The sequence below is a fragment of the Nostoc paludosum FACHB-159 genome, from assembly GCF_014698835.1.
In the GTDB taxonomy this organism is placed as follows: domain Bacteria; phylum Cyanobacteriota; class Cyanobacteriia; order Cyanobacteriales; family Nostocaceae; genus Nostoc; species Nostoc paludosum.
On record NZ_JACJTU010000005.1, the window covers coordinates 230,686 to 287,199 of the forward strand.

General features: G+C 41.0%; 49 protein-coding genes and 1 pseudogene. 31 read left to right on the forward strand and 19 right to left on the reverse strand.

What is annotated here, in order from left to right; translation table 11 throughout:
• Nucleotides 1-141 precede the first annotated feature (141 nt).
• From H6H03_RS07460 to H6H03_RS41720, 10 genes and pseudogenes are all read left to right on the forward strand, one after another.
• The gene (locus tag H6H03_RS07460) at nt 142-288 is read left to right on the forward strand and encodes a hypothetical protein (protein WP_190954507.1); all 147 of its coding nucleotides are present in this window, start codon (nt 142-144) and stop codon (nt 286-288) included.
• 40 nt (nt 289-328) lie between these two features.
• A complete protein-coding gene (gene argF, locus H6H03_RS07465; RefSeq protein ID WP_190954508.1) occupies nt 329-1,249 on the forward strand; it encodes an ornithine carbamoyltransferase in 921 nt (306 codons plus the stop codon).
• Between the two features lie 225 nt (nt 1,250-1,474).
• On the forward strand, nt 1,475-2,080 hold the full coding sequence (gene lexA / locus H6H03_RS07470) for a transcriptional repressor LexA (RefSeq protein ID WP_190954509.1): 606 nt from the start codon (nt 1,475-1,477) through the stop codon (nt 2,078-2,080).
• A 117-nt stretch (nt 2,081-2,197) separates the two neighbouring features.
• On the forward strand, nt 2,198-3,679 hold the full coding sequence (locus H6H03_RS07475; protein ID WP_190954510.1) for a DNA phosphorothioation system restriction enzyme: 1,482 nt from the start codon (nt 2,198-2,200) through the stop codon (nt 3,677-3,679).
• A gap of 387 nt (nt 3,680-4,066) precedes the next feature.
• Complete coding sequence (locus H6H03_RS07480; RefSeq protein WP_180267563.1) at nt 4,067-4,240, forward strand: hypothetical protein; 174 nt, start codon at nt 4,067-4,069, stop codon at nt 4,238-4,240.
• Nucleotides 4,237-6,306: an AAA family ATPase gene (locus tag H6H03_RS07485; protein ID WP_190954511.1), complete on the forward strand. Its 2,070-nt coding sequence runs from the start codon at nt 4,237-4,239 to the stop codon at nt 6,304-6,306. The genes H6H03_RS07480 and H6H03_RS07485 overlap by 4 nt, the downstream gene beginning before the upstream one ends.
• 147 nt (nt 6,307-6,453) lie before the next feature.
• On the forward strand, nt 6,454-7,023 hold the full coding sequence (locus H6H03_RS07490; RefSeq protein ID WP_190954512.1) for a Uma2 family endonuclease: 570 nt from the start codon (nt 6,454-6,456) through the stop codon (nt 7,021-7,023).
• A gap of 116 nt (nt 7,024-7,139) precedes the next feature.
• Nucleotides 7,140-7,610 carry a DNA phosphorothioation-associated protein 4 gene (locus tag H6H03_RS07495; RefSeq protein WP_190954513.1) on the forward strand — a complete coding sequence of 157 codons (471 nt, stop codon included), beginning with the start codon at nt 7,140-7,142 and terminating at the stop codon, nt 7,608-7,610.
• Between the two features lie 24 nt (nt 7,611-7,634).
• The gene (locus H6H03_RS41715) at nt 7,635-8,114 is read left to right on the forward strand and encodes a hypothetical protein (protein ID WP_313931805.1); all 480 of its coding nucleotides are present in this window, start codon (nt 7,635-7,637) and stop codon (nt 8,112-8,114) included.
• Between the two features lie 117 nt (nt 8,115-8,231).
• Nucleotides 8,232-8,393 (forward strand): annotated as a pseudogene (locus tag H6H03_RS41720) (HNH endonuclease); the annotation flags it as partial.
• Between the two features lie 183 nt (nt 8,394-8,576).
• Here the strand turns inward: H6H03_RS41720 and H6H03_RS07505 are convergent.
• A complete protein-coding gene (locus tag H6H03_RS07505; protein WP_190954514.1) occupies nt 8,577-10,175 on the reverse strand; it encodes a DGQHR domain-containing protein in 1,599 nt (532 codons plus the stop codon).
• A 156-nt stretch (nt 10,176-10,331) separates the two neighbouring features.
• Here H6H03_RS07505 and dndC point away from each other — a divergent pair, with 156 nt between their 5' ends.
• Nucleotides 10,332-11,990, forward strand: a complete 1,659-nt coding sequence (gene dndC / locus H6H03_RS07510) for a DNA phosphorothioation system sulfurtransferase DndC (RefSeq protein ID WP_190954515.1) — start codon at nt 10,332-10,334, stop codon at nt 11,988-11,990.
• Here dndC and H6H03_RS07515 read toward each other — a convergent pair.
• Nucleotides 11,987-12,313 carry a helix-turn-helix domain-containing protein gene (locus H6H03_RS07515; RefSeq protein ID WP_242057777.1) on the reverse strand — a complete coding sequence of 109 codons (327 nt, stop codon included), beginning with the start codon at nt 12,311-12,313 and terminating at the stop codon, nt 11,987-11,989. The genes dndC and H6H03_RS07515 overlap by 4 nt on opposite strands.
• Nucleotides 12,314-12,353: 40 nt before the next feature.
• Here H6H03_RS07515 and H6H03_RS07520 point away from each other — a divergent pair, with 40 nt between their 5' ends.
• From H6H03_RS07520 to dndD, 3 genes are all read left to right on the forward strand, one after another.
• Nucleotides 12,354-12,608, forward strand: a complete 255-nt coding sequence (locus tag H6H03_RS07520; protein ID WP_190954516.1) for a hypothetical protein — start codon at nt 12,354-12,356, stop codon at nt 12,606-12,608.
• A gap of 72 nt (nt 12,609-12,680) precedes the next feature.
• Nucleotides 12,681-13,112, forward strand: a complete 432-nt coding sequence (gene tnpA / locus H6H03_RS07525) for an IS200/IS605 family transposase (protein ID WP_190954517.1) — start codon at nt 12,681-12,683, stop codon at nt 13,110-13,112.
• A gap of 140 nt (nt 13,113-13,252) precedes the next feature.
• Nucleotides 13,253-15,238 carry a DNA sulfur modification protein DndD gene (gene dndD / locus H6H03_RS07530; protein ID WP_190954518.1) on the forward strand — a complete coding sequence of 662 codons (1,986 nt, stop codon included), beginning with the start codon at nt 13,253-13,255 and terminating at the stop codon, nt 15,236-15,238.
• 28 nt (nt 15,239-15,266) lie between these two features.
• Here the strand turns inward: dndD and H6H03_RS07535 are convergent, their stop codons facing one another.
• A complete protein-coding gene (locus H6H03_RS07535) occupies nt 15,267-15,623 on the reverse strand; it encodes a four helix bundle protein (protein WP_190954519.1) in 357 nt (118 codons plus the stop codon).
• Between the two features lie 112 nt (nt 15,624-15,735).
• Between H6H03_RS07535 and dndE the strand changes: the two genes are divergently transcribed.
• The 8 genes from dndE (at nt 15,736) to H6H03_RS07575 (ending at nt 22,012) form a co-directional block, all read left to right on the forward strand.
• Nucleotides 15,736-16,122, forward strand: coding sequence for a DNA sulfur modification protein DndE (gene dndE, locus H6H03_RS07540; RefSeq protein WP_190954520.1), 387 nt, complete (start codon nt 15,736-15,738; stop codon nt 16,120-16,122).
• A gap of 93 nt (nt 16,123-16,215) precedes the next feature.
• Nucleotides 16,216-17,673: a DNA phosphorothioation-associated putative methyltransferase gene (locus tag H6H03_RS07545; protein ID WP_190954521.1), complete on the forward strand. Its 1,458-nt coding sequence runs from the start codon at nt 16,216-16,218 to the stop codon at nt 17,671-17,673.
• Between the two features lie 590 nt (nt 17,674-18,263).
• Entirely contained in the window at nt 18,264-19,556 is a 1,293-nt protein-coding gene (locus tag H6H03_RS07550; RefSeq protein WP_190954522.1) for an AmpG family muropeptide MFS transporter, read from the forward strand.
• Nucleotides 19,541-19,957 (forward strand): ABC transporter permease, encoded by a 417-nt coding sequence (locus H6H03_RS07555; protein WP_190954523.1) that lies wholly within the window; start codon nt 19,541-19,543, stop codon nt 19,955-19,957. The genes H6H03_RS07550 and H6H03_RS07555 overlap by 16 nt, the downstream gene beginning before the upstream one ends.
• A 189-nt stretch (nt 19,958-20,146) precedes the next feature.
• On the forward strand, nt 20,147-20,335 hold the full coding sequence (locus H6H03_RS07560; RefSeq protein ID WP_190954524.1) for a hypothetical protein: 189 nt from the start codon (nt 20,147-20,149) through the stop codon (nt 20,333-20,335).
• A 17-nt stretch (nt 20,336-20,352) separates the two neighbouring features.
• Nucleotides 20,353-20,892 carry a GNAT family N-acetyltransferase gene (locus tag H6H03_RS07565; protein ID WP_313931806.1) on the forward strand — a complete coding sequence of 180 codons (540 nt, stop codon included), beginning with the start codon at nt 20,353-20,355 and terminating at the stop codon, nt 20,890-20,892.
• A 174-nt stretch (nt 20,893-21,066) separates the two neighbouring features.
• Nucleotides 21,067-21,825, forward strand: a complete 759-nt coding sequence (locus H6H03_RS07570; protein WP_190954525.1) for a HEAT repeat domain-containing protein — start codon at nt 21,067-21,069, stop codon at nt 21,823-21,825.
• Entirely contained in the window at nt 21,794-22,012 is a 219-nt protein-coding gene (locus H6H03_RS07575; RefSeq protein WP_190954526.1) for a hypothetical protein, read from the forward strand. The genes H6H03_RS07570 and H6H03_RS07575 overlap by 32 nt, the downstream gene beginning before the upstream one ends.
• Here the strand turns inward: H6H03_RS07575 and H6H03_RS07580 are convergent.
• The gene (locus tag H6H03_RS07580) at nt 21,977-22,384 is read right to left on the reverse strand and encodes a phosphomannose isomerase type II C-terminal cupin domain (protein WP_190954527.1); all 408 of its coding nucleotides are present in this window, start codon (nt 22,382-22,384) and stop codon (nt 21,977-21,979) included. The genes H6H03_RS07575 and H6H03_RS07580 overlap by 36 nt on opposite strands.
• A gap of 100 nt (nt 22,385-22,484) precedes the next feature.
• Between H6H03_RS07580 and H6H03_RS07585 the strand changes: the two genes are divergently transcribed.
• On the forward strand, nt 22,485-22,778 hold the full coding sequence (locus tag H6H03_RS07585; protein WP_190954528.1) for a hypothetical protein: 294 nt from the start codon (nt 22,485-22,487) through the stop codon (nt 22,776-22,778).
• Here H6H03_RS07585 and H6H03_RS07590 read toward each other — a convergent pair.
• The 8 genes from H6H03_RS07590 to H6H03_RS07625 form a co-directional block, all read right to left on the reverse strand.
• Nucleotides 22,722-24,065 (reverse strand): PQQ-dependent sugar dehydrogenase, encoded by a 1,344-nt coding sequence (locus H6H03_RS07590; protein ID WP_190954529.1) that lies wholly within the window; start codon nt 24,063-24,065, stop codon nt 22,722-22,724. The genes H6H03_RS07585 and H6H03_RS07590 overlap by 57 nt on opposite strands.
• 162 nt (nt 24,066-24,227) lie before the next feature.
• Entirely contained in the window at nt 24,228-25,442 is a 1,215-nt protein-coding gene (locus tag H6H03_RS07595) for an EAL domain-containing response regulator (protein ID WP_190954530.1), read from the reverse strand.
• A gap of 13 nt (nt 25,443-25,455) precedes the next feature.
• Nucleotides 25,456-27,918 carry a PAS domain-containing protein gene (locus tag H6H03_RS07600; RefSeq protein ID WP_190954531.1) on the reverse strand — a complete coding sequence of 821 codons (2,463 nt, stop codon included), beginning with the start codon at nt 27,916-27,918 and terminating at the stop codon, nt 25,456-25,458.
• A 309-nt stretch (nt 27,919-28,227) separates the two neighbouring features.
• Nucleotides 28,228-31,044 (reverse strand): family 10 glycosylhydrolase, encoded by a 2,817-nt coding sequence (locus tag H6H03_RS07605; protein ID WP_199338863.1) that lies wholly within the window; start codon nt 31,042-31,044, stop codon nt 28,228-28,230.
• 142 nt (nt 31,045-31,186) lie between these two features.
• Entirely contained in the window at nt 31,187-32,317 is a 1,131-nt protein-coding gene (locus H6H03_RS07610; protein WP_190954533.1) for a mechanosensitive ion channel family protein, read from the reverse strand.
• A 5-nt stretch (nt 32,318-32,322) separates the two neighbouring features.
• Complete coding sequence (locus H6H03_RS07615) at nt 32,323-33,444, reverse strand: mechanosensitive ion channel family protein (RefSeq protein WP_190954534.1); 1,122 nt, start codon at nt 33,442-33,444, stop codon at nt 32,323-32,325.
• Nucleotides 33,445-34,621: 1,177 nt separating this feature from the next.
• Nucleotides 34,622-35,947 (reverse strand): TIGR03279 family radical SAM protein, encoded by a 1,326-nt coding sequence (locus tag H6H03_RS07620; protein WP_190954564.1) that lies wholly within the window; start codon nt 35,945-35,947, stop codon nt 34,622-34,624.
• A 128-nt stretch (nt 35,948-36,075) separates the two neighbouring features.
• Nucleotides 36,076-36,900 carry an undecaprenyl-diphosphate phosphatase gene (locus H6H03_RS07625; RefSeq protein WP_190954535.1) on the reverse strand — a complete coding sequence of 275 codons (825 nt, stop codon included), beginning with the start codon at nt 36,898-36,900 and terminating at the stop codon, nt 36,076-36,078.
• A 361-nt stretch (nt 36,901-37,261) separates the two neighbouring features.
• Between H6H03_RS07625 and H6H03_RS07630 the strand changes: the two genes are divergently transcribed.
• From H6H03_RS07630 to nadB, 3 genes are all read left to right on the forward strand, one after another.
• Nucleotides 37,262-38,041, forward strand: a complete 780-nt coding sequence (locus tag H6H03_RS07630; protein WP_190954536.1) for a DUF3120 domain-containing protein — start codon at nt 37,262-37,264, stop codon at nt 38,039-38,041.
• A gap of 700 nt (nt 38,042-38,741) precedes the next feature.
• A complete protein-coding gene (gene psbU / locus H6H03_RS07635; protein ID WP_190954537.1) occupies nt 38,742-39,170 on the forward strand; it encodes a photosystem II complex extrinsic protein PsbU in 429 nt (142 codons plus the stop codon).
• Nucleotides 39,171-39,323: 153 nt separating this feature from the next.
• Nucleotides 39,324-41,015, forward strand: a complete 1,692-nt coding sequence (gene nadB, locus H6H03_RS07640) for an L-aspartate oxidase (protein ID WP_190954538.1) — start codon at nt 39,324-39,326, stop codon at nt 41,013-41,015.
• Between the two features lie 99 nt (nt 41,016-41,114).
• Here the strand turns inward: nadB and H6H03_RS07645 are convergent, their stop codons facing one another.
• The 4 genes from H6H03_RS07645 to btpA form a co-directional block, all read right to left on the reverse strand.
• Nucleotides 41,115-41,321: a hypothetical protein gene (locus tag H6H03_RS07645; protein ID WP_190954539.1), complete on the reverse strand. Its 207-nt coding sequence runs from the start codon at nt 41,319-41,321 to the stop codon at nt 41,115-41,117.
• Nucleotides 41,322-42,104: 783 nt separating this feature from the next.
• The gene (locus H6H03_RS07650; protein ID WP_190954540.1) at nt 42,105-44,309 is read right to left on the reverse strand and encodes a CHASE2 domain-containing protein; all 2,205 of its coding nucleotides are present in this window, start codon (nt 44,307-44,309) and stop codon (nt 42,105-42,107) included.
• A gap of 659 nt (nt 44,310-44,968) precedes the next feature.
• Nucleotides 44,969-45,958 carry a vitamin K epoxide reductase family protein gene (locus H6H03_RS07655; protein ID WP_190954541.1) on the reverse strand — a complete coding sequence of 330 codons (990 nt, stop codon included), beginning with the start codon at nt 45,956-45,958 and terminating at the stop codon, nt 44,969-44,971.
• A 134-nt stretch (nt 45,959-46,092) separates the two neighbouring features.
• Complete coding sequence (gene btpA / locus H6H03_RS07660; protein WP_190954542.1) at nt 46,093-46,941, reverse strand: photosystem I biogenesis protein BtpA; 849 nt, start codon at nt 46,939-46,941, stop codon at nt 46,093-46,095.
• Nucleotides 46,942-47,751: 810 nt separating this feature from the next.
• Here btpA and rimO point away from each other — a divergent pair.
• The 3 genes from rimO to H6H03_RS07675 all read left to right on the forward strand — a co-directional run bounded on the left by rimO (nt 47,752) and on the right by H6H03_RS07675 (nt 51,515).
• Nucleotides 47,752-49,071 carry a 30S ribosomal protein S12 methylthiotransferase RimO gene (rimO, locus tag H6H03_RS07665; protein ID WP_190954543.1) on the forward strand — a complete coding sequence of 440 codons (1,320 nt, stop codon included), beginning with the start codon at nt 47,752-47,754 and terminating at the stop codon, nt 49,069-49,071.
• A gap of 121 nt (nt 49,072-49,192) precedes the next feature.
• Complete coding sequence (locus H6H03_RS07670) at nt 49,193-50,731, forward strand: DEAD/DEAH box helicase (RefSeq protein ID WP_190954544.1); 1,539 nt, start codon at nt 49,193-49,195, stop codon at nt 50,729-50,731.
• 205 nt (nt 50,732-50,936) lie between these two features.
• Nucleotides 50,937-51,515, forward strand: coding sequence for a Uma2 family endonuclease (locus tag H6H03_RS07675; protein ID WP_190954545.1), 579 nt, complete (start codon nt 50,937-50,939; stop codon nt 51,513-51,515).
• A 44-nt stretch (nt 51,516-51,559) separates the two neighbouring features.
• Here H6H03_RS07675 and H6H03_RS07680 read toward each other — a convergent pair whose 3' ends face one another.
• From H6H03_RS07680 to H6H03_RS07690, 3 genes are all read right to left on the reverse strand, one after another.
• The gene (locus tag H6H03_RS07680) at nt 51,560-52,507 is read right to left on the reverse strand and encodes an aldo/keto reductase (RefSeq protein WP_190954546.1); all 948 of its coding nucleotides are present in this window, start codon (nt 52,505-52,507) and stop codon (nt 51,560-51,562) included.
• A 122-nt stretch (nt 52,508-52,629) separates the two neighbouring features.
• Nucleotides 52,630-53,037 carry a type II toxin-antitoxin system VapC family toxin gene (locus H6H03_RS07685; RefSeq protein ID WP_190954547.1) on the reverse strand — a complete coding sequence of 136 codons (408 nt, stop codon included), beginning with the start codon at nt 53,035-53,037 and terminating at the stop codon, nt 52,630-52,632.
• Nucleotides 53,034-53,249 carry a DUF2811 domain-containing protein gene (locus H6H03_RS07690; protein WP_190954548.1) on the reverse strand — a complete coding sequence of 72 codons (216 nt, stop codon included), beginning with the start codon at nt 53,247-53,249 and terminating at the stop codon, nt 53,034-53,036. Before H6H03_RS07690 ends, H6H03_RS07685 begins: the two co-directional genes overlap by 4 nt.
• Before the next feature lie 308 nt (nt 53,250-53,557).
• Here H6H03_RS07690 and H6H03_RS07695 point away from each other — a divergent pair, with 308 nt between their 5' ends.
• Together H6H03_RS07695 and H6H03_RS07700 are read left to right on the forward strand one after the other, a co-directional pair.
• On the forward strand, nt 53,558-55,042 hold the full coding sequence (locus H6H03_RS07695; RefSeq protein WP_190954549.1) for a BCD family MFS transporter: 1,485 nt from the start codon (nt 53,558-53,560) through the stop codon (nt 55,040-55,042).
• A 116-nt stretch (nt 55,043-55,158) separates the two neighbouring features.
• On the forward strand, nt 55,159-55,965 hold the full coding sequence (locus tag H6H03_RS07700) for an inositol monophosphatase family protein (RefSeq protein WP_190954550.1): 807 nt from the start codon (nt 55,159-55,161) through the stop codon (nt 55,963-55,965).
• Nucleotides 55,966-56,514 lie beyond the last annotated feature (549 nt).

A 56,514-nucleotide genomic window follows, 5' to 3' on the forward strand; every position in this document is an offset into this window, starting at 1 on the left:
AGTCGAAGAGAAAACTTTTTTGATGTTTGGTTAGGGGATTTTTCCATGATGGCTGCTTTGATAACAAATTAGTTTAGAAAATCTCATATTTTGTCAATTTCGCTACTTTTTCAAGTAGAGATGCTTGAATGCGCCTTACAAATGCAACGATCCGAAAAATCAGTTATTGCGATCGCGAATAATGTTGGTAAATTAATATTCATAGCAAAAGCTAACTCAAATCCTGGGCTGGACGCCAAAATATCTGGTACATTTGCAAAATTGTACTTTTTTGACACGGCTGGGTAAAGAAACAGAATTATATAATTGTTCTTTACACATCACAAGCATGGCAGCGTTGAACGGACGAGATTTATTAAGTCTGGCGGACATCAGTCCAACGGAACTCCAAGAACTTCTGCAATTGGCAACTCAACTTAAAACCAAACAGTTGAAATTGCAGTGCAATAAAGTGTTAGGGTTGTTGTTCTCTAAAGCTTCAACTCGCACGCGGGTAAGTTTTACTGTGGCGATGTATCAACTTGGCGGACAGGTAATCGATCTTAACCCCAATGTTACTCAAGTTAGTCGCGGGGAACCCGTGCAAGATACGGCGCGAGTTTTAGATAGATATTTGGATATTTTGGCAATTCGCACCTTTGCACAGCAGGAGTTGGAAACTTTTGCTAACTATGCCAAGATTCCAGTGATTAATGCCCTAACTGATGCAGAACATCCCTGCCAAGTATTAGCTGATTTATTGACAATTCAAGAAGCTTTTGGCAACCTTTCTGGGTTAACTTTAACCTACGTGGGTGATGGAAATAATGTGGCTAATTCTTTAATGTTGGGCTGTGCTTTGGTGGGAATGAATGTCAGAATTGCCACTCCCAAAGGATTTGAGCCAGATTCTAAAATTGTAGAGCAAGCAAGAGCGATCGCTAATAACAAAACTGAAGTTCTGCTCACTCATGACCCAGAATTAGCCGCCAAAGGATCTGCCGTACTTTATACTGATGTTTGGGCAAGTATGGGACAAGAAGCAGAAGCAGACAACCGCCTGCCAATTTTCCAACCTTACCAAATTTCCGAGCAGTTATTGAGCCTTGCCGATCCAGAGGCAATTGTTTTACACTGCTTACCAGCACATCGTGGTGAAGAAATTACCGACGCAGTTATTGAAGGTTCTCAATCACAAGTTTGGGAACAGGCAGAAAATCGCCTCCACGCCCAAAAGGCTTTGCTTGCTAGTATCTTGGGAGCAGAATGAAGAAAGTTAGGAGTTAGGAGTGAGGAGTTAGGAGTTAAGAGTCAGAATAGCGACGTGCGGCTGACTCTTGACGAGTTATCAGTAAAAAATCAAGAATAAATAGGTGAAAGAAAAGAAAAAATATTCTGACTTTTGCCTTTAATATTTTTACATTTCTATTGCTTATGGGGAGTTTTTTGTAGTACTAATGTTCTAGAGACATTTATAATTACTTCCCGAAAATTTATGGAACGTCTAACGGAAGCTCAACAAGAACTTTACGAATGGTTGGCAGAATATATCCGAACGCATCAACACTCACCTTCAATTCGCCAAATGATGCAAGCGATGAATTTGAAATCGCCAGCGCCAATTCAAAGTCGTTTAGAACATTTACGTACTAAAGGATATATAGAATGGACTGAAGGGCAAGCAAGAACGATTAGAATTTTGCGTTCTGTTAAACAAGGTGTACCAATTTTAGGGACGATCGCTGCTGGTGGTTTAATAGAACCATTTACTGATGCTGTAGATCATTTAGACTTTTCTAATTTATCGTTACCTCCCCAAACCTACGCTTTGCGGGTAGCTGGCGATAGTATGATTGAAGATTTAATTGCCGATGGCGATGTGGTATTCTTGCGTCCAGTACCAGAACCAAATCAGTTGAAAAATGGTACCATCGTTGCTGCCAGAGTTGATGGATTCGGTACAACATTAAAACGTTTTTATCGTCAAGGCGATCGCGTTACTCTCAAACCTGCCAATTCTAAGTACAATCCCATTGAAGTCAGCGCTATGCAAGTGCAGGTGCAAGGTTCTTTAATTGGTGTTTGGCGGGGTTACAACTGAGGAATAAGAAAGTGATGAGTTATGAGTGATGAGTGATGAGTTTTAAATTAGTAACTCCTAACTCCTAACTCCCAACTCTCAACTCCTAACTCCTAACTCTTAGTTTGTGCTTAACATATGTACTTGACGGCAAATCCAGTGCGGGAACTGCCTACTTTTCGCTTAAAATCACCATTTGCAAGGGAAAGTAAGGGCAGTTATCAAACATCGCAACCATTACCAGGATGTCCACGAAAGCCTGCATCTTTGCAATTGCGGCAATATCAGCAAGAAGCGATCGCCAGCTGGTTTGCTAATAATGGTAGAGGGACGCTCAAAATGGCTACTGGTAGTGGTAAAACTATTACGGCATTAGCGATCGCTTGTGAATTATATCAGCAGATTAATTTACAAGTTTTGTTGGTGGTGTGTCCCTACCGCCATCTTGTTACCCAATGGGCGCGAGAATGTGAAAAATTTAATTTGCAACCGATTTTAGCCTTTGAGAATTTACGCACTTGGCAAAGTCAACTTTCAGGGCAAATTTATAATCTGCGTTCTGGTTCTCAACGGTTTGTCACGGTTATTACTACGAACTCCACTTTAATTGGAGAAGGGTTTCAATCTCAACTCAAATATTTTCCCGCCAAAACTTTAATTATTGGTGATGAAGCGCATAATTTAGGCGCACCCAAGTTAGAAGAAAGTTTGCCGCGCCGTGTTGGGTTGAGACTCGCTTTATCTGCCACGCCCGAAAGGTATTTTGATGATTTGGGTACCCAATCTTTATTTGATTATTTTGGCCCAGTTCTCCAGCCAGAGTTTACTTTGAGGGATGCGATCGCTCAAGGTGCTTTGGTACATTATCTGTATTATCCTGTGTTAGTTGAGTTAACAGAAGCAGAAAGTATTGCTTATTTAAAGTTAACTAAAAAAATTGGGCGATCGCTTTTATTTCGAGAACGAGAAAATGGACAAGCAGGAGATTTTGAAGACAATGAAGATTTGAAGCCTTTATTGATGCAAAGGGCAAGGTTAATTGGTGCAGCCGAAAATAAATTAAATGCTTTGCGCGACTTAATGACAACTCGCCGCGAAACTACTCACACTCTTTTTTATTGTAGTGATGGTTCGCCGGAAACAGGACAACGTTCATCACTACGCCAACTCAAAGCTGTTGCTAAAATTCTTGGAGTAGAACTAGGTTATAAGGTAAGCACCTATACGGCTCAAACTTCTTTGGAAGAAAGGGAAATATTACGTCATCAATTTGAAAGTGGTGAATTGCAAGGTTTAGTGGCAATTCGTTGTTTGGATGAAGGTGTGGATATTCCAGCAATTAAAACTGCGGTGATTTTATCAAGTTCTGGTAATCCTCGTCAGTTTATCCAGCGACGGGGGCGAGTTTTACGCCCTCATCCAAGTAAAGAACGTGCAACTATATTCGACATGATTGTTTTGCCGCCAGATTTAGATAGAGAAACTATAGAAGTTGAGCGCAATCTGTTAAAAAAAGAGTTACGTCGCTTTGTCGAATTTGCTGATTTGGCTGATAACGCTGGTGAAGCCAGAATGAAATTACTCGATTTACAAAAACGATATGGTTTATTAGATATTTGATATATCTGGCGAAAATGAATGTAGAGACGTAGCAATGCTACGTCTCTACTAGATGTCTAATGAATCAGATTGTATTTGTATTTTTTTGTAAAAAATTTTTGAGTTTGGTAGAAGCAGGCATTAACTATGAAATAATAAAATTATGAATCATATTATAATGGGATGTAAGCAAAATTTTTAAAGCAGCTTACATCCCATTATAATATGGTTTAATTAAAACTAATCTTATCAGAAAAGCATTAAATAATAAACCATTTTTTCTAAAAAATCTCAGATTTAAATATCATAGTTTCTCCAAATCTAAAGATAACGCTAACCGTAGCTTTACGGTGACAAATGTAGTACTAGTGAAGGTTAAAATATAGAAAAATTATTTTAGAATCCAAGATGCCACAAGAGGCGAATATCGATGATGTACAAGAGCCAATTACCAGCGCTCCACCGGAAGTACGGCAAATTATTGAGCGAGTGTGGAAGCTGGAAAAAAGTAGGCTAGATAGGAAAAGCAAAGGGCATATTAACGATGATATTTTAGATATTATCAAGGAAGCAGTGCAATGAAGCTGACTTCAATTAAGCTGTGCAATTTTCGCTCGTTTTATGGTACAACGCCAGAGATGAATCTCGCCGGAGGAGATATTCACAACACGACGATTATTCATGGTAATAACGGTGCTGGTAAAACAAGTCTCTTGAATGCATTTACGTGGGTGTTATATGAGAAATTTAGTGCGGCATTTGCATCAACAGAACAGTTAGTAAATAAAAGAGCGATCGCCCAAACCGAACGAGGACAAGCTGTAGAATGTTGGGTAGAAGTTGGTTGGGAACATGATGTAACTCGCTACCGAGTTAAACGTTCCTGTAGGGTTTACAAAAACTCCACCGAACTGGAAGCAGGTAAAACTCAATTAACCATGTGGGTAAGTGGCGACGATGGCAAATGGAATTTACCAACACAGCCACCAGAAGATATTATTAATCAGATTTTACCCGCTAGTTTACATCAATATTTTTTCTTTGACGGCGAACGAATTGAAGAGATAGTCCGTTCTGATAAAAAAGCCGAAATCGCGGAAGCCACAAAGATTTTTTTAGGTGTAGAAATCATCGAACGTTCAATTACACATTTAAAAGGAGCTAAAAAAAGTTTAGAAACTGAGTTAACAGCTATAGGTGATGCAGAAACTAAACAACTTTTACGGCAGCAAGAAAAGATAGAACGTGAAATTGATAGTATCACCAAACGACAAAGCGAAATTCAACAAGAGTTAGAATATCAACAAACCTTCAAAAAAGAGACAAGCAACCGTTTACGAGAACTCAGTGCTGCTAAAGAACTGCAAGAAAGACGGCAGAATTTAGAATCACAGAAAGAAGCAAACCGCGAAGAACTGAGAAAAACGAGAGAAGCACTGAAAAAAGTGATTTCGGCACGTGGTTATACAGTGTTGCTGTCAGATACTACGAGCCAATTTCGGAAACTCGTTGATGATTTTAAGCAGCGCGGTGAGTTAACATCAGGAATTTCACGGGAATTTATCAATGAATTACTGAAATCTAAACGTTGCATTTGTGGTGCAGACTTAAATGCAGGAAGTCATCATCATAATAATGTGCAAATTTGGCTAGAACGAGCAGGTTCATCCACAGTAGAAGAAACTGCAATTCGGATGAGTGCCCAAGTAGATGAAATTGATAAGCAAGCAATAGTGTTTTGGGAAGAGGTAGATCGAGAACAAGTGAGAATTGAACAGTTAAGGCAGACGATATCACAACTTGAAAGTGAATTAGATAGTATTCAAGAAAGATTGCGAAAAGATGCTAACGAAGAAATTAGCAGTTTACAAAAGCGCCTAGACGAGATTGAAACTAAAATTGATGAATTAAATCGAGAACAAGGTGCAAATCAACAGCGAATTGCCCACTTAGAAACAGAAATTGATGCTTTGAGTAAACAAATAGCTAAGCAGAAATTGAATGAAGCCAAGCAAGTTTTAGCACAGCGACGTATTAACGCTACTCAAGATGCAATTGAACGGTTAACAGAAGTCAAAAATCGTCAAGAAAAACAATTTCGTTTGCAACTTGAAAAGCGAGTTCAAGAAATATTCATGGAGATTTCTGTTGCACCATATATTCCAAAAATCAGCGATAAATATGAATTGACGCTGGTAGAAAATACAGCAGGTATCGAAGCGCCAGTTGCAGCTTCCACTGGGGAAAATCAAATTCTGAGTTTGTCCTTTATTGCCAGTATCATCGATAGAGTGCGGGAGTGGAGCGAGAAGCGAAAAATGATGATGCTTCCTGATAGCAGTACTTTCCCAATTGTCATGGATTCGCCATTTGGAAGTTTAGATGAAATTTCGCGGCGACACATTGCTCAGACAATTCCTAAATTAGCGAATCAATTAATAGTGTTAGTGACAAAGACTCAATGGCGGGGTGAAGTTGAAGAAGAAATAGCAGAGAGAATTGGTAGAGAATATGTGCTGACTTATTATTCTTCCAAGCCAGATTGCGAGCAAGATTATATTGAATTGGGTGGTGAAAGATATCCTTTAGTGCGTCAAAGCCCTAATGAATTTGAGTATACCGAGATTATTGAAGTAGAACGCGGCTAATTAAGAGAAACGAACCACAGAGGCGCAAAGAACACAGAGAAATAATGTCGCACCAAAACGCAATTTTTCTCTCTGCGCCTCTGCGTGAGGTTACCATCCAAAAAAAGTTAAAGTTGAAAAAAGCAACTTTTAGTAAAGGATGCGGTTATGATTGCTAATTCAAACCAAAAGTATATGTCTCCCGAAGAATACTTGGAATGGGAAGAAAGACAAGATATCAAATACGAATACATAAATGGTGAAGTATTCGCCATGACTGGGGGTACAATTCCTCATAATGATATAGCTTTCAACTTAGCTTCAGCATTAAAAAGCCACCTTCGGGGGGGTGCGTGTCGTGTCAATATAGCAGATGCAAAAGTAGCAGTAACCGAGAACGGGCCGTTTCACTACCCGGATGTTGTAGTGAGTTGTCATCCAAGAGACAAACAAGCGATTAAATTTATTCAGTATCCTTGTTTAATTGTCGAAGTTCTCTCCCCTAGTACAGAAGCTTACGACAGAGGCAAAAAATTTATGCAGTATCGCCGCATCGAAACTTTACAAGAATATGTCCTGATTGATGCTGAAAAGATTAGTTTAGATTGCTTCCGGCTAAATGATAGAGGAATTTGGGAGTTACATCCCTATGAAGAAGGGAATGAAGTTCATTTAACCAGTGTTGATTTTCGCTTTCCCATATCTTTAGTTTATGAGGATGTGCAGTTTCCAATCTAAGTTTTGAATAATTTGTTTGTGTGGCGATCGCTGCTATTTTAGTATAAAAAAGTGCGTAAATATAGGCAGTATTATCTCTTTCTGTTAATATGGCTACACAGTAGATATTAAAATCAATGGCTGCTAATAGAATCAAGGTTGCTAAAGATAAAGCCGAGTTAGTTAAATCCTTAGTCGCATCAAAAGACACAACAGGGCCTTTTCAAACTTATGTAGAAGTAATGGTCTTTGCTGCTGCTTTAGGCGTTAAATATAAAAAGCGTAGACCTTTAGGCGAGACTACCAAAAGAGAACCTTCTCCTATTCCACAAGAAAACTTTGTCTCTTTGGGGCATGAACTAATAATTAAATTATTGGGAATTAATGAAACACAAGATATAGAAATTATTTCTTCACAACAAGAAGAATATGAAGATAAACGCACCCAAATTTTTGAAGAATACGCCAATGGAGGGCTAGAAATTTTACAAACTGAATTACGCGGAGCCGTAGATTATTTAGAGCGTATTCTTTTATTCTTAATTGCAGAAAAAGATAATAAAGAATCGATAGATGAAGAATTTGACCTTAGCAGATTTTTAAGTTAATTTTTAACAATTTTTTAAGGAATTATGAAAACATTAGATTATTACTATAAATCTTTTTCTCAATTAAATGTAAGTAGTAGCAGTAAGCGTGGTAATGCTCACTATAAACCAATATTGGTTTTAAATGTTATTGATTTGATTACACGAGGAGTTATTAATGATAACCGAATTCCAGTTTCAGAAGAATTAATTCAAACATTTGAGAGATACTGGAGTATTTTAGGTTCTAAATCCTATAAAGGTGGTTTACACTATCCATTCTTTCATCTACAAAGTGATGGGTTTTGGCACTTAGTATTTAAGCCTGAGTTTAAGGGACTACAGCCAAAAACTACTAACAAGCTGAAAGAGGCTGTTGAATATGCTTATTTTGATAATGAACTATTTAATTTTTTGCAAGATGAATCTTCAAGACAAGAATTAATTGATTCATTAGTAACAACTTTTTTTCAAGAACAGCAAGATGTATTTGACGAGATTTTGCAAATAAACCAATCTTTTTAAGAAGATGACTTAGCTATACAAAAATTAGCTGCCTCAACCAACTTAGATAGTAATCCAAGATGGGGTATTAGAAAGGCAGTAATTAGAAATGCTTTTTTCCGAACAACTATTGTTCGTATATATGATTCTAAATGTGCCTTTTGCGGTATTAAAGTAACTAAAGGCGTAAATAAAAATATTGTAGATGGCGCACACATCAAACCATTTGCACAATTTTATGACAGCAGAATCAATAATGGTATTGCTCTTTGCAAGAATCACCATTGGGCTTTTGACCGTGGTTGGTTTACTGCTGATGAGCAGTATCAAATCATTGTTAGTCAGGAATTAGAAGAAATATCTCCCTACACTAAGCCCATGAAAGATTTTCATGGTGAAAGGCTACTGCTACCAAATAAAGAGCAATACTTTCCAGAACTAGAAGCGTTGCAATGGCATCGTCAAAATATATTTCAAGGTTAATTACAACACGGGTGGAAGTCCCACTTCTTTTAGTTCCACAAATTCACCATCAAAACCAATTGCTTTATTTTCCACAGTCCTAGCATTAGCCAAAGCCTTACGCAGTTCAGCACGTTCCATTGAATCTTCAATTCCACCAAGGATGTAAATTAATAACTTTGTTGCTAATTCTTTTCCAGAAACTTGCACTCGCTTTTTATTAGGGTCATATAAAACCCCATACCAAAGAGATTGAGGATATTCCATACCAGTAAAACCGCCTTGCTGGTCAAACTTTCGCAACTTCTTAAAAATGCTGGTTATAGAAAGACCTTTTTTAAATACTAAAAATCCTAAAGCTTGTGCTAAAGCAACTTGCGCTACAGGACGGAAAAGTATATTTGCTTCACCACCACCCTTTTCAAAACTGAACCTTCGCAAAATAGGAGTATCTTCATGTTCTAAAATTTTATAACTAGGCAAATTAGCCAAATTATCAAAAAGCTTTTTAAATTCCTCAATTCCCTCCTCAATTTCTTCGTCTTCTGGACGCATAGGAATTAAACCTTTTTCCAATGGTTTCCAGTGTGGGAATTTTTGACCTAAATATCGCTCAGACATATCTTGTAGTGCTTGCAGCGTCGTCAAAACTGTAGAATTAGCTGCTACAGTTCCACTATTCCAATTAACACGCGGGTTACGATTTGGACGTTGTTCTAAAAGTGGATGAGTCACTGCAATTTTTCTAGCCACAATAGAAAAGCCATCATCTTCATTTAACTGTGCTAACTGACCTTTAGTTAAAGGTGCAGCCATCAGGTTAACATGAACAAAAATCGACCTCACCCTTCTTCTAGCTTGGTTGCGAGTCTCCCCAGCGTTAACTGCACAAATGAACTCTATACCAATTTTCTCTTTAGGTAAGCTTTGTAAATAAGCAGGATCTACTTGATATTGCTCTATCAAATCTGCCACTGTGATAAAACTATCATCAGCAGTTTTATCCTTTTTATATCGCTGGAGTTTGCCAGTTTTAATTAACTCTATTAAACCCTGAACTCCCATAAGTCGGTGTTGACCATCTAGGGCATAAATGGTTACGTTTTCTTCAGAAACATTGAGTAAGCCGACCTTACCATCTTTATCTAGAGGCGTAAAATCGGTAGTAGACTTTGTGGCGCGTTCCTCACTGTCCCACTCAGATGCTTTAGGGTTATCCACCCAAGGTTGATTAATTACTACTAACACTGCTGGAAACTTATGATTTTTTCTAGCAGCCAAATACTGAACTAAGGGTGCTTGACGCGACCAGTCAATGGGACGTTGTTGAATTTCGTCGATACTATCCGCATCAATTTCGATGTTATCAGTCTCTGGATTGTACTTTTTTTGCAGCAAAGGTAAACCAGAAGCGAAATGCACTCGGCCTGCAAACCATTCTAGGGTCACGGAACCAACATAAGCTTCACTTCCGCCCATCTCAGTTTTTTGAACCAGAATTTGGTCTTTTTTTTCTAAAAATTTCTCTAGAAGTAAAGCTAGTACCTCTTTTTCCTTGTTTTCTCTCTCTAGGTACTCTCTAGCAATATCAGCAGTTAGGTCAGATGCAGTGTCTCTCATATTAATTTTTAAAAACTTGGTCTTGTAAGGTAGCTATATTGTCCAAAAAGTTAGATACTAATAAATCAGTTTTTAAAAACTTTTTGGTAACCCACGCATTCCATAGACTGGGGTAAAAAAAAGCGGTAACGCCCAAATGTCCAGAGGTAAGAAGCAATGACTGAAGCACAACAACCAGAAAATAAAGGTCAGCAGACACGTACTGTAGCAGAGTTGGTGGAGTATATCCAAGTTCTTACCACTGAAATTCAAGAATTGTATTGTTTAGATGCGATACCTTGGGTTGTTGGTTATTCGGGCGGCAAGGACAGCACGGCGACTTTACAGCTTGTTTGGAATGCGATATTGGCGCTACCGCCGGAAAAGCGAACTAAGCCAATTCATGTCATTACAACTGATACAGGTGTAGAAAATCCTTATGTAGCTGCTTGGGTACGTAACTCATTAGAGCAAATGAAAATAGCAGCTCAAGACCAAAAGATGCCAGTAGAACCGCATTTATTACAACCAGAGATTAAACAAACATACTGGGTGGGTTTAATTGGGAAAGGCTACCCAGCGCCGCGTCATAAATTCCGTTGGTGTACTGGACGATTGAAAATTGACCCGTCTAACCTTTTTATTCGTAATGTTATTAGAGCTAGCGGCGAAACAATTGTTTTATTAGGAACTCGCAAAACTGAAAGTGTAAATCGTGCTGCTATCATGTCAAAACGTGAAATTGGTAGAGTACGCGAACGCCTTAGTCCTCATCCCAGCCTTGTTAACTCATTGCTATATACTCCTATAGAAGATTGGCGAACTGATGAAGTTTGGTTGTATTTAATGCAATGGGATAATCCTTGGGGATACAGCAACAAAGATTTATTTGCGATGTATCGAGGTGCAACAGCTGATAACGAATGTCCTTTAGTTGTTGATACTTCCACCCCTAGTTGTGGTAGCTCTCGCTTTGGATGCTGGGTCTGCACACTAGTTAATAGTGATAGGTCTATGCAAGCGATGATTCAAAATGATGAGGAAAAAGAATGGTTACAACCTTTAATTGATATTCGTTTAGAGGAATTAGATATTGATAACGACCGTGAGAAAAGAGACTTCCGCCGCATTTGGGGAGAAGTCCAACTGTTTGAGCGTAACTTGGATGGAGAAATTTCTATTGAACCAATACCAGGCCCTTACGTTAAATCTTGGCGCGAACATTTATTAAGACGACTCTTAGAAGCACAAACAAAAATCCGTCAAACTGCACCAGAAAATATGCGCGATATAACCCTTATTTCTCTGGAAGAATTGAGTGAAATTCGCCGTATTTGGTTAGAAGAAAAACACGAGTTTGACGACAGCTTACCTCGCATTTATCAAGAAATTACAGGAGAAGAATTTAAAGACCCGCGTCCAGGTGCAGACCTTAGTTTATTAGGTAGCGATGAATGGGCTGTGTTAGAAGAAGTATGTGCAGATGATGAAATGCACTTAGAACTGATGGCGAAACTCTTAGACACAGAACGCCAATTTCGGAAAATGTCGCGTCGTATAGGAATTTACGAAAGTTTAGAAAAATGCTTTACTACCAGTTCTCGTTCTAAAGATGAAGCAGTCAAAAATGCTCACCTAAAACGAGATTTGAAAACAGCAGTTGAACAAGGCGATATTGAAAAAGTCAAACAGTTAACTTTAGCAGATTTTGTCGCACCAGAGGAACAAACAATTAGACCCGATACACAAATTGACACAACAAATACTACAAAATCTGCTGACAATGCCAAGACTTGGGCAAATATGAAATTTAAAAATAAACAGACAAAGCCTTAAGCTTGCTCATTATCATCGTTAGCATCTCTCAGGTACAGCCTGATAAAGTCTTCTGCTGCGGCCGGATTAATTTTCTTGAGTGCATTACGAATTTCCAACAGCGTATCAGCAACAGGATCTCTAATTTCATTCACCCAACGGTGAACATTTGGCCGTCCTGTTCCCATTGTCACTGCTAACTTGTTTTGGCTGATGCTGTATGTTTCCAACACCTGTTTGAGTGCTTTTCCTGCTTTTCCCATGCCTTTGATTGTGTCAAAGGCTTCTGACAGAGTAAATGTTACCCATCGGTAACTAAAGGTGTAAGATAGTGGTGTTGCCAATAAGTAACATCACAGCTTATCAACAAACAGGTAAATTTCGATGACTACAAGCTTTTTTGCAGACACTTGTCAAACCACCCCGCCGCTTGTTTCCACCAATGATTTTACAGAAACAACGCCAGAGAGAGAGTCTGTAAAAGTAGTAATTTATGGTTCTAAAAAAGGCGTTAACAACACAATTCTGACTTTATACAAACTTGGTTTCGCCCAAGTTAACGAGTGGAGTCCTTTATTACCTAGTTCTAACCCTGGTGAAGTTATGAGTATTTTAACTAGGCACATTCTGACTACTTAAGTTAAAAAGATACCGGGCGATTAGAAATCGCGGCTACACAGACAAAACCCGCCTTCGCGGGTTTCAAAAAAAATGAGAGCAAATTTTACGCAATTATATCTACATTATGTTTGGGCAACTTGGGATAGATTACCTCTTATCACACCAGATATTCAGAAGTTAGTTTATGCAGTAATTATTAAAGAATGTGAACAATTAAAATGTACTGTAATTGCTGTTGGTGGTATTGAAGACCATATTCATCTACTAACAGGTTTTCCAACAACTATCAGCGTATCGGAAGTGATTAAACAAATAAAAGGCAGTTCTTCTCATTTCATAAATCACGAAATCAAACCAGCAGATTTTTTCAAATGGCAAGGTAGCTATGGTGCTTTTACGGTTAGTCATGATGCAATTGATAATGTTGCTCATTATATTAGGAATCAAGCTATTCATCATCAACAAAAATCCATTATTTCTGCATGGGAATTAAATTTACCTGCCGGTGTTAAGGGCGATTAGAAATCGCGGCTACACAAACAAAACCCGCCTTCGCGGGTTAACTTTCATTTTATATTAGTCCGCGAAGGCGGACTTCGCCTGTGTAGCCGCGAATTCCATTCGCCCGGAATGATTTCTCCATATATTATCTATAAAGACAAATGATATTTCTCGAACTCGTATTACAAAATTTTGGCCCTTACTCTGGACGACAAGTAATTAATCTTGACCCAAGAACTGAGGAAAATCCTCGGCCAATTCTCTTATTAGGTGGTATGAATGGCGGTGGAAAAACTACTCTCATGGATGCGATTCGTCTTGCCCTATATGGACAACGCGCTCAATGCTCAACGCGTGGTAATCTGAGCTACAGTGATTTTTTAAATCAATGTGTTAATAGCAAAGCTAACCCTGCTGAAAAAACACGAGTTGAGTTACTTTTTGAACACATTGAAGATGATAAGCCAATAAAATATCGTATTGTTAGAACTTGGGAAAAAAATCCTAAAGATGGTAAAGATGCTTTAGGAATTTTAGGCGATGACGATACTTGGCCTGTTGAATCTTTGGTGAATACTTGGGACGACTATATAGAAAATCTACTGCCTTTAGGGATTTCTAATTTATTTTTATTTGATGGCGAACAAGTTAAAGAACTGGCAGAACAAGAAACACCACCACAACTTGTTATTGAAGCTATTCGCGGACTATTAGGGCTAGAATTGGCAGATAAATTAGCACTTGATTTGGAGGTTTTAGTCAACCGAAAGCGTAGAGAAATGGCTGATATAAAAGATTTAGCTAACCTAGAAGAAATTGAAAAAAGGTTATTACAACAGCAAGAAGATTATCAAGAGGTAGAACAAAAACTAGCTAGTTTCAAAAATCAAATTGAAGAATTAGAGACTATTCAACGTGAAGCTTTAGATAAATTCGTATCTGAGGGTGGTAAAATCGCTGGAGAACGCAGTCAGTTAGAAGAAAAACAAAAAGAAAAAACTACTGCATTAGAAACAATTCGGCAATCATTGTGTGAATTAGCTGCTGATATTTTGCCTTTGGCATTAATTCCTAATTTATTAAGTCAGGTAGAAGTACAGGGAGCAAATGAATTTCGCAATCAGCAGGTACAACTTGCTAGAGATGTTTTGCTTGAGCGAGATAAACGCTTACTTGAATGGTTAAGTCAGTTAGCGATCGCCTCAACACAAATCGATAAAATTCAATCTTTTTTAGCCGAGGATATAGATAATTTATATTCAATTTCACTCCAAGCTGAAGCACCTTGGTTATTAGCCGATGAGGAAAGTTTGAGTCAACTAGATAATATGAGATATCATTTACAGAATGCTCGCAATATAGCAAAACAGAAGTTAGGTAATCTCAAGAATCTAGAAGAAGAAATTATTACGTTAGAAAGACAAGTGCAGACAGCAGCAGAACCAGAAGCTTATCAAAAGCTGCGCGATGCTGTGGAAGATGCACAAAAAGAAGTTGTACAAGCTAAAGCAAATTACGAAACAACCCGCCAAAAATTAGCAGCATTAACAGACGCAATTGAAATAACGAAAAAAGAATTAAAAGATTATACTGACAAAAATATAGACCATAAGAATAGGGAACATATCGTTACCTCAGCCTCGAAAGTACAAGAAACACTTAAGGTTTTTCGAGAAAAATTAACTCTGCGAAAGCTTAATAAATTAGAGGAAGAAGTAAAGAATTGTTTCCTCTACCTACTGCATAAATCTGACTTAGTATTTCGCATCGCTATTGATACTAAAACCTTTGCTTTATCTTTGTTTGATTTCGATGGGAAACCAGTTCCCAAACATCGCCTTTCGGCTGGTGAAAAACAATTACTAGCGATCGCCTTTCTCTGGGGATTAGCCAAAGTCTCTGGCCTGCGCTTACCCGTAGCCATTGACACGCCTCTTGGCAGACTCGACTCGTCCCATCGCAACAACTTAGTAGAAAAATACTTCCCCGCAGCCAGCCATCAAGTAATTCTCCTTTCTACTGATACTGAAATTGGGCCAAAAGAAGTGGAAACATTAAGAAAAAATGAAGCGATCGCCCGTGAATATCTGCTCAAATACGACTCTGCTACTCGTCAAACCACTATACAAAAAGGCTACTTTTGGTAGTTCGTAATTCGTAATTCGTAATTCGTAATTATTTGGCTTTGAGTCGTTTGGTAGAAGCAACTAGAATTTTGCCAATTTCGTTTGCCTCTTGGAGGAGTCCTTGAAATTTGTGCCTTTCCACTAGTTCGGATTCAATTAATATTTCTAGCCAGTATTGTGTTTCTCTTGCTTCTTTTAAAGCAATTTCTAATTTATTGATAAAATCTTTATTAGATTGGGCAGACTGTGCTTCTCGAACATTTGCACCAATCGAAGTACCGGAACGCAGTAATTGTTTAGAAAGAATTCGATAGACTCCAGGTTTTTCATCTAAAAAGCAACAAGCTTTAACAATTCTTACTGCAAAACTTCTTGTCCGGTCAGTAATGCTACTATTAGTTACCATATTTTTGTTTTAAATCATAATATCTATGTTTCCCGCATCTAAAACAAAACCTAGAGTCTCAGTCTAAATCAATTACGAATTACGAATTACGAATTACGAATTACGAATTATTATGGAATCCCCAATTGAAAGAATAAAACTTTCCCAAACAGCGAAAGACCAACTTCTCAAACTCAGACGCAGCACCAAAATTGACCAATGGAACATCCTCTGCCGTTGGGCATTTTGTCGTTCCCTCGCAGAACACACTCCACCCTCCCCCGTACCAATTCCCCAAGATAGTAACGTCGAGATGACATGGCGCGTGTTTGGCGGGGAAATGTCCGATATTCTCCTCCTCGCCCTCAAACAACGCTGTCACAATGACGGCTATGATACTGACAAAGAAACCCTCGCCACCCAATTCCGCCTACACTTACATCGCGGTATCGGTTACTTAGCAGGCGACCAAAATATCAAGAAAATTGAAGATTTAATTCAACTGGCCATTAAAGATTGAAAGGATATAAGGTAATGGGTAAAAAAACGGCATGTACCCAACTTTCTTAATTACGAATTACGAATTACGAATTACGAATTACGAATTAGCCTTATGCCTGAAGCGTTAGAAATCGATCGCCATCGAGCTGCGATCGCTCGCACTGACATCTCCCGTCCTGTACGATTGGCAATAGAATGGGCAATCCTGCATCAAGACACCACCTTTTTTGACTACGGTTGTGGCTACGGTGGTGATGTGCAGCGAGTAGCAAACTTAGGCTACACCAGCGCCGGCTGGGACCCTTACTACTATCCGGATGTCCCACGTACCCGCGCCGATGTCGTCAATTTGGGTTATGTCCTCAACGTCATCGAAGATGCAGACGAACGCCGTCAAAGCCTCATCCAAGCTTGGGAACTTACCCAGCAAGTTTTAATTGTCGCAGCTCAAGTACTGGTTAATGCTCCCAGTAAAACTCAGCTAGCTTACAACGATGGCATTGTAACTCGCCGCAACACTTTTCAGAAATATTACGAACAAGAAGAACTCAAAACTTATATTGATGAAGTCCTCAATGTGGATGCGGTGCCTGTAGCGTTGGGTGTGTACTTTGTTTTTCGAGATGAAGCCCAAAAAGAAAGTTACAAAGCTATCCGTTTCTTTTCTACCTCTTCTACACCGCGAGTCCGTATTCCCACCAAGCGGTTTGAAGATTACCAAGAACAACTGCAACCACTCATGGCTTTTTTTACCAAGCGCGGTAGGTTGCCTGTAAAAGGCGAATTGGAAAACGAACAAGAATTACTGAGGGAATTTGGTAACTTCCGCCGTGCCTTTGGCGTAGTTTTACAAGCTACCGACGAAGCAGAATGGGATGCGATCGCTTATCGTCGTTCTCTAGATATCCAAGTATATCTTGCCCTCACCCACTTCGATCGCCGCCCTGCATGGCAGAAGCTATCGCCCGAAATGCGTCACGACATCAAAGCCTTTTTTAGTAGTTACGAAGAAGCCTGTCAAGTAGCTGACCAAAAACTTTTCAGCTTAGGCAAAACTGGGGTGATTCAAACTGCTTGTGAAAAAAGCAAAATTGGTAAACGCACACGCGGTGCCCTTTACGTGCATGTTTCAGCACTTGCTGACCTCGATCCTTTACTGCGAATTTACGAAGGCTGCGCTAGCCGCACCATTGGCCGTGTAGATGGAGCCACGTTGATAAAATATCACATTGAACAACCGCAAATATCCTATCTTTTTTACCCAGAATTTGATACTGACCCCCATCCAGCTTTACAAGCCAGTATAGGTATTGACTTAAAAAGCCTAGCTGTGACTCACCGAGAATATCAAACTAGAGCAAATCCGCCGATTTTGCATCGTAAAGAAACATTTGTTACCACCACATACCCACGTTACGAAGAATTTGCTAAACTCACCCAACAAGAAGAAGAATTAGGATTGCTCAAAGACAAAAGCGATATCGGTACTCGTGAAGGTTGGAAAAAATGCCTCGCTGCACACAAAGTAGAAATCAGAGGGCATGAGGTTTATGCAATTCAAGAAAGTTAATAAGTAGAAGGCAGTCCCGATGAAACAAGTTTCACAGCCAAGCATGAAAATGTGGTATGGGACTGAGCTATATAGATACTCATCTAAATAGCATTTTCAAGTCAGGAGGCAGGAGGCTCCAAGGCAGTCCCGATGAAAATTTTTTCATCGCCATGCATGTAAGTATATATAGGACTCATATTTAATTTTTACGAAGCTAGGTACACCTTTATTCCCAGTCCCCAGTCCCCAGTCCCCAGTCCCTTACCTCTACGAGTTATTCAGGAATCAAGCCGGATTCCTATAGTTCTTCCCTGTTAAGAGTTCCCTTGCCTCCACAGAGAAACTTTCTTAACCAAGTGTATTGGGCTATAAAGGTATCCTGAATTTTGATTTAGAGCGAGTAAATCTTGCTTGGTGAGTTAGTGTGTTTGCAGAAAACTACACATAACTTTCAATAGGGGTTAATACTCAATTAGTGAGGCAGCGATCGCGCAAATTCTTATAAAGATTAGTTTAGATGATACATTTATTCATTGCTTTGTTGTACTTTATCCAAACTCCAATTACCATGACTGAGATTTCCTCAAAAGAGGCAAAAAGTTAAAACCATGAGGAAAATTGAATCGCTGCTGCAAGTTTTCGGTAGTCGCAAAATGGCGGCTTTATTATTTTTGGGCTTTGCATCGGGTTTACCGTTATTGTTAATCGGTAATACCTTAAAGGCTTGGATGACTGTGGAAAAGGTAGATTTAGCAGCTATTGGGTGGTTTAGCCTCGCCGCGTTGCCTTATTCTTTGAAGTTTTTCTGGTCGCCTTTAATAGATGGGTTAACCCTGCCATTTTTAGGACGACGACGGGGTTGGTTAATTTTGACACAGATTGGTTTGGCGATCGCGATCGCCATCATGGCTTTTCAACAACCCAAACAAGCATTACAGCTTTTAGCCATCAACGCCATAGTGATTGCTTTTATCAGCGCAACTCAAGATATCGCCGCTGACGCCTACCGCACCGATGTTTTGGAAAAACTAGAAATGGGGGCTGGTGCAGCGGTTTTTATCTTAGGTTATCGAATTGCTTTGTTAGTCGCAGGTGCTTTAGCTTTGATACTTGCCGATCGAATGCCTTGGTCATCAGTTTACTTATTGATGGCAGGAATCATGTTGATTGGTATTTTTGCCACCTTGTTAGCACCAGAACCCAAGGAAGTTAGCCCTCCCGCTTCCTTAGCGGATGCTTTCATCTTGCCATTTGGCGAATTCTTTCAGCGTCAAGGTATCTTGTACGCTATTTTAATTCTTGTGTTCATTACCCTTTATAAACTGGGTGATGCTTTATTGAGCAATATGACCACGCCGTTTTTGCTGCAAACAGGTTTCACTAAAACCGATATTGGGGCAATTCAAGTTGGTATGGGATTAATTGCAACGATTGTTGGCGCCCTAGCAGGTGGTTCAATTTTGAGCGCTATAGGCATCAATCGATCGCTTTGGGTTTTTGGTATTCTACAAGCAGTAAGTAATTTAGCTTACTTTTTCCTAGCATATATCGGTAAAAATTACCAAGCTATGGTACTTGCCATCAACATAGAACAATTTTGTGGTGGATTGGGGACAGCAGCCTTTGTTGCCTTTTTGATGAGTCTTTGTAACCAGCGGTTTTCCGCAACTCAATATGCTTTGCTTTCTAGCTTAATGGCTGTCAGCCGCGATATTCTCGCAGCACCAGGAGGCGCGATCGCTCAAAGCACAGGTTGGCCTATATTTTTCTTAATAACCATCGCCGCCGCTATCCCCGGACTACTTTTATTGCCAATATTTGCCCCTTGGAACCCTCAGCCAGCGGCAGTATCCAGACCAGGACTTGACGACGAAGAAGAGGATATATGGGGAATCAAGTAGTTATTGCTGTCGGCACATTCATCCTCTTGCTTACTGGTTTATTACTTGGGTATGTTCTCTCACAGTTAGTTCTAGGATTTCTAGCCTTTAACCTCCTAACTTTTTTCGGAACACTCAGTCTAATTTTAATTTTTGGTACACTTTATTACGTTTTATTTTGGCAACTGCGGAGAGAACAGTCTCGGTCATCACCATCATCACTAAATCGCCCAATACCAAACCAAGCAGAAGAGGATGTATCTGATAGCTATCTCAAAAACAGGTTAATTGCCAGGTTATCTGGTGATACCGCCGCTGCCGACAGGTTAATTGAACAGGCAAGAGAAACTTATCCTGGAATGCCGGAAAATTGGTATTGCGAGAGAGTACTTGATGATTTAGAGGGCGATCGGCAATCTTAGCGGGGCATGGGGAGATAGGGAGATGGGGAGATGAGGAAGACGCGGGGACGCGGGGACGTGGAGAATAAACAATGCCCAATGCCCCATGCCCAATGCCCCATGCCCAAAAAATCGCTAAAATAAACAAGAATACTTTACAAATCTTCAGCTAGGTTCTCATAAAAGCTGTTAACCGTTTGCAATTAAAATATGGCTATTTTTCGTCAATACATCGCCCCACTGCTTGTTGTTTTGGTATTTGTCTTTGCCCTAGTGGCGGTCAGCGCCCGCATATTTTTACCTTCAGATATGGCAGCACCAGCACCAATTGAAGAGGTAAGTATAACTTCTCAACCAACTCCCGCTGATTTACCACCAGCGCATAAGTCAGCTAGTTAAGTTAATAAACGTCAGAAGTGTCTGAGCAATTACTACCTGGATATTTGATTCGCCGTGGCTCAACTTTAGATCGATCGCTACTGCTGAAATTCATGCAGCGGACTTACCAGGATCTTTTCCCCAATCAAGATTTTTCCCACCTAGAACAAACAGTTAAGCAATACTTCTCCAGCGACACACCTTTGTGGTGGGTTGAAGAAGACGCGGAGAATGAGGGACACGGGGACGCGGGGAAATTACTCTCCGCGTCCCCGCGTCCCCCCATCCCCGCGTCCTCTTCCCCCATCGCCTGCCTGTGGGTGGGCAATGCCATAGACCAAGTACAAGGTAATCGTCATGCTCACATCTTTGTCCTTTATGTTGCGCCAGAACATCGGCGACGGGGTATTGGTACAGCTTTGATGCAATGTATAGAAAATTGGGCGATTCAAAGAGGCGATCGCCAAATTGGCTTACAAGTTTTTCAATCAAACAAACCTGCATTAAATCTTTACGACCGATTAGGTTATCAAACCCAATCCCTATGGATGGTAAAATTCCTGAATGCACAAAAATAAATTAGAGGATAGCGATAAAATACTTTAGCGCCTGAGTTATGGCGGTTCTCGTTTGCATTAAACTCAACGAAGGACAACGGTAAGTGTACAATAATGCAACTGATATATATAAAACTTTAAATTATTAGCGTGGGGGATTATGTATTAATCCCCAAAACGGATTGAAATGAAATTATGTATGACGAAGACGATCTAAGCCTACTTGATGCAGAGGAGGAGCTAGAAAGCCCCCTAGATAAATTAGAGCCGCTAACTGCCTCCTCAGAAGTACCCAAGCCCGATCCAGATTTAATGTTAGCCCTGCTAAACAATCCCCAGCCCCAGCAAAGAATGTTAGCGGCGCGTGCTTTTTGCGATCTGGAAGATGCTCGTGCTACTCCCCATTTGATTCGCTTGTTAAGTGATAACTGTCCCTTAGTGCGGGTGAGCGCAGCTTATGGCATCGGACGCAATCCTAGTTCCGAAGCAGTGACTCCGTTAATTGCTCAATTGAACCGGGAATGGAATGGCTATGTGCGTAAAGGCGTTGTTTGGGCTTTAGGAAACTGTCGCGATCGCCGTTGTTTAGCACCCCTAGCAGACGCCTTAAAAACTGACATTTCCGCAGTGCGTTTGTGGGCTGCTAGCGCCCTAGCGCAAATGGCAGAAGTAAGTTATGAAGCAATTATTGGGGCCATACCACCCTTGATAGGAGCCTTAGTCAATGACCCAGTAGCAGCTGTACGGAGTAACAGTGCTTGGGCAATTGGTCAACTGTGCCGCGAACTGCCTTCTAACGTAGTTTATGCTACAGCGATCGATGCTCTGATTCAAGCCTTTGCCGAAGACGAAGATTTGGGAGTACGGGAAGATGCTAGAGCCTCACTGCTGGGAGTTGGCGATCCCCGTGGCTTACAGTTGATTGAAACCCTCGAACAAGAAGGGTGGTTTTGATTTATTTGGGCATTGGGCATTGGGCATTCTAGGAAGTGTGGGAGGTGTGGGAGGTGTGGGAGGATGGGGAAGAAATCTTTCCCCCCACACTCCCCACACTCCCCACACTTCCTCATCTCCCTCATTTCCCCATGCCCCATGCCCCATGCCCTTATTCATTTTCACTTACAGACTTGACCAAATTTAGTTCATAGGGGCGTTCTGTATCGTCCTCTCCTAAGTACTCGCCATTTTGAATTTCTAAAATAACTAATGGAATATGACCAGGGTTTTCTACTTTATGCAGTGTTGCTGCGGGAACATAAGTTGACTGGTTGCGATTGAGTAGGATTTCTTGTTCGCCACAAGTGACTTTAGCTACACCTGAGACTACAACCCAGTGTTCATGACGATGATAATGGATTTGTGGTTTAATGCCGTGTCTGGGTTTAATTTCAACGCGACTAATTCTATAGGTTTCTCCCTCTTCAATCACCTCCACATTACCCCAATATCGTGTACCTGAATGTGAAGACACTTCATTAATATTAGACTGAGTATTATTTTCATTCAGAGTCATAACTAATCTCTCACATCAATGATTATTAATATTTGTCAATAATCTAGCCTAAAGTCAGTAAATCCGGATAGGAATTCTTGATAAAAAAAGGACTTAGGGCATGGGGCAAGCAGGAGGTGTGGGAGGGGTGGGAGGTGTGGGGGGTGTGGGAGGGGTGGGAGGTGTGGGAGGTGTGGGAGGGGTGGGAGGGGTGGGAGGTGTGGGAGGTGTGGGAGGTGTGGGAAAAAATCTTTCCCCCCTCTCTCCCCACACTCCCCCATCCCCCTCTCTCCCCACACTCCCCACACTCCCCCATCTCCCCACACTCCCCCATCTCCCCACACTCCCCGTTTTCAAACTAGCCTCCTGTATACTGAATCCTATAAATCCGATTATTGGCTTCTTCTGTTACTAGTAGACTGCCGTCTGGTAAGACGAGTAAACCTACGGGTCGTCCCCAAGTAGTTGGTACAGAGGGATTGAGCAAAAATCCGGTGAGAAAATCTTCGTAATACCCTTGTGGTTCTCCTTTTGCATCAAAAGGAACAAACACGACTTTGTAACCAGTACCGCGATCGCGATTCCAAGAACCACGAAAAGCAGAAAAAGCACCGTTGCGGTACTTTTGTGGAAATGTCTTACCATCATAAAACTGCAAACCCAATGCTGCTGAGTGTGCCTGAAACAGCACATCCGGTGTTTTGGTAAGGGCTGCTAAGTCGGGGCGTTTACTTCGATCGTTATTTTTTTGACGCGGATCGAGGTTATTTGGCGTCAAGTAAGCATAAGGCCAGCCGTAGAATTCTCCTTGTCGGATGCGTGTGAAATAATCTGGTACTAAATCATCACCAATTCCATCCCGTTCGTTAACTGTAGTGTAAAGTTCCTTAGTTACAGGATGAAAATCCAGACCAACAGGGTTACGCAAACCGGAAGCGAAGGTCTGCTGTTGGGAACCATCCAAATTCATCACCTGCACTGAAGCCCGTGGTAAAGGTTCTTCATCTACGTTGGTTCCAGAACCAACTGATACATATAATTTATTGCCATCAGGCGAGACAACAACATTGCGCGTCCAATGATTGTTATAACCTTCAGCAGGCAAGTCAGCAATTTTTTGCCCATTACCTGTAATTTTGTTTTCACCTTCAGTATAGGGAAAACGCAATACAGCATCTGTGTTTCCCAGAAAGAAGGAATCACCAGCAAAAGCCATGCCAAAGGGTCGATTGAGTCCGTTTTTCCTGGTAGCAAAGGTTTCTCGCACATCGGCTACCCCATCGCCATTGCTGTCACGCAACAGACGAATACGATTTTGCCCGGTTTCAGTCACTAGTACATCACCACTAGGGGTTAAAGCTAGCCAGCGTGGGGCATTTAGGTCTTCGGCAAAGACATTAACTGTAAAGCCTGGTGGTAGGCGTAGTACTGGATCTTCAGGAATGCGTACAACCTCAGGGCGCTTAGACGCACTTTCTGTTGCGAAGGGTGCTGGTAAGTTCTTGAGATTAATTCGGATAGGTTTAGGTGAAAATGCTTCAGTGCGAATGATATTTTTCGACTTTGTAGGATTTTGTGCCAGTTCGGCAGCAGATACAGATGTTTGCGGTGGTGGATTATCTGAAGAGGCGCGAGTCTGGTTACACGCTGCTACCAAAATGAGTAAAAAAACTGGCAGCAAGAAACGCGCAGAAGCTTTCATGATGGTAAACACTATACACAATTTTTATACTGTAGACTTGAAACTTAATAATTGTCGCCAGTCTAAAGTCCGATTTTTCTTAGGATTGGGGATAGGAAGAGGCAAAGGGACAAATAATAAATCAGTTAACAATCAACAGTTAAAACTCCCAATGCGCTATCTTCAGGCGTATAAACATTTATTTGTCAATAAAAAATTTTCAAATTCAGCTGCTGGTAATGGACGACTAAATAGAAAACCTTGCATAGAATTACAGTTGTGTTGGCGCAAAAAAGCTAGTTCGGCTTCGGCTTCTACACCTTCGGCAACTACATTAAGGTTGAGATTATGAGCCATTTGAATTAGTGCTTTGGTAATGGCTGATTTTTGCAGGTCGTTGGCAACATTATGGATAAAGTAACGGTCAATTTTTAAAGTATTAATTGGTAAATTTTTCAGGTAAATTAAAGAAGAGTAGCCTGTACCAAAATCATCGATCGCTATTTTCACACCTAGAGAACGCAATTTATTCATAGTGGCGATCGCGCTATTCACATCTTGCATAATCATGCTTTCAGTGAGTTCTAATTCTAAACAATCTGCTTCCAAATCATTGGTTTCTATAAAATTTACTATTTTATGGATAAAATCTGGTTGATTAAATTCAATCACCGATAAATTCACAGCAATCTTCAATGAATAAATTCCCGCATCATCTCGCCAGCTTTTAATTTGCTGGCACACTCTTTTTAACACCCATTTGCCAATCGGAACAATTAAACCTGTAGACTCAGCGATGGGAATAAATTCTGTCGGATAAATTGTTCCCAATTCTGGGCTTTGCCAGCGCAACAAACTTTCAGCGGCTACTATCTTCCCAGAAACAATATCCACTATTGGTTGATAATAAATTTCAAACTCTTGAAAATTGTGTTGCTTGATTGCCCGATGCAAGCTAATTTCTAACAACTGCATTTTCGGAGACAAGTTGTGAGTTGCATTCTGAGCAGATAAATATCTTTTTAAAGTAGCGTATTTTTCTAACCTATTCATGATGGCGCTTAATAACTCAGCACGAGTGAATGGCTTAGTTATATAGTCATCTGCACCCAGATCCATACCTCGACGAAAGTCAGATTTGGCAGATTTAGCAGTGAGGAAAATGAAGGGAATTGTTGCCGTATTTGGGTCTTGACGTAATGCTGTTAGCACGCCATAACCGTCAATTTCTGGCATCATCATATCACACAAAATTAAATCAGGAACTTCAGAAATGGCCAAATCTAACCCGATTCTGCCATTGGCTGCGGCAAGAGTTTCAAAATCTTCAGCTTCTAGTAAATCTAATATGTTTTCCCGAACTGATTCTTCATCTTCAATTATTAAAATTTTTGGCATAATTAACCTCAAGTTATATTTGATTATTTAATGCTATAATCACAGTAAATTTAGTTCCTAAACCTTCTGTACTTTTAACAAATATTTCACCTTGATGAATCTCTATACACTTTTTGACAATTGCCAGTCCTAATCCCGTGCCTAGTATATTGCCGACATTACTGGCCCGATGAAATGATTCAAAGAGGAACGGTAGATCTTGTTCTGGAATCCCAATGCCCCAATCTTGAATTTCAAATAGTGCTTGCCCATCCTCACAAATGAGACTAAACTTGACAATGCTATCATCTGGGGAATATTTAATTGCATTTGATAGTAAATTATTGAAAATGTGTCCCAACAATTTCTCATCCATATAGCAAGGTATAGATTCATATTGACTGGTGAAAGAAATCAAGCGCTGATTGTTGAGATTCATTTGTATTTCTTCCACTAGCTGTTGGCAGTATTTGACTAAATCAAAGGATGTTGGTCTATACTCTAATTTACCGGTTCCCGCTTTACCAATAACTAACACGTCATTCAACATCTCAGTCATCCGCTTGACGGCGGTTTGAATCCGATGCAAATGAGTAAGTTGTTTTTCTTGGCTCCATTTGTGGCGATAGTGTTCCAGTAACTCACAAGAAGAAAGGATAGTAGTTAAAGGCGTGCGGAATTCATGAGAAGTCATGGAGACAAAGCGAGATTTAAGTTCGCTGAGTTGTTTTTCTTTTTCTAGTGCTACTCTAAGTTCTTGTTCTAATAGCTTACGTTCTGTGATATCTACCCAGTAACCTACTATTTCCATAGGGTTACCAGCTCGATCTCGGACTAGCTTTCCTTGGTCGTATATCCAACGATAGATGCCGTCTTGGTGTAAAAATCGGTATTCTATTATGTATTGTCCTTGCTCCAATATCTCTGAAACTTGAGCAAACACTTGGGTTTTGTCTTCTGGATGAATATGACTAGCCCAAAAATTAGAATTTTCGATAAATTTTTGTGGTTCATGTCCCGTGATTGTTGTAACGTTTTCGCTAATAAATGTCGCACCGAAGTCTCCAGAAATTTTGCAGGTATAGATCACAGCTGGGCTAAAACAAAGTAAATATTGCAGCTTTTGTTGACTCCCAAATAGTGGAGTTTCTGATTGCTTACGCTCTGTAATATCTCGATCTACACCGCGATAGCCACGGAATTCCCCTTTAGCACTGAAAACTGGAACTGCGCTACTTTCGAGAACAACTAAATGGCCATCTTGATGAATATTAATATTTTTAAGACATTTAAATGGTTGTTGTGCGGCAGCGATCGGAGCGAAAATCTTAGTCACACGTTCAGCTTCTTCAGGTGACATCAAATCAAAGGGTGTTTTACCTAAAATTTCCGTTGGTTCATAACCTAAAATGTCACGTATTTTCGGACTGACATAGGTATAGACTGTATTTTCATCAATTTCCCATATCCAATCGCTGCTGGCTTCAACTAAATTGCGGAATTTTTCTTCACTATGTTTGAGTGTTTCTTGAGGAAGTTTGCATTTTTGTAGCGCCGCTTGCTGGGATTGCCACAGTTGTTCCTCTTTTGCCTGTACATGGGAGGTAGTATCCACAGAAACTCCAATGAGGCGGCTAGGTTTGCCTGTCATGTCTTTAGGTACTATAGCGCGTCTGGGTAACCATTTGTACTTAGGCCATTGCCGCTGAGGGAAAATCAGATGTTCTACCTCAAAAGAACTAATAATATCGATATGGCTTTGGACATCTTTTGAATCAACACCTGGCGTGCAACTGCAACCTAATTTTTGTTCTAGAGTTCCTCCAGCGAACTCTAGCCAAGATTGATAAAAAAAATTACCCAAAGGGTTACTATCTGACATGGAAATCAGCATAGGTACTGTATCAGCCATGATGCAATAGCACTGTTCGCTTTCACCTAGTGCCTCAAAAGCCGTGGTATCCTCGTCAATCTCAGCGTATTCGTGAATTTTTTCAGATTCATTTTTGCTAAGTGTAGCATTTACGACTCCTGAATCTAGCAAACACTGATGTTCTTCAGTTTGCTGGCAGTTATCTGTAGTTTGATCTATTTCTTGTGCCAGTGCTTGACAAATACTCTCAGGAGTAATTGCGCCAATGACTTGACCTTGATTATCTACAACTGGCAGTATATCCAACTGCTGCTGGCATAGAAGTGACAGGACAGAGGATATTTCCTGAAATTCTGAGAGTTTCAGTGTTTTCACTGAGGTATGCATCACCTCAGAAATCTTAGCTGTTTTCAAGTCAGTCCCTGACGCTATAAGCTGTACAATATCGTGCTTGGTAAAGTATCCCGCTAACTGCGAACAAGACCCAACTAAGATACTTTTGCTCTGTGTTGCCATCAGGGCGATCGCATCTGATAGTGGTGTTTCCGGCACAACTATTAGCGGCGAACAGTCTATTATTGACTCTAAGCTTTCTAGCCTGAGAAACTTAGATAAAGCTTGCATAGATTATTACTATAGCTATTATCAAAAGATAGTTATCTAAAGCTGTTCACTTAAGCATTTTCTAATATTTTGACCACAAAAAATTAGTAATCTTTGAAGTATAAACACTGGAAAAATAGTTTTAAGGAATACAACGCAGTTTCTACGTTGATTGGGTATGGGGGATGGGGGGATGGGGAATAATAACTCTTGTGTCAACCTTCAGTCAACAGGAGCCAGTGCGTTGGACGGGTTAAGAGGCTCGTACCGCTAACGCGGAACCCGCTTTATTAGCAACTGGCTCTCAACAGTCATCCTCCCAACGCCCAACTAACGCAACTCTAACCGCTTTTCGCCATAACGCAATAGCCTTTCTATGGTTGCAAGCCGATTTTCCCAGACTCTGACCTGATAGGAATTTGACTTGATTTCTTCCTTCATTAATACTCGAAATTGAGACTGAAAGCGAGTCAGAGAGGCTCTGGCTACTAGTAATTTACTAGCAGAAGGCGCAGTGGCAAGCTGATTTAAAGCAGTACGTAAAACTTCTGCCTGGTTGTTAAAATCTGAAATTGTTTGAGCAGGCATTGGCAATTGCTGATTTTGCAAAACAAATTTCCATTCCCGTTGCAGTGCAGTGTAACGAATAGCAGCAGTTTGAAAAGGCTGGCGATGAGGAATAGGTTCAGTTGTTGTGGATTGAACTCTACCTTGGGTACTAATAAAAAGTTTTTGGAGTTCGTTATTAAAATTCTCTGCGGCAAACAGAGCATAACCACTAACTGGCAAATCTCTTACCAATTGGAGTTGGTCGAATGCTCCAATTGTTGGCAAAGAAAGTAAGCGAATTCCTGGTACTAACAAGGCAGATCCTAATTGTTTGGAGGCAATCCAAGGTTGAGCCAGTCGTTGAAACCGAGATGTATCGAGAGCATAAGTCATAGGAACGATTAAATCTACATCCCCTCGCCTTGCCCAAATTTCCCAGTTTTGTTGAATTTTCTCGACCCGTTCTGTTTGTGGCAAAGGAAAGACAGCAACTGACAAAATCAAATTTCCTCGCTTTTGCCGCAACTGCTGTGATAATTGGGCAACAAAGCTATCAACTTGTTCGGTGCGAAATGTCGTCCATTTTTGCCACAGTTCTGGTTGAGCGGGGGAAATATTCATTGGATCTACACCAGTGAGTTGCTGAAACTGCGCTCTTGAAGCTTTTCCATAACCATAAGTTCGACCTGCTAGCGGGTCTTGGAAGGGGTAACGAATGTAATCTAGCTGTAGACCATCCACGTCATAACGGGTGACAATTTCCTCATACAGCTTGAGTAAATACTGTCGCACTTCGGGGTTAGCTGGGTCTAAAAATGGCTTGCTTTGCCCAACTGGAATCATGTTGCCCAGGTTATCGTAGTTTGCCCAATCGGGATGAGCAGCCAGTACTGGCCCTGGGTAATTAGGATTAACGTTGATAATTTCATTGTGACGTTGGTTACCAGTAGCAAAAGTCCAAACCCAAGCGTGTAATTCCATGTCACGCTCATGGGCTAGTTTGACTGCATCTGCCAAGGGATCCCAACCGCGAATTAATGGGTTTTGTTCTTTGGCGACTTGGCTGGGATAAATTGTGTAGCCAGCGTTAACAGTTTCAAAAAAGACGGTATTAATTCCGGTTGCTGCCAGTCGGTCAAAAATCTCGGCTAGTCCTGCTTTGCTACCGGCACGGACAATTGTCCCCCGGTCTAACCAAACTGCGCGGATTTCTGGCTGAGCTATTCTGCGATCCACAGGAAACTGCTGCCACAAAATCCTCTTAGCAATTAGCCACTGCTGACGAGCCAAAGCGTAATTTTTTTGGGCAATCAGCTGGGGTATGTTTTGAGCGATCGCTTTCGCCTGTTCCAAGGCTTGCTCTTTGCTAGTGACTAGTGCGCCTGGTCTGGTTGAAGTAATTAAAGTTTGTTGTTTGAGAGACTCGACATCTATCTTTCCTAAATTTTCAGAAGCTTCCCCAACCTCAGTAGCATTAGCTGATACCGCTAAATTGGCACTTTCTACCCGACCAATGAGATTTTCTAACTCTTGCTGGAGAGCGATCGCTTCGTTTTGATTAATCGGCTCATTGGAATTGGGTACAACATCTAAACGCACCGCTTCTTCTAATTGATCGATGGCTTCCTTGGAAGTTGATGGTTTGACTACACCAAGCGGCCTTGGTTGGGGAGCAGTGGCAGTTTTTGAAGGAGTGGAGACGCGCGGAGGAGAAGACACAGGGACGCGGGGCACAGGGGAAGTTGCAGTAAGTTTTTCCCCTCTGCCCCCCTGCCCCCCTGCCCCCCTGCCCCCCTGCCCCCCTACCGCCACCACACTGGTAGAGCAGCTCGGAGAAGCTCCTTCTATTTTTTTCATGCGATTTGATGGTGCTGGTGCTGTCAAATAGTAATTGACGGTGGTTTTTAACCAAGCACTATCTAATTCTGCTGCTGAGGCTGTATCGGTTCCCCAGCGCCAGCCCAAAAATGTAGAACGTTCTGTGGTGACTACTGCGGCGGGATTATCTTTGGAATCCCAAATGGCACGAGATTCGGTGCCCATGTCGTTGGGAATGACAACACCACCGCGCACTTTGCCAAAGAGTGCAGTTTCATTTGCCCATCCTGGGAGTTTAGTTTTTGCAGGTTTGATTTCTTGGGTGCCACTGAGGCTGAATCCCCAATAACCCCCTAAGAGCGATCGCAATAACTGGCGCACTCCTGGCGCTGACAAACTACCCGCAGGGCCGCTGGCAATTAAGCGTCCTCCTTTACTCATCCATTCTTCTAAAGCGATCGCTTGGCTTGGGGTTAATGTTTCGACGTTTGGCAAAAATAATATCCGGCGATCGCCCCAGTCTGCCAGACTCCTTACATTATCTAGAGAAATTACACAATATTTCACACCTAATGTTTGTAAGCGATCGCTTATCCCTGTCCATTGATTTGCATTTTCTTGGCTATGCACTACGGTCAATACAGGTTCTTCTGTTCCCGCCTTTACTGGTAAAATATTAAATAAATTTAAAATTAAAATTTCCAGACCTAAAACTAATAATTTTTTAGCTTCTTTAATTTCTAAATTTAGATATTTTTGGTTTTTCGGATACTTCACCAGTCACTCCTAACGTAATTATTGATTAATTCACTTAATTAATCATAATTCATTAGTAAGTAACAAACTATTCGTAAAGCTACTTAATGAATAAGTCTAGTTAATCTAATGTATCAAAAACGATAAAAACTGCCAAAAGGAATATTCAAATAGTTACAGGCGATTCCACATAAATTGTCGGCTCTTGCATTGTGAATTTAATTCCATTCTTAAACAGCTGTTTAGAAATTTTTTCATTTGCCAATTCTAATAAGCGCTTGCGTAATTGCAGAGAATTTTCGCTAGAACCTAAAATAAAAAATGTTATTCTTGTGCGGGTGATTTGCTTTTCTTCATTATGATTTAAAAAACTAATACTAGTGCTGCCTGGATCGATACCAAATAGAGAGTTAGTACTTTCAATAATTACCTGCTCAACTAAAGCCTGTTCTCGTTCTTGCAGTAGCTCTAAAAAATCGAGGTAAAGTAAAACCATAACTTTCTTACCGCGGGTAATATTTTCAATTTCTAAGTTTGCCAATATTGAATTCGGAATAATAGATAAAGTACTTTTAGCAGCAGCCCGAATTTTAGTTGAACGAATACCAATTGACTCAACTCGCCCAAACAAACCTTCAGGAATTTGTTGAGATTTCTGTAAACGAATATATTCTCCTGGAACAAAGGGACGATCTAAATATAAAACTATTGTTCCTAACAACTGTTCTAGAGTTTTTTGAGCAGCAAAAGCTACAGCTAATCCCCCAATTCCTAACCCAGTTAATAGCCCAATCAAATTAAATTCTTGACTCTGAGCAAAAGCCAAAACAGCAATAAATCCAATAATGACATTCGCGAGAGTTTCAAATACTAAAAGTAATTCATCTACTTCTCTCCCAAACTTACGCACTAACTCAATTCCATAGGCTCGAATAAACTGTCGGAATAAACGAGAGGATAGCCAGGCTAAGCTGACAATTACAGATAAATCCATAATTGTCGAAAGAAATCTATGGATAGATTTATATTCGATAATCCAGGCTAAAGAAAATGAAATGAGAATTAAACTACCTGTGATTCTAAATAGATTTCTAATTGGATCGATTAAATTGTTATAAATACTCGCAACTTGCTGCGGTGCGAAACGTCGAATGATAATTCGCAAGAATGTCGGAGTATATCGTCCTATCAGTAAAGACAGGAGAATAAAAATTAGAAATACTCCAAAACTGGACAGTGCTGATATTGTGCTACCACGTTGTAAAAATTCCAGAATTATCTGTGAAATGTTTTTCATCACTTTTAAATGGTAATGGGTGAGTCAACATAAATTGTTGGTTCTTCGATATCAAAAGCGATACCATATTGTTGTAAGCACTCAGTGATGCTTTGAGTTGCCATATTTAGCAGTTGACGGCGTAATTCCATCGACACATCTCCAGAACCTAAGATAAAGAAAGTAACTTGTGCTTGGGTTACCTCTGGATCTGATAAATGATTAATAGCTTTAAAAGTCACTTCTGTATTGCGGGAATCAATGCCAAAGATACCATTTGTACTGTCTAGAATAACCTGACGAATTAAAGCTCGTTCTTCACTGCTAAGTGTTTGCTGAAAAGTCAAATAAAGAATTGACATGACTTTCTTGGCACCAGTAAAGTTCTCAATATTCACTTGAGTGAGAGAACTATTAGGAACTATCATCACAGTTCCTTTACCAGATGTTCTAATTCTGGTAGACCTTAAGCCTATTGATTCAACTCGCCCAAAAGTACCATCAGGAAGACCAATATAATCATCAATTACAAAGGGGCGATCTAAATATAGAACAATACCACCTAAAATTTGTTCTAAGGTTTTTTGAGCAGCAAAGGCCACTGCTAAACCACCGATTCCTAAACTTGCTAATAGTCCTAAAAGATTAATTTGATGTGTTTGAGCATAAATAAGAATTGCTAAAAAGATAATGATGAGATTGGCAACCCATTTAAAGAGGATAAGTAGCTCGCCGCTGATTTTTTGACCGCTTTTGAAAGCAGCATTTAATAAATAAAAATCAAAGAATTTTTGAAAGATTTGTGAAGCTAACCAACTAATGGCGATCGCCAAAGTTAAGCTAACAATAATTTCTAGCGGATTTGTCCAGCGATTTTGGGGTAAGAACGATACAAATAACTCAAAATTCGCAATAACAATTACCACAATCAATAAGTCTTGATTTGGCTTAATTAATTTTTGGTATACATCAGTAATTGGCAGAAAATTCAATTTCTTCACCAGTAAATTTGTTAACGAAATCATGAGACGACCAAATATGAATATGCAAAATCCAACTACCAAACCTATAAACCAAATTTGTAGTTCTCTGTTTGTACTAATTTCTGGTAAAAAACTCAATATTTTTTCATTTGTTGTAGAAAGCATCTCAAACTTATTTATAAATTTTCACTCATAATGCTATTGCTGAGCAACAAATGAGAACAGATGATTACTTAACATATCTAGCTGAACTCTTGACCAGACAATTACTAATTCGTAATTCTTAATTAAATAGGTACAAGCCTCTTGATTCATCAATGAAAACATAAAAATGTGTAGTGTCATTATTTCAATCCTGCGACTGAAGCTGTGGGGTAAAAATTATGTTACCTGCGACTGAAGCCTTCTCCTAACGGATATGGTGAGCTAACGCTGAGATTGAGTATTCCAGCGTCATTATGAATTGCGAATTATTGGGAAGCAGTCAGAATCCAGAATACTGAATTGAGACGACTTTGAGATTTAAGCCTAATAATCAACAGGAAAATTGAGAATTTATAGCACCCTTGATTTTTCAATTCAAAGCTGGATTCTAACTGCTTACTTCTGAATTTTTGCGGTTGTTGTATCTATCAAATCAGTCATTTGAGTTTTGAGAAAACTCTATCCACAGATAAATACTAGATAGATAACCTACCGCTACAATACAGATAGTTAAGATGAAGTTAAAATCAGTCATCACATTCAATCCAACGTAAAAGTGTGCAGCAGGTATACAAATTTATATTTGTATACCTGCTATTTCACACCCAAATTCTTGGATGCAAAAAAGGAGTTTTTAGTCCAAAAGCTTGGACTAGGTAAACTTAATGAGGTCACTCAATCGATGAAACTTCGTATTTAGAGGGATAGCCTAAATATGACTAACCAAAGAAGCTATCTATTTAAAAATTGACCACACAAACACGTACAGTTTGTGGACTCCTTGCTCTCAAATCTATTGAGGCAAGTGGCTTAAAAGGGGTAATGAATTAAGCTCGTTTTGCTTTTGATTAAGAATTTTAGATTTTAGATTGGCTATTTTAGATTTTTTTGGCTGATAATTGACCCTGGTGAGTGAAACAGATCCAAAATCCAAAATCCAAAATCATCAACTAGTTAGCTTTGTTTAGCTGACTAGTCTAATTATCTGCACGCGATTGCTGTATTTACTTACTGACTCCCAGTCTACACCACAAGGGATCAAAAGGCTAGGCAAAAAATTATTTTTTTTTTAACGCTAACTAATAGTAGTTGCAGAACCTTGTTAAATTGTATAAGGTAAAAGATTGACAAAAATCAATTAACCAATACAGGTATTAATTAAATCTTCAACCCCTGCTACTGGTAAGATATTTGTCTTCAATTTGCTTGCTAATTCTTCAACCCTCATATCATCTAGAAATACCAATTCACCATGCTTTAACATCACCTTTGGCAACAAAATGCCATCACCTAAATCTTGGCCTGCTAAATTTAAAAGTAAGTCATGACCAGTTAGTAATCCCGTGACACTAATATCTTGACCCCAGTAATCACTAGATAAAGCACGCATATTTACTTCTAAACCTTCAACCAAATTTAAACGCTTCAAAATCGGTTGAAATGCTTTTTCTACAGTGTTACCTACTACCCAAGTAAACTTTCTTGGAGGATAGACTTTCTGTGGTAGTAATTCTGCCGCTGCGGTGGCAAATTCTTTGATAAATAACTGAATTGAACCAACACCGTTATCAATTTGGGGATATTCTTCGTATTCTGATTCGCTTGGTAATTCTTCACCTGCAATCAAAAACCACTCATCAGCTAACCAAGCAACGCTAGAGCCAAATTTTTGACGAAATTGTTGCGAAAGTATTTTGACTTGGGAAATCACTTCTTGAGCTTTTTCCCTAGTTACAGGTATGAGTTGATCTTCTTGGGGACGAAATCGTGTCAACCCAACCGGTACAACAGCCACCGACGCCACCGTAGGCACTTCACCAGTATGAAAGGAAGCTAAATCTTTGAGAGTTTGTTGGAGATGTTCGCCATCATTAATGCCAGGACAAACAACGACTTGGGCATGAATTTGTAGTCGCCTTTCTTGAAACCACTTGAGTTGTTGCAATATTTGTCCCGCACGGGGATTTTTCAGCAATCTAATTCTGACTTCAGCCTCCGTGGCATGAACGGAAACATACAACGGAGATAAACGCATTTGTTCAATGCGCCGCCATTCTTTTTCTGGTAGATTGGTGAGGGTAAGATAAGAACCGTACAAAAAGCTCAGACGATAATCATCGTCTTTCAAATACAAACTAGAACGCTTACCTGGTGGCTGTTGGTCGATAAAGCAAAACGGACAGCGGTTATTGCACTGAATTAAGCCATCAAAGAGGGCAGTTTCAAATTCTAGCCCCAAGTCTTCGTCGTAGTCTTTTTCGATTTCAATGTGATGTGTTTTACCGGCAGCGTCTAAAACTTCTAGTTCTAAAACTTCATCAGCACATAAAAATTGATAATCAATTAAATCGCGAGGACGCGTACCGTTAATTGCAACGATCGCATCCCCCATTTCAAAACCAATCTCTGCGGCTATAGAATCAGGTAGTACTCTGGTAATGCGGGCAGGTTGAATAGTAGACATGGGCATGGGGCATGGGGCATGGGGCATTGGGGGAGCCACTGACGGGTACGCAGGGGTTTCCCCAAGTAGAGCAAGTGGCGTCATTGGACTAATGACTAATGACCAATGACTAATGACTATTATCTAATTTATCCCTGCCAACCTGCTGCGATCGCTAATAAGATAGCACTACCGAATGCTAATCTATACCAAACAAAAATCATTGTATTTTTAGTTGCTAAGTATTTTATCAAAAATGCAATTGATAGGTAGGAAAATATAAAGGTTGAAATAATTCCTACAATTAACAGCGCAACAATGTTATCTGGTAACTGTTGAGCTTGAAATAATTTGAAAATTTTCAGACTTTTATATAAGGTTGCAATAGTCAGAGTGGGAAACCCTAATAAAAATGAAAATTTTGCCGCTGTAGCCCGTTCTAATCCTAAAAATAGCGCAGTTGTCAACGTCGAGCCAGAACGAGAAACACCAGGAATCAAAGCAAGTGTTTGTCCTAATCCCACTAAAATCCCATCCCGAATCTGCAATGACTCAAAACCTCGCTTGCGAGTACCGATTTTTTCTGCCAAGCCTAGTAAAAGTGCCATGATAATCGACATGATGGCAATAATTAAGGCACTCTCAGGGATAATATCTTTCAAAAGAAAACCGACAATTAAAGCAGGCAGCGTTCCGACTGCAATACCTACAAGAATTTTCCATTCCTCGCGTTCCCAATCTTTCTGTTTTAGTGCTGCAATTCCACCTTTAACAACATTAGAAATTAATGACCAAAAGTAACCTAGAATTGCGATAACACTGCCAAATTGAATTGCATCGACAAAATCTTTAGAACCTAGCTCTTTCCAACCAAATATCTTTGTCACAATCAGCAGATGTGCAGTGCTACTAATTGGTAAAAACTCTGTAATACCTTGAACAATACCTAAAATAAAAGCTTGAATAAACTCCATAATATCTTTTTCCTAGTCTAAAAAAATGAACATTGTTTAAGTAACGATGTTACTTTATATACTTTTTGCTGCACCCAATCTTGTAGAAAATCCAATTTTAGCGATCGCTAAAATCATCCAAGACGCTGACCATGTTCTTACACCCATCTCAATAAGTCAACGCAATTTCCGGAATTCATCAAACTTTAATATTTAGCCAACCAGAAGGAGACAAGGGACAAAGATTGCTACCTTGCCCCCTTGTCTTCTTCGACGACACCAGCCGTTGCCGAAATTTGAGTATAATCTAAATGCCCTGGGGGGGGATTTTAAAGTGTGATATCTTGAATAAGGTAAAGTTTAGTAACAAATATTAAAAACGTTGGTTAATAATACATTATCTTCATACACCGCTTCTATACCTCCCCTGGATGCCGAGTTGGATGTGTCTAATATCAAGCACAGGGATCTCAAAAAATTGGAATCTACACTCTCATCTTCTCCCTCTCTGCCTTTATCTATCTCTGCTCGACAAACATGGTTGGTATTTGCAGCGGCAGTATTTTTAGTATCAGTGCCCGTATTTATAGAAGCACCAATAGTGCGATCGCTACCTAGTTTAAGTTTAGCGCTGACAGGATTTTGGGTATGGCTGAGTTTTAGACTAATGTCACGTCCTGCAACATATGTCTGGGGGGATTTGCTGTTTGGGTTTAGCTGGAGTTGGTTAGCAGGATCAATTTACTGGGGTTGGTTGCGTTGGGAACCTCTATGGCATCTGCCGGTGGAGTCTATCGGCTTACCATTTGCTTGTTGGTGTTTGGTAAAAAATTGGGGCAAGGTGGGTAACTGGTTTTATTTAGGTTCCTTGCTCGGTACAGTTTTAACAGATGTATATTTTTATATTGCGGATTTGATGCCCTATTGGCGACAAATCATGATAGCGGATGCAAATAGTACGTCACAAATTTTACATAATGCTTTAATTCAAGTACAAACACCTTGGGGGCAAGCTTGGGCAATAATTCTCGCCTTAGTGCTGTTAACAGTGGGAATTTTATCCTTAGGTCGAACTCACAGACACTGGTATGCCTTTGGCGGCGCAGTTTTAAGCACAATTTTGGTAGACAGCTTATTTTTGCTAGCGGCGATCGCAGCCTGAAAATTATCAAGCCCTCAAGGCAGGTAACAGGCAATGGTCATGAATCCTGTCTTTTCTTGGGTTAGAAAGCAACTAAATTTATCGATCGCAAAAAACAAAAATATTTATTTCCAGACGCCAAGCGCAAGAAATAATACTTCCTTATAGAAATCCCCTAGTTTTAAGCATTGGGATTTCCCTATCGCCTGTTGCCTGAGAAAAGTGTTCCCAGAATCTACGACACAGCAGTGATGATGCTGTAGAACAATGTTTAGTTAAGAAATATTACAATAATCGGCCAACAGCTGAAAGTCGCCTGAACTGGAGTTTACGGTATTGGACATGCCAAAATCTCCTATTCACTTGGGATGTAGAACCAGCTAGCCGAAAAGATTTTGTGCAGCCAGGAATGATAGCGTATTCTGTAGATGCAACGCTATTGCGGTTGGAGCAGGCACTCTTACCACTGGAAAAAATTTTAGCAAAAGTATAGTCAAACCCAGTAACAGTAAATATTGTGGATATTAATACGCTGTATATTAGTTTCTGATGACTGCTGTGTTGATTAAGCTATCAGGTTTTGTCCTTTGTCCTTTGTCCTTTGTTCTCTAACGTAGACGCATTAGCGGCTTACCGCAGGGTATGACCAATGACTCATGACTGATGAGAGCTGTTAGCTTAAAAATTTTATTTCTGTTTGATGGAAAGAGGTAGAAAAATCGTGAAAGGATTGGTGCGTTTATTAACAGTGTTTAGTTTGTTACTTGGTTGCTGGGGATGGTTGGGAACAACTCAGATAGCCCAAGCTGCTAGTTTCAACAGTTTTGCTTTTCCCCAAGTGCCAGTTCTGGCAATTGAGCGGCAGAATAGCGCAGACAAGAAGCTAGCAACGGAATTTGGTAAAAAAATTGATTTGAATAATACCAACGTCCGAGCTTTTCAACAGTATCCAGGCCTTTATCCTACCCTTGCGAAGCTCATCATCAAAAATGCTCCCTACCAAAGCGTAGATGATGTATTGAATATTGAAGGATTGAGCGATCGCCAAAAACAAATCCTGCAAGCCAACTTCGATAACTTTGCCGTCACAGAACCAGAGTCTGCCTTCAACGAGGGAGACGATCGCTTTAACAACGGCATCTACAGATAACTGCACATTGCAGTTAACGTAACATATAGCAGCCCACTCCTGATTCTAGGGAGTGGGACAAAATTATGAGTTAGAAGTTAGGAGTTATGAGTTGAAAACACAAAACTCCTAACTCCTCACTTCTAACTCCTCACTTCTAACTTATTTATTACCTTGCCTGAGATAGATATTCCTAGCCAATTTGATGTTTTAGTAGTCGGTGCTGGTGCTGCTGGACTCTACACAGCGCTATGTCTACCAGAGTCCTTGCGAGTCGGCTTGATTACTAAAGAAACTGTGGCTTTGTCCGCCAGTGATTGGGCACAAGGTGGTATTGCCGCAGCAGTCGCCCCGGAAGATTCTCCGACGCTGCATATTGAAGATACAATCCGAGCAGGTGCGGGTTTGTGCGATCGCGCCGCAGTGGAATTCCTCGCCCAACATGCCCCTAGCTGCATTCAGTCTTTAGTTAACTTGGGGGTTGCTTTTGACCGTCATGGTCAAGCTTTGGCTTTAACTTTGGAAGCCGCCCATTCTCGCCACCGCGTTCTCCACGCCGCCGACACCACAGGGCGAGAAGTTACCACCACTCTCACCGCCCAAGTTCTCCGCCGCCAAAATATTCAAGTCATCCAGCAAGCTTTGGCTTTGAGTTTGTGGATTGAACCCCAAAGCCAGCGATGTCAGGGAATTAGCTTATTTTATCAAGGTAAAATTGCATGGGTAAGAGCTGGTGCTGTAGTACTAGCAACTGGTGGTGGCGGTCAGGTATTTGCCCAAACCACTAACCCGGCTGTGAGTACAGGTGATGGCGTAGCGATCGCGGCTCGTGCTGGCGCTATCCTCCGCGATTTAGAATTTGTGCAATTCCATCCCACCGCCCTCACCAAACCTGGTGCTGATCGCTTTTTGATTAGCGAAGCTGTACGCGGTGAAGGGGCACACCTCGTCGATAACGAAGGGCGGCGTTTTGCCTTTGACTACGACCCAGCAGGTGAACTTGCCCCTAGAGATGTGGTCAGTAGAGCGATTTTTAGCCATTTACAACGTACCGCCCTCGATCCCGCCACTGCCCATGTCTGGTTGGATATGCGCCCCATTCCCGCTGACAAGATTCGTCATCGCTTTCCTAACATCATCAAAGTTTGTCAGCATTGGGGCATCGATGTCTTCAACGAACCAATTCCTGTAGCCCCTGCCGCACATTATTGGATGGGCGGGATTGTTACGGATTTAATGAATCACACGAATATTCCTGGTTTATATGCAGTGGGTGAAACTGCCAGTACTGGAGTGCATGGAGCAAATCGCCTTGCCAGTAATTCCCTACTAGAATGTATTGTGTTCGGCGCCCAGATGGCTAATATTGAGTTGGCAGATATTGGGCAACCCTTAGAAACACCAGTACTCCCATTACAGAAATTTACTGCTAATGCCAGCGAGTGGCAGACTCAGCAAACACAGCTAGAAACCCTCAGGGAAAAGTTACCGCGCCTAGTGTGGCAACATGCTGGTATTTGCCGCGAACAGTCAGGATTAGAAAGTGCGATCGCCACTGTAGAGTCTTGGCAGCAAGATTTGGCTGCTTTGCCTTTAACTCAATTCTTGCTAGCCTTACGTCCAGGAGAACCAGCTAGTATTGACCTACCAGATGTTGAAGCCCGATTGCGACTTTGGGCAGAAACCCGCAATTTATTGGATGTGGCCCATTTAATTCTCAAAAGTGCCGCCTTTAGAACCGAAAGCCGCGGCGGACACTATCGCCTAGACTATCCTCAACCAAATTCAAATTGGCAAGTCCACACACTCGTACAAACAAACCGTTGGTGGAAATCTCCAGTCTTGCATGATGGGCATAGGGCATAGGGCATTGGGCATTGGGCATTGGGCATTAGTTATTTATTCTTCCTTCCCCTGCTCCTCATCTCCCTCCCAACTCGCTTGTCCCCATACGCCATGCCCCATTTACCGGGTGCCACTACCATGCTGGCTGTCAGGGCCACCATAATTTGGCGGAATATATGTGTCTTTTAAATCTGGAGAATTGACTTTGCGGGCAATTAAGGTGTTCATGCCATTAGAGTTAAGACTACTAGCACTTGCAGTACTGAATACACCTACGTACCCCACAATTTTTGGTATTAGTATGTAAGCACCTATACAAAATATCATAAATTTTGTCATTCCCAAGTTGATTTTCATAATGTTCAGTAAATTTACTAGTTTTTTTCTGAAAAAAGTATTTTTTAAAAGCGTTAGGTAAATATACGTAAATTCCTTGAGAATATTCCAAAATTATTAATTTCTGCTGGTAATAGACAACTAATTAGCCCTATTAGTTTGCCGGCCAGCATTAATTTGCTGGTATTAAATAGTCTTGACACTTAAGGAATATTCTTAAATGTCCTGTTTCTGCATCAGTCTAAGGTTAGATATGGCGATGAATTTCCATAGGCACTTTGACCAGTTCATTATTTATTAATAATATCTTAATACTTTTAAGTATAAACACTAAGTTTAGAATGCATCTAAGCTAAAAAAGTATATAATAATACTTTAATTTTTGGAGAGCAAAAACTTTACCAAAGTAAAGATATATAAAGTATAAATTCCATAACTCTTTTATTGCAAGAGTTACATAAATTATTTGATTTTCATTTTCGTCATTATTTACCTAAGTACATCCATAAAATTTTGAGTAAGAATACTTACCAAATAAATTTATATTTTTTAATTACTGATAAAGGCTACTTTTTTTCTTAGCTCTTTTATCGGGTTTAGGCTTCACTTCCAAAAGCCTTGCTAAGTTTGAATTTGAGTTAAAAAGCTACCTCATAGCTCTATAAAATCCTTTTGCAAAACAGGGCTTTGCACGTGTCTCAAGTGCAGAAGCCTAATTTAATGGTAAAAATATTTACTTGATACCCAATTAATGGAAAGTAAAATCGTGATTAATTAAGCAAATTCGTAGCGATTTTTACCCAAGCGTTTAGCACGGTACATTGCTGCATCTGCTTGTTTCATCAAAGTTTCACTGTCTTGGCTGTTGTATGGATAAACACTAATCCCAATACTGGCGGAGACTCGGATTGCATACCCATCCAAAACAATTGGTCTGGTAATGCTGCTGAGAATTTTTTCAGCCACTTTAGCAGCTATCTGTACATTGGGAATTGCTCGTAAGATCACAGTAAATTCATCGCCACCCAAACGAGAAACTGTATCACTGGCGCGTAAAGAATTGCTCAGGCGTCCGGCGATAGTCATCAGCAGGCGATCGCCCATCTCATGCCCTAAAGTATCATTGACTTGTTTGAAGCCGTCTAAATCGATAAACAACAGTCCCAGTAACAAGTTATGGTGTTGCGCCCAGTGCAACGACTCATAAAGTTGTTCGGCAAAAAATTTGCGATTGGATAAACCTGTCAGGGGATCGTGATATGCTAAATAACGCAAATGGTCTTCTTTGAGCTTTAATTCATTGTTAGAGCGAAATAACTCAGCAGCAGTACGCTTGAGTTCTTCCTCCATCAACTTGCGCTGAGTAATATCTCTAATTACCCCAACTAAAAAGAAATTGCCAGCTGAGTCTTTGTGAAGCGATCGCTTAGTGGCAATTTGATGAGTTTGACCATCTGCATTTGTAAATTCTTCTTCGTTTTCGTGGGCTTGCTGAGTCCGAAACACCAACTCATCCTGTTGTCTAAACACATCAGCTTCATGTTTAGGAAAAAAATCATAGTCTGACTTTTCAATTAACAACTTATTCGGATAACCGATAAATCGACAATACGCCTCATTTAAAACAATCCATTGATGTTGTTCATTTTTCACAAAAATTGGATCGGGAATCGTATTGATCACATGATGCAAAAACTCCTTAGAGCGTTTCCACTCTTCCTGCATATGGGCGATATGGCTCGTCATCCAAATAGCTGAAATCGCAAAAGTAAACAGCCCAGGAATCAGCGGTATCCACCAACCGTATAAAAAAGCCACAAAACTACTAAGAACTAATAAAAAGCAACAAACCAGAATACTGAGAAAGCTTTTAGTTGAGTCTCGTATCCGCCATGTCGTAACAGCTCCCACATAAGACCAAACAAAAATCCACAAGTATTCTAGTAATTCAGACCAAACTTTGAGTAATGGTCTTCCTTCAACAGCAGCAGAAATTAATTCACTAATAAAATAAGCTTGTAATTGAATACCAGCCACAGGCTTCGCCGTACCCATCAAACCGCTGGAATAAGGAATAAATACAAAGTCTTGGAGACTGGGTGCAGTAGAGCCAACAACTATAACCCGATCTTTGATTAATTTTTCTGGGACTTTATCAGCGAGTACATCACTCATCGATACTTGGCGAAAATGAGAAAATTCTACAGATGGATTTTGAGATTTGGGTTTGGGAAAATTGGATAAAATTTGGTAGCCTTTAGAATCAGCTCCGACATAAGCACCATCATTAGCATCAAAACGAGTAAATACTGCCTTACCCAATTGCAAATACTCAGGGTTGCTTTTTGCTTGGGTAGGAGTAATACCCTGTGATTTTAAATACAATAAAGCCAACTTCAACGCAAAACTTTCGTGTACCTTATCCTCAACGTGCCAATACAACAAGCTGCGACGTACTTTTCCATCAGGGTCGTACAGTACATTGTTAAAACCCACTTGATCTTTGTTAAGTCCCAGGGGAGGTAAAACAGTGAGGTTTTTATTTTTTTCATTTGCCAGTAGTTCAATACCAATCAAGTTTGGCATTGACTTATAAGCATTACGTAATTCTTCATTACCAGGCTCCACTGGCAAATTTCGGTAGATATCCAACCCAATCGCACGGGGTTTATGAACGTTTAATTTTTGCAACAATTCGGCAATATTCCGATCTGGAATCGGCCACGAACCTACTTGATCTAAATAGGACTCATCAATCACAACAATAGTGATACGTTCTTCTGGCGATTCATTTGGACGTAAACGAAAAAATTGATCCAAACCTGCCAACTCTAAGGATTGTAATAATCCAATGGAGCGCAAAAACAGGACGCAGACTGCAACGCCAGCAGCAGTCATCAATTCTTTGTGTTCTCGACTAAGCGATTGTTTGAGTCCAAAGATTAAGCTTATAAAACGCTTGCCTAGTTGCTGGTTCATTAAGCCGCTCCCAAAGTTCTGAAACTCGGCTTTTCTTGGCATCTGCACAAACGTTGAGGAAGGGAATTTTGCTGTTTGAACTCGCGTTTTTTGACTAATAACAAAAGCATATTGAGAGTAACTTCAACAGACACACTTTCGCGTTTAACGCTGACATCATTACACTCGAAGGCGGCTTCCATGTGCTGCAAAAATCAATTAAAGTACACACTGCATGAGAGCCAGTATACTCAATCAAGTTCCTTACAGCTTCAGATGTTTGTAAGTAAAAGCCAGAAGAAAATTGATACAGGTATTTTTAGTTGGGAAAATACGCCAAGGTAGTCTTAAAGCTAGGTATTAAGCCTATTTTACTTACAAATACCCAATTCTGAATGTAGGTATTGAGCAACACTTATTATTTATCACTAATATTACCAAAAACAAAAAAGTTAACTGGAAAACAGACTTGCTGTCTTTATCCAGTTAACTATACTAATCGACTTTGATATTTAACTTATTTCCCTGGTGCGCCAAGCACAGCCCAAGCGTCATCGGCAGGGAGTAGGCAGTTAGAAATCAGACTTTTCCACTTGCAAGCGAGTTTTTTCACCCAATCAAATAGGAGTCCAATACCAGATCTAAAAGCCAAATAGCCAAAAACACCCTTGTGTTGGCAATTACTTGAAATATTTGAAGTTACGAGGGCCTGTGTAACCAGAAACTTTGGCTAGTTCCTCTAAGTTTTGCACTCCACTATAGCTTTTCCCATTGATAATCCAAGTCGGGAAGCCTTCAATTTTTGCAGCTTGACACAGTTCTGGTTGAGCTTTGAGTCCTGGAGGGGCGCACTCTACCTTAATATTATTGTTGATTTCTTGATAAGCTTCTTTGCCAAAGATCAGCTTTTGTTCGTGGCAGTGAGGACACCAAAAAGCGACGTATTCCTTAGCACCTATCTTCACCAGATGTCGTGCTAGGGCTATTTCTGCCTCACCAGAGGTGGTATTGATTTCCCACCCCCCTATTGCGGGGTTAGGATCTTCTTTGGGAACAAAGGAAATTTTTACAGGTTGTCCAGGAGTTCCCGGTGTAACATCTGATTGATTGACGCCAGCATAAATGCCTAAAGTACCGATCAGTGTCACCATACCGACGATCAAGGCGGTAAACAAGATTTGTCCAATATCTTCCCAAGTACGACCAATAATTGTCAGTACCAAAAGACTAGTGGAGAACAAAGCTGAGCCGATACAGTAAGGACAAACGGCTTTGATTTGGAATGCCAGCAGGTACATTAAGTAACCGCTAAACACAGACATAGCGATCGCACCCACTAACAATAGCCACCACGTCAAATTTTCCAGTTGCTTGCGACTATTATTATTGTCTGGTGAGGAAAATACCAAAGGAGCCAAAGCAAATATCAGCATACTGGTGTATGCCAAAAACCCAAACAAAGCTAATGGCTGACCAAAAACTGTTGCCCAAGGACTCGAAAGCACATCATTACAGCCTTTGACACCAGCCTGTGCCACACAAGCTGCACTGCCTCCTGTCAACTTTTCTATGGTGAGATAACCTGTCGTCAGGGCACCACATCCAGCGATCGCGGCAATCAATGGACGTGACCATTTATGAATCCAAGGAGTAGAACGGCGGCGAATCATAAATATTGGGGAATGGGGATTGGGTACTGGGGATTGGGGATTGGGAAATGGGCAAAACCCTTCGGGCAGGGAAAAGGGAAAAGGGGGGATCTTGCCTTTGCCCTTTGCCCCTTGCCCCTTGCCCCTTGCCCCATTTAAGAATGCAATTTCACTTGTCCTGGTGACTTGCTTTCACTTTTGGAGTTCCAACTGCGACGTGCGGCTTCCACAAATTGACTGACGCGAATGGGGTCAATTGGTTGCTCTATCCGTCCGTGACGTTTCAAGGAACTGGAAACTATGACACCATCTGCTGCTTGCATTAATGTATCAATATTTTCCCAATTTGCCCCACTACCGATGAACACTGGCGTTCCAGCTGCCGCACCACAAGCTAATTCCAAATCTTCTAAGTTAGGAGGGCTACCAGTAGCCCAACCAGACAATATAACCCCGTCTGCTAAACCCCTTTCAATGGTGTCCTTGACGGCGACTGTGAGATTTGGAGAACTCAAAGGACGGGCGTGTTTTACCAAAACATCGGCCAGGATTTTAACATCGCTGCCTAACTCCCGTCGATAGCGCAGTAGTTGATGGGCTTCTCCCTCAATTAATCCCTGGTCAGTTGCCATCACTCCTGTGAGGACGTTGACGCGGATAAATTGTGCCTGGACACAGCTGGCGATCGCCATTGCACTTTTGGCGTCGTTTCGCAACACATTTAAGCCCACTGGCAATGTTACCAAGTTCTGTATCCGCTGCACCACAATGGTCATGGCACTCACAACCACTGGATCTACTTGGTTTTTGGTAAACGGCGCGTCGAAAAAATTCTCTACAATCATGCCGTCAACACCTCCGCTTGCTAAGGCTGCGGCTTCTTGTTCGGCGCGGTCAATTACCGCTTTGAGGCTACCTCCCCAACGGGGTGAGGTTGGCAGTGGTAGCAGGTGAACCACGCCAATAATTGGTGAGCGAGTTTTAAATAGCTGATATAAGTCCACGTCTTTAATTATTGCGAGGGATTAGGGATTGGAGACTAGAGATTAGAGGCTAGTACTACAACACCCAAATATACCTACAATTCAAAATACCCGAAAAGCTTGACTCATCAGCTTTTTGAATTTTGAATAATTTTGCATAAGTCAATTTTACAAAATTCGGCACTCAGAATTCAGAACTCACAACTGAGCAATCTCAATACCCCAATCCCCTTGTCCCCTTGCTCCCTTGTCCCTTTTTTTAACTTGGTCGGTTTACTGCCTCCTTCCGAAGATGGAAATTGGCGTCAAACTTGTCATAAGATATGTTAAGATAAAACCTGGCTACAAGAGGAGTTTGCCACTCACAACACGCAAGGCAGCTTTCCGTGGTTTAGGCGTCTCGTCCGCGCACAGTCGTAGGACTAACCGATCGCCAAGGTACCATTACTGCTTTATGGGCGTAGTCGCGAAGGCGATTTCCCTGAGGGTAGCGACTTCTCACAACAAGCCCTTTGGGCGGCTTCCCGATGGGGTAGGTTAACAACGCACACGCTGTGGTAATGTAAAATACCAATAGGCCAATTGTTAAAAAACATTACAAGTGTCAAATGTACCCAAAGACACTTCAATTTACCCTGGGGAACAAATTGATAGAAGTATCATAACATGACCTCTATTTTTATAATCGATGGGGTCATAGGTCAACGGGCATTTGCTGACAGTGGGAATTTACCGCTGTTAATCTTCTCATGAGGATGCTGATAAAAAAAGCTTGCGTTAGTGCTGGAATGAATTTGATTACAAGAAAAAAACTGAAAATTTTTTCAAAATATGGGTGACAAGCCAACAATTGCCATTTCTCACCTGGGCTGCGAGAAAAATCGAATAGATACAGAACACATGTTAGGAATGCTCGTAGAAGCAGGCTACGGTGTAGATACAAATGAAGAGTTAGCAGATTACGTTATTGTTAATACATGTAGTTTTATTGAAGCGGCGAGACTTGAATCTGTCAGGACTTTGGTAGAACTGGCAGAAGCAAACAAAAAAATCGTGATTACTGGCTGTATGGCGCAACATTTCCAAGAACAACTTTTGGATGAGTTGCCGGAAGCAGTAGCGGTAGTAGGTACAGGTGATTATCACAAAATTGTAAATGTAATTGAGCGTGTAGAACAAGGCGAACGGGTCAAACAGGTTAGTATCGAACCAACCTACATTGCCGACGAAACTACACCGCGCTATCGCACTACAACAGAGGGCGTAGCTTACCTCAGGGTTGCCGAAGGATGTGATTATCGTTGTGCGTTTTGTATAATTCCTCATTTAAGAGGGAACCAGCGATCGCGTACTATAGAATCGATAGTCGCTGAAGCCGAGCAGTTAGTTAGTCAGGGAGTACAGGAAATTATTTTAATTTCCCAAATCACGACTAATTACGGTCTAGATATTTATGGTCAGCCAAAGCTAGCCGAATTACTCCGAGCTTTGGGGAACGTGAATGTACCGTGGATTAGAATCCACTACGCTTATCCCACGGGATTGACACAAGATGTAATAGCGGCAATCAAAGAAACACCCAACGTCTTGCCTTATCTCGATTTGCCCTTGCAACATTCTCATCCAGAGATTCTCCGTGCCATGAACCGTCCTTGGCAAGGGCGTGTAAATGATGGGATTATAGATCGCATCAAAACGGCACTACCAACAGCTGTATTGCGGACAACATTTATTGTTGGTTTCCCAGGAGAAACAAGCGAGCATTTTGAGCATCTACTAGAATTCGTCCGGCGGCATGAATTTGACCATGTTGGCGTCTTCACCTTTTCACCAGAAGAAGGAACCCCCGCCTACAACCTGCCAAATCAGTTATCTCAAGAAGTGATGGACAACCGCCGAGATCGACTGATGGAACTCCAGCAACCGATTTCCCAAAAGAAAAATCAACAGGAAGTAGGCAAAATCGTCGATGTCCTGATTGAGCAAGAAAATCCTGAAAGTGGTGAATTAATCGGTCGTTCAGGTAGATTTTCTCCAGAGGTCGATGGCCAAGTATATGTCCAAGGACAGGCAAAGTTAGGAACCATCGTGCCAGTAGCGATTCACCACGCTGATACATACGACCTATATGGTCGCGTTGTCAATAACTAATTAGTCATTAGTCATTAGTCATTAGTCATTAGTCATTAGTGAATAACCAATGCCCCATGCCCAATGCCCTGTTTGGCCAATGACCAATCGAAAAATCCTTAGATAAAATTTAGGAGAATTGATGAATCTTTCGTTTCAAGAATTAGGTATTTCCCAAGAACGCGTCGAGCAATTAGAAAAAATTGGCTTTACCACACCTACTAGTATTCAAACCCAAGCAATTCCCCAACTATTGGCGGGTCGCGATGTAGTTGGTCAATCTCAAACTGGGACAGGTAAAACAGCAGCATTTTCACTGCCAATTTTAGAACGGCTGGATATTAATCAAAAAGCTGTGCAGGCCTTGATTTTAACGCCAACTCGTGAATTAGCCATGCAAGTTCACGATGCGATCGCCCAGTTTATCGGCAATGACGGATTGCGGGTTTTAGCAATCTATGGCGGTCAATCAATTGAACGGCAAATGTTACAGCTCAAACGTGGCGTTCACATCGTTGTCGGCACCCCAGGACGAGTAATAGATTTGCTCGATCGCGGTTGTTTGAAGCTCGATCAAGTAAAATGGTTTGTCTTAGATGAAGCCGATGAAATGTTGAGCATGGGCTTTATTGATGATGTCATAAAAATCCTCTCCCAAGCACCTACAGATCGCCAAACAGCTTTATTTTCGGCGACAATGCCGCCATCGATTCGTTCTTTGGTGAACAAGTTTTTGCGATCGCCAGCAACAGTCACCGTCGAGCAACCAAAAGCTGCGCCTAACAAAATCAATCAGGTAGCTTACCTAATCCCTCGTCACTGGACAAAAGCCAAAGCTTTACAGCCAATTCTGGAAATGGAAGATCCAGAAACAGCTTTAATCTTTGTTCGCACCAGACGCACCGCCGCCGAACTCACCAACCAACTGCAAGCTGCGGGTCATAGTGTGGATGAATACCACGGTGACTTGTCCCAACAAGCACGGGAACGGTTATTGAGCCGATTCCGGAATCGTCAAGTACGTTGGGTAGTAGCAACTGATATTGCGGCACGCGGATTAGATGTCGATCAACTCTCCCATGTGATCAACTACGACTTACCTGATAGCGTAGAAACTTACGTTCACCGCATTGGTCGTACTGGTCGTGCTGGTAAAGAAGGAACCGCAATTTCTTTAGTACAACCATTTGAACGGCGCAAGCAGCAAACATTTGAACGTCATAATCGCCAAGCTTGGCAAGTGTTGTCAATTCCCACACGCGCACAAATTGAAGCACGGCACATCTTGAAATTACAAGAGCAAGTGCGCGAAGCTTTAGCTGGCGAACGTTTGGCTTCATTTTTGCCCATCGTCAGCGAATTAATTGAAAAATATGATGCTCAAGCGATCGCTGCTGCTGCATTGCAAATCGCTTACGACCAAACTCGTCCTGCTTGGTTGCAATCCGACGTAGAAATTCCCCAAGAGGAACCAGCCACTCCCAAACCCAGACTCGCCAACGGCAAGCGCCGGGAATCTTCTGGCGATCGTCCCCGTACTAGCTGGAAATCAGATAGCAGCACAACAGACGAAGAAAGAAGTGGTACTCCCAAGCCCAAACTCCGGACAAGCCGTCGCGATGCTTCTGTGTCACCCACTCAAAAGTTAGGTTCGCCTACAGCTAGGGAATCTGCTTCTTAGTTATAAGTTAATGAATTTTGGGTTTTAGATTTCTAATTTTTACTTCAATCCAAAATTCAAAATTCAAAATCTAAAATTGAGAGAGTTAAGAGTTGAGAGTTAGAGTTAAGATTTTGACTTTGGACTCTTGACTTTTTGACTTTTTGGGTAACTTCTTCTACATGTTTGTAGGAAGATGAATTAAAGATGCATTCTTCGTGGTCTTATGTTCAGTATTCCAGACTTAGAGCAACTACAAGCAGAGCATCCAGAATGGCAAATGGAGCTGGTAGACGGAAATATAATTGTTATGGGGCCATCAGATTATGAGTCAGAAGAAATAGGCGCTGAGTTAATTCGATTACTTGGCAATTGGGTGCGTCCACGAAAATTAGGACGGGTGACTGGTTCCAGCGCCGGTTTTATTTTGCCTACATTAGAAACAGAAAACGGCAAAGAAGCTGATAACGAGAAACGAAATCTCCGCGCTCCTGATGTGTCTTTTGTTCGTGCTGATAGACTTAAAATTAGCAGGCGTGACTTTGTGGAATTAGTGCCTGATTTGATGGTTGAGGTAAAATCTAAGTCAGATCGGATTAAACCATTGGTAGAAAAGATTCAGCTATTTTTACAACTGGGATCTACAGTTGGTATTCTCATCGATCCTGACAAATTAACGGTCACAGTTTATCGCCTCAACCAAGAACCGATAGTTTTGCAGGACAACGACAAACTGACACTACCAGAATTATTACCAGGTTGGGAACTAGTAGTGTCAGAACTTTGGCCTCCGGTGTTCGAGTAGAGACGTTGCATTGCAATGGGTAGAGACGTTGCAATGCAACGTCTCTACAGCCAAGGACGGCTAACTTTTTCTAACTCTTGAATTTCATCCTCGTTCAATCTCCAACCCAAAGCGCCGACATTTTGACGTACATGTTGGGCTGTCTTCACTCCAGCAATGGGAATGACATTACCTTGACAAATTAACCAATTGAGAGCGACTTGGGCTGGGGTGCGATCGTATTTTTCTCCAAAACTGCGTAGCAAAGATATTACTGGTGCAATTTTTTGTAAGCCTTCTTTAGTAAATCTTGGGTCTATTTTTCTTGCACCAGTGGGAGTTTGGGCACTATCAATAGTGTATTTGCCTGTGAGTAATCCCTGAGCTAAAGGACTATAAGCCAACAGAGTAACACCCAACTCACGGGCAGTTGCTACAATACCCTTACTTTCAATTTGGCGAGTCAGTAAAGAATAGCGTACTTGGTTTACAGCCAAAGGCACTCCACGGTCTGCCAAGATTTGATGGGCGTCTCGCATTTGCTCTGCTGAGTAATTACTCACGCCGATCGCAGCAATTCTACCGCGTTTAACTTCATCGGCTAAAGCATTCATCAGAGTTTTTTGGCTTAAAAAGAAAGCAAAAGGCCAATGTACTTGGTAGAGGGGGATTTGCTCTACTTGTAAGCGTTTAAGACTCTCTGTTAAAGCATCAGAGACAGATTGACCTGTAAATCGCCACGGTAGAGGGCCAAATTTTGTGGCGATTTGCACAGGTTGTTGTGTCTGTTGCATAAATTCGCCCAAAAATTTCTCTGATAATCCCATTCCGTAGATTTCCGCAGTATCGAAGAAGTTAACTCCAGCTTGTAGTGCTGCGGTGAATGCTTCTTTTAACTGTTCTGGACCGTAGCCGTTGCCATAATTCCAAAAGAGTTTATCACCCCAAGCCCAAGTGCCTATGCACAAAGGTGTAACAACTGGGCCGTTTTGCCCTAATGTAATGGTTTCCACGGTTGCAAAATTTAATTTATTTACATTTCTTTACTTTTTTAGTGTAGCGTTACAGACAAGATTGGGTATGGGGCATTAGACGCGATCGCTCAAACTGACAATGTTTCAACTGACTTGGTAATTCACAGTGACCACAATTCCAGCCTCTTAAACCAACTCAAATCTCTGTAATCCAATGTCCAAACACTAGCATCATAAAGTTGAGCTACCGCTACAACAGAGGCATCCTCTAAACTTCCTTGCCAGTCTGGTATCTGGCGAACCATGCTGTAAATCTCCTGAAACATTTCCATGCTCACTGGTACAGTGACTGTGTTCTCACTAATGACACTTAGTGCAGTCATAGCAGCACGGCTAGATTGTTCTCGCAGCACAAACTTGTAAACTTCAAACAGTACTGGTAGAGGGGTTAGAACCTCACCAAACAAAGCTGGTAACTTACTAAAACCCGCTTTGGATTCTTCATGGTAGTTATCTTGGAGAGAAACCAGGGCAATTAGGGGGCCTGCATCCAAAACGAGACGCTTCATCCTTGTATCAAATAGTCCTCATTAACTGAAGCGTCTATAGGAGCATTTTCTACAATTCCTGCCAGCGATAGTAGCTTTGAACCATTTTTGGGGCGTAACTTTTCCGCCAGTGCTGCCTGTATAACACTTGATGGGTTTTGCTCTGGGTGATCTTTTAAGTATTGGTCGAGTTGTGCCCACAACTCGTCAGGAATATAGAGTGTCCGTTTCATTTTATCAGCGTCTAAAGGTACAACACTAGTTGTACTCTTATTGTACTTGCTGGAAGGCGATCGCTATTTTTTAGCTAGTTCCTGCTCAATGTTGTGATGATTCTTTGTTTCAGCTTCAGCATATCGTCATAGTTAGTTGTACTTTTTTGTCAAAAACAAGATGCGATCGCGGCTTGCAACCAAGCCATAAAAACTCATCCTAAATTCTGGAGATAAGTAGGGTGCGATCGCTCCTTTGCAGCGAGTAGGGTTTATCTTTATTTAAAGAGAGAGAGATTAAATCCTATAAAGCATACGAAAAAGTAGCTATGGCCACCAGCGATATTTCACCGAATCCGGAATCAAATCCTTCGGTATCTTTGCAATCATTACCCAGGCTTAATTTATTAACAATGTTCCGACTGGGTTTGTTTCAGATGGGATTAGGCATCATGTCGCTTCTCACCTTGGGTGTACTGAATCGAGTGATGATTGACGAGTTGAAAGTCTTGCCATTAATCACAGCTGCTGCTATTGCCATGCACCAATTTGTTAGCCCTGCACGAATTTGGTTTGGGCAGATGTCCGATGCTAAGCCATTGCTGGGCTATCATCGCACTAGCTATGTCTGGATTGGTGCAATCTTATTTACAACTATATCTTTCTTGGCTCTCCAAGTAGTCTGGCAATTAGGTAGCAGTTTGCAAACTACTGGCTGGAGTTTCCAAACTTATAGTTGGGCGGGAGTGCTGGCATTAATTTTTGCTGGATATGGTTTAGCCTTAAGTGCTAGTTCCACACCTTTTACTGCTCTTTTGGTAGATGTTACCGATGAAGATAACCGTTCTAAATTGATTGGCATTGTCTGGTCAATGCTGATGATTGGTATTGTAATTGGAGCAGTGGTAAGTTCCAGGTTGCTAGAAAGGCCAGAAATTTGTGGGACGGCTCTTTTAACCTACAACCCCTCTGAGGCAAACAAAGTTGTTGACATAGCTAAACTCCAATCCACAATCAACCCAGTTTTTATAATCATGCCTGCCATCGTCTTTGGACTATCGCTGCTGGCAACTTTCGGCGTGGAAAAAAAGTATTCTCGTTTCACAACACGTTCTTCTTTAGTAGGTAGAGAAGACCAGATAACTTTGGGTACAGCTTTACGAGTGCTGACTGCTAATCGCCAAACGGGAGTATTTTTTGGCTTTCTGTTGGTGTTGACTATTAGTATTTTTATGCAGGATGCAGTTTTAGAACCTTATGGTGGTGAAGTTTTTGGGATGTGTATTTCCCAAACCACCAGACTAAACATTCCTTTTGGCATAGGTACTCTCATTGGAATTTGCTCTACTGGTTTTGCACTTTTGCCGCGCTTAGGTAAGAAACAAACTACTAAAATTGGATGTATCAGCGCCGCCGTCTGCTTTGTCTTAATCATTATGTCCGGATTTAGCGCTAACCCAAGTTTATTAATGGGTAGTCTGTTTTTTTTCGGTCTGTCATCTGGAGTGATTACAGCTGGTGCTACCAGTTTGATGTTGGATTTAACTGCTGCTGAAACGGCAGGTACATTTATTGGGGCTTGGGGATTATCTCAAGCAATGGCTAGGGGACTGGCTACAATACTTGGTGGAGCAGTATTAAATTTAGGTAAAATGCTGTTTCCTTTGCCAGTGTTAGCATACAGTACAGTGTTTGCGGTGCAAGCAATAGGTATGCTCATCGCTGTTTGGTTACTCTGGCGGGTGAATGTCAAAGAATTTCAGACCAATGCCAAAACTGCGATCGCCTCTATCCTATCAAATGAACTCGATTGAACTTTACCCTCCCAAGCAAAGATGCAAAAACCCTTTGCGTCTTTGCGCGGCAGTCGCTCATGGGGTAAACCCCCTACGTACCCGTCGCTGCCTTGCCTCTGCGTGAGAATTAATCAATGAATGATTTTTGGACTACAGTTATTGATTTTGCCCAAACAACCACTACCAGAGTGGGCAACCAATTAATGCAAGATTTTGGGCAAGTACAGGCTTCGCAAAAAGCCGATGGTACTTTGGTAACGCGATCTGATACATGGGCAGATCGAGAAATTCGGGATGCGATCGCTTCTAATTTTTCTGGTTATGGTATTTTGACTGAAGAAAGCGATCGCTCTTTTCCCGGTACTGAGTGGTGCTGGGTAATTGACCCCCTCGATGGTACAACCAACTTCACACGCGGTATTCCCATCTGGTCAATTTCTCTGGGTTTACTGTATCAAGGCACTCCAATTTTTGGTTATGTTTACGTACCACCCCTGAACCAAGCTTTTCATGGTTTTTGGCCGGGTTCATCTGGGATAACCACACCAACTGGAGCATTTCTCAACCATCACCCCATTCACACCAGTAGTGATAGTCCCAGCAATAATCACTTTTTTAACCTCTGTTCCCGTAGCACCGCAATTATCCGCAACGGCTTTCCCTGTAAAATCCGCATGTTGGGTGTAGCTAGCTATAACTTTTTGACAGTTGCTACTGGGGCGACTCTCGGCGGAATTGAGGCAACACCAAAAGTTTGGGATTTAGCAGGTGCTTGGGTAATTGTCCAGGCTGCTGGCGGTGTTTGGTCATCGCTGAATTCTGAGCCGTTTCCGTTGTTACCCGGAGTCGATTATAGCGATCGCTCTTTTCCTACCCTCGTGGTTAGTCGCCCAGAACTACTTCCCGTGTTTGAACCTTTTCTAGAAGGCATAAAACTTTAAGGCTTTAATTGGCTGCCTAGAAAAAAATAATTTTTTCAAAAATTTTTTTAGGCAGCATACTATACAAAACTAAATGAAACCTTTGTCAAAGAACGGTTTAAGTATAATTAAAACTCTCGTCCATTATTTGGCAAATGCACTACCAGTATAAATGCTAATTTGCACTGTGTTGGGGCTTGCCTTACACTGGGTCACTGACTATAGCAAAGTGCTGAGTATACAGCCAGTTGCTTGATTGCTTCTTTGCAATTAACACCGTCTTAACCCATGTGACTACAGCGATAGATAAAAATTTATGTTGTCTAATTTAGATTTGATTCGAGAGTTTATCAAAAACTCTATCCACAAAAAAGACATTTTATTGTCAAACCCTTCTTTCACAGCGCAAACAGTTTATAAAGCTAACCAGCTGAGTGCAAAATCTGAGGGTGTGATTGCGATCCCCGGATTTCTCACAAAGATATAAAAAAAAGGGGTCAAAAACTGCGAAAATGTATATAGGATAAGCATTTCAGCAGTTATTAAGCATGACCCCAGCATTTACAGATC

Excerpts from the sequence above, each read along its gene's own strand:
- H6H03_RS07460 (WP_190954507.1), top strand. The coding sequence starts at position 142 with ATGCAACGATCCGAAAAATCAGTTATTGCGATCGCGAATAATGTTGGT.
- argF (WP_190954508.1), top strand. The coding sequence starts at position 329 with ATGGCAGCGTTGAACGGACGAGATTTATTAAGTCTGGCGGACATCAGT.
- lexA (WP_190954509.1), top strand. The coding sequence starts at position 1,475 with ATGGAACGTCTAACGGAAGCTCAACAAGAACTTTACGAATGGTTGGCA.
- H6H03_RS07475 (WP_190954510.1), top strand. The coding sequence starts at position 2,198 with ATGTACTTGACGGCAAATCCAGTGCGGGAACTGCCTACTTTTCGCTTA.
- H6H03_RS07480 (WP_180267563.1), top strand. The coding sequence starts at position 4,067 with ATGCCACAAGAGGCGAATATCGATGATGTACAAGAGCCAATTACCAGC.
- H6H03_RS07485 (WP_190954511.1), top strand. The coding sequence starts at position 4,237 with ATGAAGCTGACTTCAATTAAGCTGTGCAATTTTCGCTCGTTTTATGGT.
- H6H03_RS07490 (WP_190954512.1), top strand. The coding sequence starts at position 6,454 with ATGATTGCTAATTCAAACCAAAAGTATATGTCTCCCGAAGAATACTTG.
- H6H03_RS07495 (WP_190954513.1), top strand. The coding sequence starts at position 7,140 with ATGGCTGCTAATAGAATCAAGGTTGCTAAAGATAAAGCCGAGTTAGTT.
- H6H03_RS41715 (WP_313931805.1), top strand. The coding sequence starts at position 7,635 with ATGAAAACATTAGATTATTACTATAAATCTTTTTCTCAATTAAATGTA.
- H6H03_RS07505 (WP_190954514.1), bottom strand. The coding sequence starts at position 10,175 with ATGAGAGACACTGCATCTGACCTAACTGCTGATATTGCTAGAGAGTAC.
- dndC (WP_190954515.1), top strand. The coding sequence starts at position 10,332 with ATGACTGAAGCACAACAACCAGAAAATAAAGGTCAGCAGACACGTACT.
- H6H03_RS07520 (WP_190954516.1), top strand. The coding sequence starts at position 12,354 with ATGACTACAAGCTTTTTTGCAGACACTTGTCAAACCACCCCGCCGCTT.
- tnpA (WP_190954517.1), top strand. The coding sequence starts at position 12,681 with ATGAGAGCAAATTTTACGCAATTATATCTACATTATGTTTGGGCAACT.
- dndD (WP_190954518.1), top strand. The coding sequence starts at position 13,253 with ATGATATTTCTCGAACTCGTATTACAAAATTTTGGCCCTTACTCTGGA.
- H6H03_RS07535 (WP_190954519.1), bottom strand. The coding sequence starts at position 15,623 with ATGGTAACTAATAGTAGCATTACTGACCGGACAAGAAGTTTTGCAGTA.
- dndE (WP_190954520.1), top strand. The coding sequence starts at position 15,736 with ATGGAATCCCCAATTGAAAGAATAAAACTTTCCCAAACAGCGAAAGAC.
- H6H03_RS07545 (WP_190954521.1), top strand. The coding sequence starts at position 16,216 with ATGCCTGAAGCGTTAGAAATCGATCGCCATCGAGCTGCGATCGCTCGC.
- H6H03_RS07550 (WP_190954522.1), top strand. The coding sequence starts at position 18,264 with ATGAGGAAAATTGAATCGCTGCTGCAAGTTTTCGGTAGTCGCAAAATG.
- H6H03_RS07555 (WP_190954523.1), top strand. The coding sequence starts at position 19,541 with ATGGGGAATCAAGTAGTTATTGCTGTCGGCACATTCATCCTCTTGCTT.
- H6H03_RS07560 (WP_190954524.1), top strand. The coding sequence starts at position 20,147 with ATGGCTATTTTTCGTCAATACATCGCCCCACTGCTTGTTGTTTTGGTA.
- H6H03_RS07570 (WP_190954525.1), top strand. The coding sequence starts at position 21,067 with ATGTATGACGAAGACGATCTAAGCCTACTTGATGCAGAGGAGGAGCTA.
- H6H03_RS07580 (WP_190954527.1), bottom strand. The coding sequence starts at position 22,384 with ATGACTCTGAATGAAAATAATACTCAGTCTAATATTAATGAAGTGTCT.
- H6H03_RS07585 (WP_190954528.1), top strand. The coding sequence starts at position 22,485 with ATGGGGCAAGCAGGAGGTGTGGGAGGGGTGGGAGGTGTGGGGGGTGTG.
- H6H03_RS07590 (WP_190954529.1), bottom strand. The coding sequence starts at position 24,065 with ATGAAAGCTTCTGCGCGTTTCTTGCTGCCAGTTTTTTTACTCATTTTG.
- H6H03_RS07595 (WP_190954530.1), bottom strand. The coding sequence starts at position 25,442 with ATGCCAAAAATTTTAATAATTGAAGATGAAGAATCAGTTCGGGAAAAC.
- H6H03_RS07600 (WP_190954531.1), bottom strand. The coding sequence starts at position 27,918 with ATGCAAGCTTTATCTAAGTTTCTCAGGCTAGAAAGCTTAGAGTCAATA.
- H6H03_RS07610 (WP_190954533.1), bottom strand. The coding sequence starts at position 32,317 with ATGAAAAACATTTCACAGATAATTCTGGAATTTTTACAACGTGGTAGC.
- H6H03_RS07615 (WP_190954534.1), bottom strand. The coding sequence starts at position 33,444 with ATGCTTTCTACAACAAATGAAAAAATATTGAGTTTTTTACCAGAAATT.
- H6H03_RS07620 (WP_190954564.1), bottom strand. The coding sequence starts at position 35,947 with ATGTCTACTATTCAACCTGCCCGCATTACCAGAGTACTACCTGATTCT.
- H6H03_RS07625 (WP_190954535.1), bottom strand. The coding sequence starts at position 36,900 with ATGGAGTTTATTCAAGCTTTTATTTTAGGTATTGTTCAAGGTATTACA.
- H6H03_RS07645 (WP_190954539.1), bottom strand. The coding sequence starts at position 41,321 with ATGATATTTTGTATAGGTGCTTACATACTAATACCAAAAATTGTGGGG.
- H6H03_RS07650 (WP_190954540.1), bottom strand. The coding sequence starts at position 44,309 with ATGAACCAGCAACTAGGCAAGCGTTTTATAAGCTTAATCTTTGGACTC.
- H6H03_RS07655 (WP_190954541.1), bottom strand. The coding sequence starts at position 45,958 with ATGATTCGCCGCCGTTCTACTCCTTGGATTCATAAATGGTCACGTCCA.
- rimO (WP_190954543.1), top strand. The coding sequence starts at position 47,752 with ATGGGTGACAAGCCAACAATTGCCATTTCTCACCTGGGCTGCGAGAAA.
- H6H03_RS07670 (WP_190954544.1), top strand. The coding sequence starts at position 49,193 with ATGAATCTTTCGTTTCAAGAATTAGGTATTTCCCAAGAACGCGTCGAG.
- H6H03_RS07675 (WP_190954545.1), top strand. The coding sequence starts at position 50,937 with ATGTTCAGTATTCCAGACTTAGAGCAACTACAAGCAGAGCATCCAGAA.
- H6H03_RS07685 (WP_190954547.1), bottom strand. The coding sequence starts at position 53,037 with ATGAAGCGTCTCGTTTTGGATGCAGGCCCCCTAATTGCCCTGGTTTCT.
- H6H03_RS07690 (WP_190954548.1), bottom strand. The coding sequence starts at position 53,249 with ATGAAACGGACACTCTATATTCCTGACGAGTTGTGGGCACAACTCGAC.
- H6H03_RS07695 (WP_190954549.1), top strand. The coding sequence starts at position 53,558 with ATGGCCACCAGCGATATTTCACCGAATCCGGAATCAAATCCTTCGGTA.
- H6H03_RS07700 (WP_190954550.1), top strand. The coding sequence starts at position 55,159 with ATGAATGATTTTTGGACTACAGTTATTGATTTTGCCCAAACAACCACT.